55 protein-coding genes, 1 tRNA gene and 1 pseudogene (2 of these 57 running past the window's edge) are annotated in these 54803 nt (G+C 72.7%); 21 read left to right on the top strand and 36 right to left on the bottom strand.

Going from position 1 to position 54803, the window contains the following annotated elements; genetic code table 11:
* Together OOJ98_RS26690 and OOJ98_RS26685 are read right to left on the bottom strand one after the other, a co-directional pair.
* Window positions 1-601, bottom strand: partial view of a class I SAM-dependent methyltransferase gene (locus tag OOJ98_RS26690; protein WP_267057575.1) — the 5' portion only. The gene continues 668 nt to the left of window position 1, outside the view; 601 of the gene's 1269 nt are visible here — the first part of the coding sequence; it begins with the start codon at window positions 599-601; the stop codon falls past the left edge of the window.
* Window positions 598-1152 (bottom strand): dTDP-4-dehydrorhamnose 3,5-epimerase family protein, encoded by a 555-nt coding sequence (locus tag OOJ98_RS26685; RefSeq protein WP_267057574.1) that lies wholly within the window; start codon window positions 1150-1152, stop codon window positions 598-600. Before OOJ98_RS26685 ends, OOJ98_RS26690 begins: the two co-directional genes overlap by 4 nt.
* Window positions 1153-1432: 280 nt before the next feature.
* Here OOJ98_RS26685 and OOJ98_RS26680 point away from each other — a divergent pair, with 280 nt between their 5' ends.
* The 4 genes from OOJ98_RS26680 to OOJ98_RS34865 all read left to right on the top strand — a co-directional run bounded on the left by OOJ98_RS26680 (window position 1433) and on the right by OOJ98_RS34865 (window position 6196).
* Window positions 1433-2047: a Type 1 glutamine amidotransferase-like domain-containing protein gene (locus OOJ98_RS26680; RefSeq protein WP_267057573.1), complete on the top strand. Its 615-nt coding sequence runs from the start codon at window positions 1433-1435 to the stop codon at window positions 2045-2047.
* A 34-nt stretch (window positions 2048-2081) separates the two neighbouring features.
* Window positions 2082-2849 (top strand): SDR family NAD(P)-dependent oxidoreductase, encoded by a 768-nt coding sequence (locus tag OOJ98_RS26675; RefSeq protein ID WP_267057572.1) that lies wholly within the window; start codon window positions 2082-2084, stop codon window positions 2847-2849.
* A gap of 113 nt (window positions 2850-2962) precedes the next feature.
* The gene (locus tag OOJ98_RS26670) at window positions 2963-5800 is read left to right on the top strand and encodes an SUMF1/EgtB/PvdO family nonheme iron enzyme (RefSeq protein ID WP_267057571.1); all 2838 of its coding nucleotides are present in this window, start codon (window positions 2963-2965) and stop codon (window positions 5798-5800) included.
* A gap of 45 nt (window positions 5801-5845) precedes the next feature.
* A complete protein-coding gene (locus OOJ98_RS34865) occupies window positions 5846-6196 on the top strand; it encodes an alpha/beta fold hydrolase (RefSeq protein WP_323177940.1) in 351 nt (116 codons plus the stop codon).
* A gap of 1 nt (window position 6197) precedes the next feature.
* Here the strand turns inward: OOJ98_RS34865 and OOJ98_RS26660 are convergent, their stop codons facing one another.
* The 6 genes and pseudogenes from OOJ98_RS26660 to OOJ98_RS26635 all read right to left on the bottom strand — a co-directional run.
* Window positions 6198-7751, bottom strand: a complete 1554-nt coding sequence (locus OOJ98_RS26660) for a GMC family oxidoreductase (protein WP_267057570.1) — start codon at window positions 7749-7751, stop codon at window positions 6198-6200.
* A gap of 87 nt (window positions 7752-7838) precedes the next feature.
* Complete coding sequence (locus tag OOJ98_RS26655; RefSeq protein WP_267057569.1) at window positions 7839-9422, bottom strand: APC family permease; 1584 nt, start codon at window positions 9420-9422, stop codon at window positions 7839-7841.
* 131 nt (window positions 9423-9553) lie between these two features.
* Entirely contained in the window at window positions 9554-11023 is a 1470-nt protein-coding gene (locus tag OOJ98_RS26650) for an aldehyde dehydrogenase family protein (RefSeq protein WP_267057568.1), read from the bottom strand.
* A gap of 219 nt (window positions 11024-11242) precedes the next feature.
* Window positions 11243-11536, bottom strand: coding sequence for a hypothetical protein (locus OOJ98_RS26645; RefSeq protein ID WP_267057567.1), 294 nt, complete (start codon window positions 11534-11536; stop codon window positions 11243-11245).
* 49 nt (window positions 11537-11585) lie between these two features.
* A complete protein-coding gene (locus OOJ98_RS26640; protein WP_267057566.1) occupies window positions 11586-11792 on the bottom strand; it encodes a hypothetical protein in 207 nt (68 codons plus the stop codon).
* A pseudogene (locus tag OOJ98_RS26635) lies at window positions 11785-12176 on the bottom strand (hypothetical protein); the annotation flags it as partial. The gene OOJ98_RS26640 and the pseudogene OOJ98_RS26635, both read right to left, overlap by 8 nt.
* Before the next feature lie 84 nt (window positions 12177-12260).
* Between OOJ98_RS26635 and OOJ98_RS26630 the strand changes: the two are divergent.
* Window positions 12261-13316: an ABC transporter substrate-binding protein gene (locus OOJ98_RS26630; protein ID WP_267057565.1), complete on the top strand. Its 1056-nt coding sequence runs from the start codon at window positions 12261-12263 to the stop codon at window positions 13314-13316.
* Window positions 13317-13393: 77 nt separating this feature from the next.
* Entirely contained in the window at window positions 13394-13849 is a 456-nt protein-coding gene (locus OOJ98_RS26625) for a nuclear transport factor 2 family protein (protein WP_267057564.1), read from the top strand.
* Here OOJ98_RS26625 and OOJ98_RS26620 read toward each other — a convergent pair.
* The 4 genes from OOJ98_RS26620 to OOJ98_RS26605 all read right to left on the bottom strand — a co-directional run bounded on the left by OOJ98_RS26620 (window position 13846) and on the right by OOJ98_RS26605 (window position 17261).
* Complete coding sequence (locus tag OOJ98_RS26620) at window positions 13846-15024, bottom strand: cytochrome P450 (RefSeq protein WP_267057563.1); 1179 nt, start codon at window positions 15022-15024, stop codon at window positions 13846-13848. The genes OOJ98_RS26625 and OOJ98_RS26620 overlap by 4 nt on opposite strands.
* Window positions 15025-15226: 202 nt before the next feature.
* Window positions 15227-15757, bottom strand: a complete 531-nt coding sequence (locus tag OOJ98_RS26615; protein WP_267057562.1) for a DoxX family protein — start codon at window positions 15755-15757, stop codon at window positions 15227-15229.
* A 65-nt stretch (window positions 15758-15822) separates the two neighbouring features.
* Complete coding sequence (locus tag OOJ98_RS26610; RefSeq protein ID WP_267057561.1) at window positions 15823-16824, bottom strand: M56 family metallopeptidase; 1002 nt, start codon at window positions 16822-16824, stop codon at window positions 15823-15825.
* Window positions 16821-17261 carry a BlaI/MecI/CopY family transcriptional regulator gene (locus OOJ98_RS26605; RefSeq protein WP_267057560.1) on the bottom strand — a complete coding sequence of 147 codons (441 nt, stop codon included), beginning with the start codon at window positions 17259-17261 and terminating at the stop codon, window positions 16821-16823. The genes OOJ98_RS26610 and OOJ98_RS26605 overlap by 4 nt, the downstream gene beginning before the upstream one ends.
* A 117-nt stretch (window positions 17262-17378) precedes the next feature.
* On the opposite strand from OOJ98_RS26605, the gene OOJ98_RS26600 reads away from it, so the two are divergent.
* Window positions 17379-18050, top strand: coding sequence for a DedA family protein (locus OOJ98_RS26600; RefSeq protein ID WP_267057559.1), 672 nt, complete (start codon window positions 17379-17381; stop codon window positions 18048-18050).
* 82 nt (window positions 18051-18132) lie between these two features.
* Window positions 18133-18876, top strand: coding sequence for a phosphatase PAP2 family protein (locus tag OOJ98_RS26595; RefSeq protein WP_267057558.1), 744 nt, complete (start codon window positions 18133-18135; stop codon window positions 18874-18876).
* A gap of 49 nt (window positions 18877-18925) precedes the next feature.
* On the opposite strand, the gene OOJ98_RS26590 is transcribed toward OOJ98_RS26595, so the two are convergent.
* Entirely contained in the window at window positions 18926-19126 is a 201-nt protein-coding gene (locus OOJ98_RS26590) for a hypothetical protein (protein WP_267057557.1), read from the bottom strand.
* Between the two features lie 321 nt (window positions 19127-19447).
* A complete protein-coding gene (locus OOJ98_RS26585) occupies window positions 19448-20677 on the bottom strand; it encodes a hypothetical protein (RefSeq protein WP_267057556.1) in 1230 nt (409 codons plus the stop codon).
* A gap of 307 nt (window positions 20678-20984) precedes the next feature.
* On the opposite strand from OOJ98_RS26585, the gene OOJ98_RS26580 reads away from it, so the two are divergent.
* From OOJ98_RS26580 to OOJ98_RS26570, 3 genes are all read left to right on the top strand, one after another.
* Window positions 20985-21989 (top strand): SPFH domain-containing protein, encoded by a 1005-nt coding sequence (locus OOJ98_RS26580; RefSeq protein WP_267057555.1) that lies wholly within the window; start codon window positions 20985-20987, stop codon window positions 21987-21989.
* A complete protein-coding gene (locus OOJ98_RS26575; RefSeq protein ID WP_267057554.1) occupies window positions 21986-22885 on the top strand; it encodes a hypothetical protein in 900 nt (299 codons plus the stop codon). The genes OOJ98_RS26580 and OOJ98_RS26575 overlap by 4 nt, the downstream gene beginning before the upstream one ends.
* A gap of 132 nt (window positions 22886-23017) precedes the next feature.
* A complete protein-coding gene (locus OOJ98_RS26570) occupies window positions 23018-23275 on the top strand; it encodes a hypothetical protein (protein ID WP_267057553.1) in 258 nt (85 codons plus the stop codon).
* Between the two features lie 24 nt (window positions 23276-23299).
* On the opposite strand, the gene OOJ98_RS26565 is transcribed toward OOJ98_RS26570, so the two are convergent.
* Both OOJ98_RS26565 and OOJ98_RS26560 read right to left on the bottom strand, forming a co-directional pair.
* A complete protein-coding gene (locus OOJ98_RS26565; RefSeq protein WP_267057552.1) occupies window positions 23300-24124 on the bottom strand; it encodes an SAM-dependent methyltransferase in 825 nt (274 codons plus the stop codon).
* Between the two features lie 126 nt (window positions 24125-24250).
* The gene (locus OOJ98_RS26560) at window positions 24251-25135 is read right to left on the bottom strand and encodes an ABC transporter substrate-binding protein (RefSeq protein ID WP_267057551.1); all 885 of its coding nucleotides are present in this window, start codon (window positions 25133-25135) and stop codon (window positions 24251-24253) included.
* 221 nt (window positions 25136-25356) lie between these two features.
* Here OOJ98_RS26560 and OOJ98_RS26555 point away from each other — a divergent pair, with 221 nt between their 5' ends.
* A complete protein-coding gene (locus OOJ98_RS26555; RefSeq protein ID WP_267057550.1) occupies window positions 25357-25896 on the top strand; it encodes a hypothetical protein in 540 nt (179 codons plus the stop codon).
* A 79-nt stretch (window positions 25897-25975) separates the two neighbouring features.
* On the opposite strand, the gene OOJ98_RS34860 is transcribed toward OOJ98_RS26555, so the two are convergent.
* Entirely contained in the window at window positions 25976-26683 is a 708-nt protein-coding gene (locus tag OOJ98_RS34860; protein WP_323177939.1) for a chaplin, read from the bottom strand.
* A gap of 300 nt (window positions 26684-26983) precedes the next feature.
* On the opposite strand from OOJ98_RS34860, the gene OOJ98_RS26540 reads away from it, so the two are divergent.
* The gene (locus tag OOJ98_RS26540) at window positions 26984-27802 is read left to right on the top strand and encodes a hypothetical protein (protein WP_267057549.1); all 819 of its coding nucleotides are present in this window, start codon (window positions 26984-26986) and stop codon (window positions 27800-27802) included.
* A 7-nt stretch (window positions 27803-27809) separates the two neighbouring features.
* On the opposite strand, the gene OOJ98_RS26535 is transcribed toward OOJ98_RS26540, so the two are convergent.
* The 7 genes from OOJ98_RS26535 to OOJ98_RS26505 form a co-directional block, all read right to left on the bottom strand.
* Window positions 27810-28523 (bottom strand): MgtC/SapB family protein, encoded by a 714-nt coding sequence (locus OOJ98_RS26535; protein WP_267058254.1) that lies wholly within the window; start codon window positions 28521-28523, stop codon window positions 27810-27812.
* A 124-nt stretch (window positions 28524-28647) separates the two neighbouring features.
* Entirely contained in the window at window positions 28648-30168 is a 1521-nt protein-coding gene (locus tag OOJ98_RS26530) for a PucR family transcriptional regulator ligand-binding domain-containing protein (protein WP_267057548.1), read from the bottom strand.
* A gap of 361 nt (window positions 30169-30529) precedes the next feature.
* Window positions 30530-32623 (bottom strand): xanthine dehydrogenase family protein molybdopterin-binding subunit, encoded by a 2094-nt coding sequence (locus OOJ98_RS26525; RefSeq protein ID WP_267057547.1) that lies wholly within the window; start codon window positions 32621-32623, stop codon window positions 30530-30532.
* A gap of 165 nt (window positions 32624-32788) precedes the next feature.
* Window positions 32789-33775, bottom strand: coding sequence for a xanthine dehydrogenase family protein subunit M (locus tag OOJ98_RS26520; RefSeq protein WP_267057546.1), 987 nt, complete (start codon window positions 33773-33775; stop codon window positions 32789-32791).
* Window positions 33772-34386 (bottom strand): (2Fe-2S)-binding protein, encoded by a 615-nt coding sequence (locus OOJ98_RS26515; protein WP_267057545.1) that lies wholly within the window; start codon window positions 34384-34386, stop codon window positions 33772-33774. The genes OOJ98_RS26520 and OOJ98_RS26515 overlap by 4 nt, the downstream gene beginning before the upstream one ends.
* 226 nt (window positions 34387-34612) lie before the next feature.
* Window positions 34613-35083, bottom strand: coding sequence for a Dps family protein (locus OOJ98_RS26510; protein ID WP_267057544.1), 471 nt, complete (start codon window positions 35081-35083; stop codon window positions 34613-34615).
* Window positions 35084-35295: 212 nt separating this feature from the next.
* Window positions 35296-35646: a PRC-barrel domain containing protein gene (locus OOJ98_RS26505; protein ID WP_267057543.1), complete on the bottom strand. Its 351-nt coding sequence runs from the start codon at window positions 35644-35646 to the stop codon at window positions 35296-35298.
* A gap of 379 nt (window positions 35647-36025) precedes the next feature.
* On the opposite strand from OOJ98_RS26505, the gene OOJ98_RS26500 reads away from it, so the two are divergent.
* The 4 genes from OOJ98_RS26500 (at window position 36026) to OOJ98_RS26485 (ending at window position 38797) form a co-directional block, all read left to right on the top strand.
* Complete coding sequence (locus tag OOJ98_RS26500) at window positions 36026-36490, top strand: STAS domain-containing protein (RefSeq protein WP_323177938.1); 465 nt, start codon at window positions 36026-36028, stop codon at window positions 36488-36490.
* A gap of 32 nt (window positions 36491-36522) precedes the next feature.
* Entirely contained in the window at window positions 36523-37179 is a 657-nt protein-coding gene (locus OOJ98_RS26495) for a response regulator transcription factor (protein ID WP_267057542.1), read from the top strand.
* 98 nt (window positions 37180-37277) lie between these two features.
* Window positions 37278-38399, top strand: a complete 1122-nt coding sequence (locus OOJ98_RS26490) for a PAS domain S-box protein (RefSeq protein WP_267057541.1) — start codon at window positions 37278-37280, stop codon at window positions 38397-38399.
* Window positions 38396-38797 carry a response regulator transcription factor gene (locus OOJ98_RS26485; protein WP_267057540.1) on the top strand — a complete coding sequence of 134 codons (402 nt, stop codon included), beginning with the start codon at window positions 38396-38398 and terminating at the stop codon, window positions 38795-38797. The genes OOJ98_RS26490 and OOJ98_RS26485 overlap by 4 nt, the downstream gene beginning before the upstream one ends.
* 87 nt (window positions 38798-38884) lie before the next feature.
* Here the strand turns inward: OOJ98_RS26485 and OOJ98_RS26480 are convergent, their stop codons facing one another.
* Both OOJ98_RS26480 and OOJ98_RS26475 read right to left on the bottom strand, forming a co-directional pair.
* Entirely contained in the window at window positions 38885-39709 is an 825-nt protein-coding gene (locus tag OOJ98_RS26480) for an RICIN domain-containing protein (RefSeq protein WP_267057539.1), read from the bottom strand.
* Window positions 39706-40677, bottom strand: coding sequence for a hypothetical protein (locus tag OOJ98_RS26475; protein ID WP_267057538.1), 972 nt, complete (start codon window positions 40675-40677; stop codon window positions 39706-39708). The genes OOJ98_RS26480 and OOJ98_RS26475 overlap by 4 nt, the downstream gene beginning before the upstream one ends.
* A 317-nt stretch (window positions 40678-40994) precedes the next feature.
* On the opposite strand from OOJ98_RS26475, the gene OOJ98_RS26470 reads away from it, so the two are divergent.
* The gene (locus tag OOJ98_RS26470) at window positions 40995-42248 is read left to right on the top strand and encodes an ROK family transcriptional regulator (protein ID WP_267057537.1); all 1254 of its coding nucleotides are present in this window, start codon (window positions 40995-40997) and stop codon (window positions 42246-42248) included.
* Window positions 42249-42302: 54 nt separating this feature from the next.
* Here OOJ98_RS26470 and OOJ98_RS26465 read toward each other — a convergent pair whose 3' ends face one another.
* A complete protein-coding gene (locus OOJ98_RS26465) occupies window positions 42303-43214 on the bottom strand; it encodes a hypothetical protein (protein WP_267057536.1) in 912 nt (303 codons plus the stop codon).
* Between the two features lie 85 nt (window positions 43215-43299).
* On the bottom strand, window positions 43300-43671 hold the full coding sequence (locus tag OOJ98_RS26460) for a hypothetical protein (RefSeq protein WP_267057535.1): 372 nt from the start codon (window positions 43669-43671) through the stop codon (window positions 43300-43302).
* Window positions 43672-44136: 465 nt separating this feature from the next.
* Between OOJ98_RS26460 and OOJ98_RS26455 the strand changes: the two genes are divergently transcribed.
* Window positions 44137-46491, top strand: coding sequence for a tetratricopeptide repeat protein (locus OOJ98_RS26455; protein WP_267057534.1), 2355 nt, complete (start codon window positions 44137-44139; stop codon window positions 46489-46491).
* 91 nt (window positions 46492-46582) lie between these two features.
* On the opposite strand, the gene OOJ98_RS26450 is transcribed toward OOJ98_RS26455, so the two are convergent.
* Window positions 46583-46656: transfer RNA gene (locus OOJ98_RS26450), tRNA-Pro, on the bottom strand.
* A 94-nt stretch (window positions 46657-46750) separates the two neighbouring features.
* Between OOJ98_RS26450 and OOJ98_RS26445 the strand changes: the two genes are divergently transcribed.
* Window positions 46751-47236, top strand: a complete 486-nt coding sequence (locus tag OOJ98_RS26445; RefSeq protein ID WP_267057533.1) for a DUF309 domain-containing protein — start codon at window positions 46751-46753, stop codon at window positions 47234-47236.
* 61 nt (window positions 47237-47297) lie between these two features.
* On the opposite strand, the gene OOJ98_RS26440 is transcribed toward OOJ98_RS26445, so the two are convergent.
* The 6 genes from OOJ98_RS26440 to OOJ98_RS26415 form a co-directional block, all read right to left on the bottom strand.
* Complete coding sequence (locus OOJ98_RS26440) at window positions 47298-47930, bottom strand: LUD domain-containing protein (RefSeq protein ID WP_267057532.1); 633 nt, start codon at window positions 47928-47930, stop codon at window positions 47298-47300.
* On the bottom strand, window positions 47927-49339 hold the full coding sequence (locus OOJ98_RS26435; RefSeq protein WP_267057531.1) for a LutB/LldF family L-lactate oxidation iron-sulfur protein: 1413 nt from the start codon (window positions 49337-49339) through the stop codon (window positions 47927-47929). Before OOJ98_RS26435 ends, OOJ98_RS26440 begins: the two co-directional genes overlap by 4 nt.
* Window positions 49336-50121, bottom strand: coding sequence for a (Fe-S)-binding protein (locus OOJ98_RS26430; RefSeq protein WP_267057530.1), 786 nt, complete (start codon window positions 50119-50121; stop codon window positions 49336-49338). Before OOJ98_RS26430 ends, OOJ98_RS26435 begins: the two co-directional genes overlap by 4 nt.
* A gap of 43 nt (window positions 50122-50164) precedes the next feature.
* The gene (locus tag OOJ98_RS26425; protein ID WP_267057529.1) at window positions 50165-51394 is read right to left on the bottom strand and encodes a cytochrome P450; all 1230 of its coding nucleotides are present in this window, start codon (window positions 51392-51394) and stop codon (window positions 50165-50167) included.
* Window positions 51395-51504: 110 nt separating this feature from the next.
* Window positions 51505-52362 carry a class II fructose-bisphosphate aldolase gene (locus OOJ98_RS26420; protein WP_267057528.1) on the bottom strand — a complete coding sequence of 286 codons (858 nt, stop codon included), beginning with the start codon at window positions 52360-52362 and terminating at the stop codon, window positions 51505-51507.
* Between the two features lie 54 nt (window positions 52363-52416).
* Entirely contained in the window at window positions 52417-53301 is an 885-nt protein-coding gene (locus tag OOJ98_RS26415; protein WP_267057527.1) for an SIS domain-containing protein, read from the bottom strand.
* Between the two features lie 138 nt (window positions 53302-53439).
* On the opposite strand from OOJ98_RS26415, the gene OOJ98_RS26410 reads away from it, so the two are divergent.
* Complete coding sequence (locus tag OOJ98_RS26410) at window positions 53440-54219, top strand: DeoR/GlpR family DNA-binding transcription regulator (RefSeq protein ID WP_267057526.1); 780 nt, start codon at window positions 53440-53442, stop codon at window positions 54217-54219.
* A gap of 67 nt (window positions 54220-54286) precedes the next feature.
* Here OOJ98_RS26410 and OOJ98_RS26405 read toward each other — a convergent pair whose 3' ends face one another.
* Window positions 54287-54803, bottom strand: the 3' portion of a protein-coding gene (locus OOJ98_RS26405) for a TetR/AcrR family transcriptional regulator (RefSeq protein WP_267057525.1). Its footprint extends 83 nt past the window's final position; only the last 517 of its 600 coding nucleotides appear in the window; its start codon lies beyond the right edge, outside the window; the stop codon is at window positions 54287-54289.

Genomic DNA, 54803 nt, shown 5'->3' with positions numbered 1-54803 from the left:
CGTGCGGAAACTCCAGGGTCACCACGCCCTGCGGCTTCGTGACGGCGGCGAGCCCCTCGGCGAAGCCGTTGATGTCCGGCACATGCGCGAAGACGTTGTTGGCGACGACCAGATCGGCACGGCCCCGCCGGTTCGCGATACCGGCCGCGAGGCGCGCCGAGAAGAACGCGTCGATGACGTCCAGTCCGGCCGCTCGTGCGGTCCGGGCGGCCTCGACTGCCGGTTCGATCCCGAGCGTGGGGATCCCGCGTGCGGCGAAGATCTCGAGCAGATGCCCGTCGTTGCATCCGATCTCCACCACCCGCGACCGCGGGTCCAGGCGCAGTCGCTCGATGGCCGAACGGGCGAACGCCTCCACATGTGCGAGCCAGGACCGGGACGTTCCCGACCGGTAGGCGTAGTCGGGGGTGAAGAGCGACCGAGGATCGGCCTGTTCCTCCAGCTGGAGCAGGGTGCACGCGGTACAGAAGCGGGCGCGTAGCGGCAGATGAACCTCCGGCTCACTGAGCCGGGCCGCCGACAGGTACGCGTTGGACGGCGGCGCGAAGCCCAGGTCGAGGACCGGTTCACCCAACGCGGACGCACAGGACCTGCACTTCATGGCGTCACTCCGGTGAATCGGCGATCGAGGGAGGGAAACGAGCTGTCCCGTTCCGACAGCCGACGGACCGGCAACGGCCACGTCACACCGAGGCGCTCGTCCTGCGCATGGAGTCCGCGTTCGTCCTGGGGCGCGTACGCGGCGCTGTGGAGGTACAGCACGGACACGTCGTCGGACAGCGCCTGGAACCCGTGCGCGAAGCCCGGCGGTACGAGCATGCTGTTCAGCCCGGCTCCGCCGAGGGTCCGCGCGCACCATCCGAGGAACGTCGGCGACCCGGTGCGGATGTCCACGGCAACGTCCCAGATCTCACCCCGGACGCAGGTGACGAGCTTGGCCTCCGCGCTGGGTGGCATCTGGTAGTGGAGGCCCCGGACGGTTCCCGCTCCGGAGGTCTGCGAGAAATTCACCTGTTGAACCGGCCAGTGCCAGCCGACGGTGAGCAGGTCTTGACTGTCGAAGATCCGCGCGAATCTGCCCCGTGCGTCCTCCCGTGGAGTCCGCGTTATTTCCACGAGGCCGTCCAGCTCCGTGCGACGGAAGACCAACACCCCCCGATGAAAGCATCCACCCGATGCCACTGACAAGCGGGCAACATGGCTGACGCATCGTCATATTGCTTGCTGTGGAACGCTGTTGAGGGCATGGGGCGATACTCTTACGGTAGTCCGGACAGCACGCGTACACCAATGAGCGGACCCGGTACGGAACTCACGGTCACAGCCACTCGCACGGGCGACGATGCCTCTGGAACCGGAACTCGTGGCCGTAATATCCATGCCCGTCGGAGCCGCAGCTCGCCTCCGGCCGCAGAGAGAGGGATTCCCCGTAATGCCGTTGTTCCTCACCTCGATCGCCTGCGAGGTAATGGACCAGATCGTGGTCCACCTGAACCGTGACCCGCACGAACTGAAGGTGGCCTTCATCCCCACGGCCTCCAATCCCTCCCGCACCAAAGAGGGCACCGAGAACGACCGTGCGAAGCTCAGGGACCTCGGTTTCCATGTCACCGATGTCGACATCGCCACCACGCGCCAGGAGGACCTCCGCGGGGCTCTCCGGCATGCGGACGTCATCTTCGTCGGCGGAGGCAACACCTTCCACCTGCTGCAGGAGGCACGCCGGAGCGGATTCGACACCATGCTCCGCGAGTTCATCGACGACGGCACGCCGTATATCGGATCGAGCGCGGGTTCGGTCATCCTGGGCCCCACCATCGAACCCATCAAGATGATGGACGACCCGAAGGAGGCTCCGGAACTCGACTCGTACGACGGTCTCGGGCTCATCGACTTCGTCCCGCTCGTCCACTACGGCAACGAGGAGTTCGTCGAGGAGTACAAGACGGCCCTGGCCGAGCTGTACGTGGCGGGCCCGAGGTTCGTCCTCGTCCGCGACCACGAATTCCTGACCGTCGACGGCGATCAGTGGCGGATCGACGGATGAAGCCCCCGGACCCCCAGGCCCGAGGGCGGCTGTGGTGAACCGCCTGGCCGGCAGGGTGGCTCTGATCACCGGAGGTTCGCGGGGCATCGGCCGGGCGACGGTGCTGGCATTCGCCCGTGAAGGTGCCGAGGTGATCGTCAACTACGTCCGGGACGAGGCTGCCGCACGCGGGGCCGCCGATGAGGTGACGCGGTCCGGGGGCCGGGCGACGGTCATGGCGGCCGACGTCGCACGGGCCGCCGAGGTGTCGTCCATGTTCGGTGCCGTCGAGGAACGGTTCGGCAGGCTCGACATCCTCGTCAACAACGCCGGCGTCTGGGCACCGGGACGGGGCCTGACCATGGACGAACCACTCCTGGACGGTCTCTGGTCGGTGAATCTCAAAGGCTCCCTCCAGTGCGCGCAGGCCGCGGCCGGGTTGATGCTTCGCCACGGCTACGGCCGCATCGTGAACGTCGCATCGGTGGCGGGACTCGGGATGGCCACGGCGGACAACACTCCGTATTCCCTCACCAAAGCGGCGCTCATCGCGCTGACCAAGCGACTGGCCCTCGAACTCGGCCCCGCGGTCACCGTCAACGCCGTGTGCCCCGGTCTGATCGCCACCGACATGATGGACGGCGACCGCACACGCGCCACGACAGCGGGCACCGTGGGCCGCACGATCCTTCAACGGCCCGGCAGGCCGGACGAGGTGGCCAACGCCATTCTGTTCCTCGCCAGCGACGAGGCGAGTTTCGTGACCGCACAGGCCCTGACCGTGGACGGGGGCCGCACCGACTTCGTGTCGCGCTCGGGCTGAGCACACCCCCTTTACAGCGACACCGAACGGTGGCACATCTACAGGCAGCGGGCTTCCGCTCCGGCGGCCCGGCCGAACGAGCGGTACGTCCCCTCACAGAGGATTGCGCGATCATGTTCGAGCCCGAGTCGGTCTCCACGGAAGGCGGCGCGGTGGTTCACGGCGACGTGAGCTCCGGCACCTTCATCGGACGAGACCAGATCATCGTGCTGTCGGGCTACTCCCAGGCCCAGTTGGAGCAGGCCCTCGACGGCATGGTCCACATGCTCCAACAGCCCGGCACGTCGATCCGCTTCGCGGAGGGCGAGGGCCGGCGGACGATGTCGCTCGCGAGCGAGGGCACCGGCGCGACGGTGTCGCTCGAAGCGGCCATGGCCCTCTCCTCCATGGTCGCCCGCAACCAGGCGTCCTACCTGGCATCCATGATCGTCAGTCCGGTGCTGCGCCGCTGGGGCACCCAGTTCGTGCCGCTCTCCGGCACCCTGACGGTCGTACAGGATCCGTCCGGAATGCTGGAGGTGCACCCGGAGTTCAGCATCCTCCACGCCCGTGGCGAGGGGGCGGAGCGGCGCGTCTTCCGCGAGCGGGTGCCCGACATCTCCACGGTGGCCCGCCGTTACAACACCTTCGTCGTCCTCGGGGAACCCGGCGCCGGGAAGACCACGGTGCTGTGCAAACTGGCGCTGGAGGCGGCCGAGACACGTCTGCGCACGGGTGCGGGCCGGCTGCCGCTGCTCGTCACCCTGGCCGACTACCGCGACTACACGGACCCGTACGCCTTCGTGGCGGACCAGGCGCGACAGCGGCTGGGCGACTCCGTGTCCGTGCACGACCTGCTGGCGCGCGGGGAGCTCCTTCTCCTGGTCGACTCCCTCAACGAGATGCCTCGGACCGGCGACCAGGAGTTCCGCGGCAAGATCCGCGCATGGCGGGACTTCGTCAACCGGTGGCCCGAGAACCAGTTCATCTTCTCGTGCCGACAACGCGACTACTCCGAGCCGCTGGGAGTCCAGCAGGTGGAGATCGACCCCCTGGACGACGCCCGGATCCGACTCTTCCTGGAGCAGTACCTGGGCGACGAATCCGCCGAATCCTTCTGGACGCGGATCACGGCGGGGCGCGACAACCTCGTCAGTCTGGCGCGGAACCCCTATCTCCTCACCATGCTCACCGCGATCTACCTCTTCGAGGGGGACCTGCCCACCAATCGCGCGCTGCTGTTCACCAACTTCATCGAGGTGCTGTTCCGAAGGGAGTCCAGCAAGGGCCACGCCGATTGGCCTCCACAGACCGTGCTGTTCACGGCGTTGGCGCAATTGGCGTGGTCCATGCTGGCCAGCGGCGAGGGCACGAAACTCTCCTACTCCGCCATGGCACAGCTGCTCAGGCACCAGGTGGACGCCCCGCCGGACAGCGGCTACACACCGTCCGACGTGATAATCCAACTCGGCCTGGCGACAAGCCTGCTCGAATCCCACGCCGGAGCCGAGGGCGAAGAGGAGATCTTCTTCTACCATCACCTGCTCCAGGAGGCCATGGCCGCGCGGGAGATGCTGCGCCGCTGGCGGTCGGGGCAGGACTTGACGCCGCAGGTGGCCGTCGCCCGGCTGGCCGTGGACATGCCCGATGCCGGACCACTCGGACCCAATGAGCCCCTGCCTCCGCCGCCTTCGAGCGGGTGGGAGGAGACGACCATCCTCGCGGCCGGCCTGGCGCAGGACGCCACCGCGTTCATCGAGTCGGTCCGCGGTGTCAACCCGGTCCTGGCTGCCCGGTGCGTACTGGAGGCAGGCGTCGCGACCACCGACTCCTTGCGCTCGCTCCTGGTGGCGGACCTGCAGCGGGAGATGTCCGATCCCGCCGTGCACCTCAGAGCCCGGATCATGGCGGGAAACGTGCTCGGCGAGCTGGGCGACGGACGGTTCGAACAACTGACGGTCGACGACCGGCCCGTGTGTCTGGGCCGGCTCGTCGAGGTCCCCGGCGGCAAGGCCCGGAACGGCAGCACAGGACGGGTCACCCGACAGCTCGCGCGTGAGGGGCACGGCTTCGGAAAGGAGGAGGAGCCCCGGCACCTCGTCCGTCTGACGGCCTACCGGATCGGCGTCCATCCGGTGACGAACGGCGAGTACCGCCGGTTCGTGGAGGACGACGGCTACCGGAAGTCCGGCTGCTGGACGGAGGCGGGCCGCGCCTGGCTGCGGGGCGAGAACCCCGGAGGCGGACCGGAAGCGGAATTCCTCAATCTGCGCCGCCATCTCAGCGTCGATCCCAGCACCGTGGCGCGCTGGCAGCAGACGCCGGGCGCGTCCAAGGAGATCGCGGGCTGGCGGGCCCTCGTCTCGGAATCCGACCAGCGGGCGATCGACGAACTGGAGGACTACTACGCACGAAGGTCGCGAACCCGCCCTGCCTTCTGGGAGGACGAGCGGTACGGCCGGGCCAACCACCCCGTGGTGGGCGTGACTTGGTACGAGGCGATGGCTTACTGCGCCTGGCTCACCGTGCAACTGAAGCTGGCCGGCCGCCTGGCCCGCGGCCATGCCGTCCGGCTCGCGTCCGAGGCCGAGTGGGAGCACGCGGCGAAGGGTTTCGGTTCACCCGCCTATCCCTGGGGGCGGAAGGGCGACTCCCGGTTCGCGAACACGCGTGAGGGCAGGGTCCTCGGGCCGACCCCGGTCGGGACCTATGCGGTGACCCGGTCTCCGTTCGGCTGTGCCGACATGGCCGGGAACGTGTGGGAGTGGACCCACAGCCTGCACCGCCCCTATCCGTACGATCCGGCCGACGGGCGCGAGGACGAGAACGGCCACGGCTATCGCGTCGTGCGGGGCAGCTCCTGGATCGACCCGCAGCTCTACGGACGGTGCGCCTACCGCGGGCGCCACCCACCTGACTTCTTCGACTACGACCAGGGGTTCCGCGTGGTCGTGGCGGAGCGGCCGGAGTGATGACGACGGCTCCTGCGGCGGGGTCGAGCGCGGGCCGCATCGCCGGTGGGAGACCCTGTGCGGGAAGGGCCCTGTCCGGGGCGGGCCGGCGGGCCCGCCCGGCGCGGGTGGCCGCGGCACCGTTCACCATGGTGGCCGGCTCGCCTCCGGGCGGCGCGCGGGTCGCGGGGCTGCGGGGGCCTACGGTTGACGGCCCTCGGCAATCCGCTCCTGGTCATCTTCGGCGAGGACGACCGCAGGTGGCGGTCCTCGTCCGCCGCCGACTACCGGGCCGTCCCGGGCGCGAGGGTCGAGCTGCTGCCCGGTCTCGGACACTCACCCCTGCTGGAGGATCCGCCGCGTACCGCCGCTCCCCTGCTGGCCTTCACCGCGGTCCACGCCGTACGGGTGGACTGACTCATCTCCCGGCGTCCTCCTTCAGCATGTCCGCGCACTTCTCTCCGATCATCATCGTCGTGATGCACGGGTTGACGGTGACCAGGTCCGGCATCGCCGAGCCGTCGGCGACGCGGAGGCCCTGGATTCCCTTGACGCGCAGGCGGGCGTCGAGGGGCGCGGTCGGGTCGTTGTCCGCGCCCATCTTCACCGTGCAGGACGGGTGGTAGACCGTGTTGTGCGTCGTCGCGATGTAGTCGAGCAGCTCGTCGTCGGTGCGGACGCCGGGGCCCGGGGCGAGTTCGGCGCCGGCCCACGGGGCGAGGGCCGGCTGCGCGGCGATCTCGCGGGCCAGGCGCAGGCCGTACGTCATCACCCGCACGTCGTGCTCGTCCGTGAAGTACCGCGGGTCGACGCGCGGCTTGTCGCGGAAGTCGCGGGTGCGCAGCCGTACGGTGCCGCGGGAGCGGGCGCGGGTGACGTTGGGGGTGAGGCAGAACGCGTTCTCGCTCGTCGGGTATCCGCGCCGGTAGGTGTTCATGTCGAACGGCATCGAGCCGTAGTGGAACATCAGGTCGGGCCGGTCGAGGCCCGGCTGGGTGTCGACGAAGATGCCGATCTCCCACCACTGCTGGGAGGAGGTCACCATGGGCCGCTTGGCCTCCCACATGATGACGCCCTCCGGGTGGTCCTGGAGGTTCTCCCCCACACCGGGCGCGTCCACGACCACGTCGACGCCCACGTCCCGCAGATGGCCGGCGGGTCCGATGCCCGACAGCATCAGCAGCTTCGGCGTGTCGATCGCACCGCAGCTGACGATCGTCTCGCGGCGTGCGGTGACGGTACGGGAGTGGACCAGGTCCGGATCGAGATAGGCGGCGCCCGTGCAGCGCCGGTCGGCGTCGATCAGCAGGTGCTTGGCGCGGACTCCGGTACGCACCTCCAGGTTGGGGCGGTTGCCGAGCACGGGGTGCAGATAGGCGACCGAGGCCGACTGGCGCATGTTGTTCTCGTCGGAGTTGATCTGGAACCAGCCGGCGCCGCGCAGCACCGTCGTACCGGTGTTGAAGGCGGTGGTGGGGATGGAAGCCTGTGCGCACGCCTCCAACAGGGCGGTCCCGCACGGGTCGTTGGGCTGGACGGTGCGGATCTTCACCGGTCCCGTACGGCCGTGGTGATCGCCGGGGTCGCCGTTGGTCTCCAGGCGCCGGTAGAGCGGGAAGGCGTCGGCCGCGCCCCAGCCCGAACAGCCCGCCGCCTCCCAGGCGTCGAGGTCCTCGGCGGGCGCCCAGAAGGCGATGCACGAGTTGTGCGAGGAGCAGCCGCCGAGTACGCGGGCGCGGGCGTGCCGCATGTAGCTGTTGCCGTGCTCCTGCGGTTCGACGGGGTAGTCCCAGTCGTAGCCGGACTCCAGAAGGCCCATCCAGCGCTCCAGGCGCAGGACGTTGTCGTCGCCGACATCGCTCGGCCCCGCTTCCAGGAGGCAGACCGTGACGGACGGGTCCTCACTCAGCCGGGCGGCGACGACGCAGCCGGCGGTGCCGCCGCCGACCACCACATAGTCGAACTCGTCCACGTCTGCTCCTTCGCCTGCGTAAGCCTGGGTCGTGGGTTCTCGGTCGTGGGTCGTGGGTCGGGCTGCGTATCCCCGGTGGGTGTGCTCCTACGGTGCGCCGTGGGCCATGGGTTCCGAGGGGCCTCCGGCGGAGTGCTCGGCGAGTACTCCGGTCTGCTTGCGCTGGACGAACCAGTAGTAGAGGAAGCCGCCGATCCCGACGACGCCGACGAACAGGACGCCGCCCCAGCGCAGGTACCAGTGCTGCGGCCCGGTCGCGTTGTAGACGGCGGCGCGCGGCCACAGCAGGTTGACGGTCATGGCGGCGCCCCACACCACGGCCAGGATGTTGATGGGGATGCCGAGGCGGCCGAGCGAGAAGCGGCCGGGGGACGTCGTCCAGCGGCCGCGCAGCCGCTGGATCAGCAGCGGGAGCGTCACCAGCAGATAGGCGATGTAGATCATCACGATGGCGATGCTGGTGACCACGGAGAAGATCTGCGGCTGGTTGATGTTGACGACCAGGATGACGATGGCCACGATCCCGATCAGACACGTGGCGAGCACGGGGGTCTGGAACCGGGGGCTGAGCCGCGCGAGTTTCGAGCCGCCCGGCAGGTTGTTGTCGCGGGCCATCGCGAACGCGAGGCGCAGTCCCGCCGTCTGTACGGAGAGCGCGCACACCGTGATGGCGATGACGACGCACCACAGCACGACCACGCCGATGGTGTGGCCGAGGGCGGCCTTCACCACGTACTGCAGGCCGTCCACGGACAGCTCTTTCGCGTGCAGGTCCGGGGCGGCGAGCAGCGCGAACAGCAGGATCAGGCCGCCGAGGAGGAAGGAGGCGACGAGGGCGCGCAGGATGGCGCGCGGTGCGTTGCGTGCGGGGTCGATGGACTCCTCGCCGAGCGAGGAGGCCGTGTCGAAGCCGTACATGACGTACGCCGACGCGAGCGAGGCGGTCAGGAACGCGCCGAGGTAGCCGAGCGACTGCCCCTGCCCGTAGCCCTCGGTCTGCACGATGGCGCTCGGGCCGCGGGTGATGTGTGCGGCGAGCAGGATGACGAGGACGACGGCCGCGACGAGTTCGATGAAGACGCCCGCCGAGTTGATGGTGGCCATCAGCTTGACACCGAAGGCGTTCACGAGGGTGGTGAAGAGGATCAGGATCGTGCCGAGCAGCACCGCGTTGGCGGCCTTGTCGTACTTGCCCGTGCCGTCGCCGATGACCTGGAAGAAGCTGGAGATCTGAGGGAGCGTCAGCTGGTAGGCGAGGGCCACGGCGGCGAGCGACACCATCGTCGCGACCGTCATCATCCAGCCCGCGAGCCAGCCGACGTGGGGGCCGCCGGAATGCTTCGACCAGTTGTAGACGGACCCGGCGACGGGGAAGCGGGCGGCGAGTTCGCAGAAGCACAGGGCCACCATCAGCTGGCCGAGGAAGACCATCGGCCAGGACCACCAGTAGGCGGGTCCGCCGAAGCTGACGCCGAAGTAGAACAGCTGGAAGGTGCCGGTCAGGATGGAGATGTAGCTGATGCCGGCCGCGAAGGTGTGGAAGTTGCCGAGCGTCCGCTTGAGGCCGGGCTTGTAGCCGAGCTCGGTGAGGGCCGCGTCCTGGTCGGAGGACGCGTGGTTGGCCGGTTGGTCCGGTCCCGGTTGGTCCGGTCCGGGCGGGCTGTCCGCCATGACGGGTCTCCTCGTTGCGTACGGGCAGGGGGCACAGCGCGGTGGCAGATGGTGGGTGGTCGGACCCTGGGGGTGGCCGGCCGGGGCCGGCGCCGAGGTCATGGGGCGGGCCGGCCGGGCCGGCGCCGTGGTCAGTCGAACCAGCGCTGCGGTTCGGCCGCGGTGTTGCGCCAGACGTGCTTGGCCTCGGTGTATTCGGCGAGTCCGGCGGGGCCCAGTTCGCGGCCGACTCCGGACTGCTTCATGCCGCCCCATTCGGCCTGCGGCACATAGGGGTGGAAGTCGTTGATCCAGACCGTGCCGACCCGGAGGCCCGCGGCGACCCGGTGCGCCCGGCCCTCGTCCGTCGTCCACACGGCGCCCGCGAGGCCGTAGACGGTGTCGTTGGCGAGGGCCAGCGCCTCGGCCTCGCCGCGGAACCGCTCGACCGTCACCACCGGGCCGAACGACTCGTCCTGCACGACGGACATCTGCGGGGTGCACTCGTCGAGGATGGTCGGCGGGTAGTAGAAGCCGTTCGCAAGCGCCGGGTCGTCGGGCCTGGCGCCGCCGAGCCTCAGGACGGCCCCTTCGGCGACACCCGCGGCGACGTACGCCTCGACCTTGTCGCGGTGCGCGGCCGAGATGAGGGGGCCGGTACGGGCGTGCTCGTCGAAGGGGCCGCCCATGCGGATCCGCCCGGCCCGTGCGGCGAGTTCGTCGACGAAGCGGTCGTGCAGCTCGTCCTCGACCAGGAGGCGGGCGCCGGCCGAGCAGACCTGCCCCGAGTGGAGGAAGACGGCCATGAGCGCGTAGTCGACGGCGGTGTCGAAGTCGGCGTCGGCGAAGACGATGTTGGGGTTCTTGCCGCCGAGTTCGAGGGCGATCTTCTTCACGGTGGGTGCGGCGGCGGCCATGATGCCCCGGCCGGTGGCGAGGCCGCCGGTGAAGGAGACCAGATCGACGCGCTCGTCCGTGGTCAGCGGCGCGCCGACGGCGGCTCCGGAGCCGAGGACCAGGTTGGCCGCGCCGTCCGGCAGGCCGGCTTCCTGGAGGAGCCTCATCAGCATGATGGCGGTGTGCGGCGTCAGCTCGCTCGGCTTGAGGACGAACGTGTTGCCCGCGCCGAGCGCGGGCGCGACCTTCCACGCGGTCTGCAGCAGCGGGTAGTTCCAGGGGGTGATCAGGGAGCAGACCCCGACCGGCTCGTGGACGACGCGGCTGTCGACCGTGGGCGTGCCGGTGTCGACGATGCGGTCGCCGCCGCCGGCCGCGACGAGGTTGCCGAAGTAGCGGAAGCAGTTCGCGATGTCGTCCATGTCGTACTCCGACTCGACCAGGCGCTTGCCCGTGTCGAGCGACTCCGCGCGGGCGAAGCCCGCTCGGTCGCGTACGAGGAGGTCGGCGACGCGGAGCAGCAGCGCGGCCCGGTCCATGACGGCGGTACGCGGCCACGGGCCCCGGTCGAACGCGTCGCGGGCGGCGGCGACGGCGGCGGCCGCGTCCTGCGGGCCGGCTTCGTCCACCTGGGCGACCAGGGTGCCGTCGGCGGGGCACCTGATCTCCCGCGTGTGCCCTTCCGCAGCCGCCGTCCACCGGCCGGCGATGAACAGCTCGGGCATGGCAATCCTCCAGGTCAGGCCCCACGGCACGGCCGGCATGCGGATGCCGTCCGGTGCGGCACGGCCCGTCTTCACGACGGACGGTTGGCCTGCCAGACGTAACACGGCCCGGACCGGGGCGCACGGCGACCGGTACCGGTGCCGCGCGCCCCGGGGACACCCCTCGTGGCCGGACCGGGGGCACCTGCCCGGAGGTGGTTCACGTGCCCGGAGGTGGGTTCAGGCGTGCGCGTGGCCCGGTGCGGTGCGCCCGCGCGGGGCGGCGTGATGGGCGACGCGCGACGAGCCGCCGGCCTGGAGGCGCTGGAGCCACAGGGACGCCAGACCCAGGAGGCCGCTGAAGAGGGCCAGGAGCAGGACCGACACCCACATCTGCCGGCTGCCGGGCGACTGCCACGCCGTCCAGGCGGTGGACGCGGCCCACAGGGCGAGCCCGAGGGCGTAGAAGGCACGGACCTGGCGCAGTTGCCGCACGGCCCGCAGGGACACGACGAGTTCGGTCTTGGATGCCATGCCGCCCCGTGTACCCCCGCGCGCGCCGTTCACTATGCCGGATCTGCCCTTATTGGCCCGGCTGTCCGGTCCCCTGGCTGTCGTCCCGCTCCGCGAAGGTGCGCCGGGCCGCGGCGCCCTGGTCGTCGGCCAGCCCCTCGTCGGCGGGCAGGCGGAGCGCCGCCCCGCAGTGCTTGCACAGCCTGCCGTCCTCGGCCGGCGTGCCGCACGCCTTGCAGAAGCGGTTGCCGGTGTCGTTCCTTGTCTGCTCAGCCATGGGGCCTCCCGTGGATCTCGTACTCCGTCGAGTGCGGAGTACCCCCTTCCGGCGACGGTGAACGGGGTGCCGGCACGGCGGAGACCACCGCGTCGGACGAGGTCATGACGTCCACCAGGAACCGGCGGCGCCGCACATCGAGCCGGCGCAGGGCCCGGCCGTGGTCGCGGTCATCAGCACCAGCAGTTCCGAGCGCAGACCCAGCAGGCGCCGCAGCCGTACGAAGACCGCGTCGCTCCCGTGCCCGGCCAGGGCGGGCCGGCCGCCGGCGGCCGGCAGGCGGGCGAGGAGCCGGGCGTGGTTCAGTTCCTCGGCGACGAAGCGCCGGACCGCCCGCCCGTACTCCGCGTCGCCCGCCCGGTCCGCCTCGCCGATCAGGCCTGAAGTCAGCAGACGCGGACCGAGGTCACATCGCTGCCTCCCGATATTCCCTTGCTCGGCGCTCCGGGCGGCGGTGCAATGGCCCGCATGGTGATCCACACGATCGGCGCTCTCGTTCCGCTCTCCCGGCCCGGCTGGGTCGAGGCGGGTCACCACCTGCTCGCGGGGCTTGAGTTGGCGGTGCGTGACGTCAACGCGAGCGGGGGTGTCGCGGGGCGACCGCTACGGCTGGAGGTCCGGGACACGGCGGCCGATCCGGACCGGGCCGCCGCGGCCGTGGAGGAACTCGCCGGGCTCGAAGTCGCCGCGGTGACGGGCGAGTTCCACAGCGTCGCCGCACGGGCCGCCGCCGAGCGGGCCCACGCCCTCGGCGTGCCCTACCTCTGCTCGTCGGCGGTGCTCGACGCGCTCACCGGGCAGCCGACCGACTCGGTCGCGCGGCTCGCACCCGCGCAGTCCCACGGCTGGCGCGTCTACGGCGACTTCCTCCTCGCCGCGGGCCACCGCCGCGTCGCCGTGGCGACCCAGCCGAGCCTCTACTGGGCGTCCGGCACCCGCATCCTGCGGGACCATCTCGCTCCGCACGGCGCCACCGTCGTCGAGCTCGACATGAGCGCCCTCTCCCCCGAGGCGCTGTGCGCCGCACTGGTCGAGCACCGGGCGAGCGCGCTCCTGCTGCTGGTCGGACACCCGGAGCCGGCCGCCCCGATCGTCACGTCCGTACGCCGCGACCCGCGGCTCGCCGGTCTCCTGATCGGCGCTCCTGCCGGACAGCCGGAGCTGCCCGGATGGGCGGAGCTGCTGGGGGCCGACGGTGCCGCGATCCCGTTCCTGCGCTACCTTCCCGAGCGGCCGACCCCGCTCGGCAGGCGCGTCGGGTCGGCCCTGCGCGACGGCCTGGGCCGGGCGCCGTCCTTCGTCGCGTTCGAGGGGTACGACGCGATCCTCGTGCTCGCCGACGCCCTGCGCACCCGCGGCGCGGCCGGCGCGTGGCCGGATGTCGCCGTCGAGGGCACGCGCGGTGAGATCCGGTTCTCCCGGGTGCCCGGCATCGGCGTGTGGCAGTGGGCCTGGGCCCCGGTGCAGGTCGCCGACCGGGACCCGGCCGACCCCGCCCGTTTCCGCGTGCTCCACACCGGCTGAGACCGTGCGGCGAGCGACCCTACGGGTACCGGGGTCACGAGTGGGCGGCCCCCGACCCGCGGGCGCATGATGAATACATGACCGAACGTGACGCGTTCCTCGCGTGGGTCAACACCGAGTTGCACGACGCGGAGATCGCGCTGCACAACGGGGACCCGGGTCCGCGCCGGGCGCTCTGGTCGCGCAACGAACCCGTGAGCGTCCTGGGTGCGTGGCGCAACGTCTTCGGCCAGGAAGCGGTCGGTGAACTCTTCGTGGCGCTGGGCGCGCGGTTCTCCGACTGCACCTCGCTCGTGTTCGAGCTGCAGTCGTGCGACGTGGTGGGAGACATGGCGTACACGGCCGGCTACGAGCACGTCTCCGTGACCATGGACGGCAAGCCGGGCGTCTACACCCTGCGGGCGACCCAGGTGTACCGCAGGGAGAACGGCGCGTGGCGCGTGGCCCACCGGCATGGTGACGCGCTGACCGAGGGACCGGCCGCGGACCCCGGCCCGCTCCCGGCACCCGCCGACCCGCGGACCCGCCGCTAGGTCAGGACGGGCAGCGTCGTCAGGCCGCGGACCAACCGGGTGTGGCGCCACTGGAGTTGGCCGGGCGGTACGGCGAGACGGAGACGGGGGAAGCGGGTGAGGAGCGCCCGCAGCACGATCTCGGCCTCCGCCCTGGCCAGTGGGGCGCCGACGCATCGGTGGATGCCGTGTCCGAAGGCGAGGTGGGCCGCGGCGTCCCGGTCCGGGGTGAGCCGGTCCGGCGAGGGGAATCGCTCCGGGTCCCGGTTGGCCGCGCCGAGGGCGACGGTCACCGGGGCCCCCGCCGGGATCCCGACGCCGCCCAGGGTGAGGTCCTCGGTCGCGTACCGGAAGGTCGCCGTGCCGACCGGGGAATCGAACCGGAGCAGCTCGTCGAGGGCGGCCGGCACGCGGTCGAGGTCGTCGCGCAGGTGGTCGAGGACCTCGGGGTGGCGGAGCAGGGCGAGGACCGCGTTGCCCAGGAAGTTGGTGGTGGTCTCGTGCCCGGCGATCAGGAGGAGCACCCCGAGGGAGACCAGTTCCTCCTCGCTGAGCCGGTCGTCGCCGTCGCGTGCCGCGACGAGGTCGTCGAGGAGCGAACGGCCCGGACGGGAGCGCTTGTCCGCGATGAGTCGGGCCATGTACGCCGCCATGGAGTGCGAGGCCGCGTCGATGAGTTCGGGGTTGCCCGCGGCGAACAGCTCGCCGGACCAGCGCTGAACGGCGGGCCGCTCCGCCTCCGGCACGCCGAGCAGCTCGCAGATCACGACGACGGGCAGCGGGACCGCGAGGGCGGCGACGAGATCGACCTGCTCACCGGTGGGCAGGCGGTCGAGCAGCTCGTCGGTGACCCGGGCGATGAACGGACGCATCCGGGCGACGGCCCCGGTGGTGAACGCCTTGGTCACCAGCTTGCGCAGCCGGGTGTGCCGGGGCGGGTCGGTGGCCAGCATGGTGTGTGCCACCGCCGGGTGCAGCCGGCGCCGTGACTCCCTGCCCGCGAAGAACGCCGCCGTGTCCTTGGAGAGGCGGAGGTCGGCGAGCGCTTCCCGCGCCTCCGCGTAGCCGGTGACCAGGTAGCCGGCGCGGGCGCCCGCGCCGGTCGCCAGGGGCTGCACGGGACACGCGGCGCGCAGCGCGGCGTAGGCGGGGTAGGGGTCGCGGAGGAACTGCGGGTCGTGCGTCGGATCGGTCACCCTGCCAGGCTCGGGCCGGTCCTGACCGAGACCCGTCAGCGACACGCCCGACAGGGCTCGGCGGGGCGGAAGGTGACCTCGTCCTCCCGGCGCTGGCCCTGCCCAATCCGCGCGAGTACGTACAAGTCGGGCGTGTGCATGGGCTGTTGGGCTCTCCGGATCGCGGTCCGTCGTGCCGGGCTCCGCCGCAGCGGTGCCCGGTTCAGTCGGAGGGCTCGGCCTCGGGCTTGGCCCGCTCCTTGGCGCGGCGTCCGACCACCGCCGCTGCCGCCACGGCGCTGCCCAGGAAGGCGAGGGCGACGGTCCAGGGCTGGTCGACGACGTGGTCCGTGGCGTGGTCGAGGGAGTAGCGGCCCGCTCCGGCGAGGCCGATCGCGGCGGCGGTGAAGCCGAGGAACGCCGGGTACTCGAACCCGCCGGCCTGGGCGAAGAAGCCGGCCGGGGCGTGCACGGAGACCGCCCCCGCCATGGCTCCGGCCGCGGCGGCACCTGCGGCGGGGGTGGCGAGGCCGAGGGCCAGCAGGGCGCCGCCGCCCATCTCGCCGAGACCGGCGGCGATCGCGCTCTGCTTGCCGGGGCGGAAGCCCATGTGCTCCATGGCGGCGGCGGTGCCGTCGAGCCCGGCACCGCCGAAACAGCCGAAGAGCTTCTGGGCGCCGTGCGCCATGAGGACCGCTCCGGTGCCGGTCCTCAGCACGAGCAGTCCCAGGTCGCGGCGGTTGAGGCAGGTCATGACGTCTCCCGGAGCGTGGGGCGATGGGCTCGACTCCCACTCTCGGGTCCTGGGGTGGCGGACCCTCAGCGTTGCTGGGCCGTACGGGTCACGGCGCCCGGGGCCGCCGCCTTCGGGCCGTCCGTCGCACGCCGGTCGTGGCCGGTCTCGCCCTGGGCCGTTTCGATGCCGCCGTGCAGATCGGCCGCCGCGTCGATGGCCGAGGCCGCCGAGGCGCACAGGCAGCCCAGCAGGACGGCCGCTATCAGCCGGGCGCCGGGCGAGCGGGCGAGGCCCTTCGCGGGGTGGCGCTCGAGCAGGGCGGCGACCCGGCGCGGCACCGGCCCGGCGGTGGCGGCGAGCACCGCGCGGGGCCGGGAGACGGCGGCGCGCGAGGCGAGGGCGGCGCGGCCGATCGCGCGGGCGGCAAGGCCGCGGTCGCCGACGGCCGCGGCGGCGTACTCGTCGGCGGAGCGCTCCAGGGCGAACGCGAGGGGTGCGCGCAGCGGACGCAGGCCGGGGTGGCAGTGCCCGGCGAGCTCGGCGACGGCCAGGAACAGGTGGTGGCGGCCCTGGAGATGGGCCCGCTCGTGGGCGAACAGGGCTTCCCGCTCGGCGGGTTCGAGGGTGCGCAGCATGCCGGTGGTGACGACGATCCGCCCCGGGCGGCCGGGCAGTGCGTAGGCGTCGGGGTTGGGGTCCCGCAGCACGGCCAGCTCACTTCCGGCCGGCCTCAACCGGGCGCGGGCGACGCGCAGTTCGGCCATGTGGCGGCGTACGGTGCGGACCAGGGCGGTCGCCGAGAGGGCCACGAGCGCCGCCGCGGTGGCGGCGGCCGGGAAGGCGAGCCAGGCGGGGAGCGCGTCCAGCGGAACCGCCAGATGACCCAGCGAGGCGACGAAGGGCAGCCGGAGCGCTCCGGCCAGCGCGATCAGGCCCAGCGCCGCCGTCGAGCAGAGGGCGAGGCCGGCCGCCGCGGCGGCGAGCAGCCAGGCGGCCGGGCGGGGCGGCAGCGCTTCGGCGAGCCGGCGCGCCGCGGGCACCGCGAGGAAGGGCACGAGCAGCGGGATCCACACCGAGAAGATCATCCGCCGCTGCCCCCGGACCGGCCCGGGTCGTCGCCGGGGAGCCCTTCCAGGCCGCCGCCGGGCCCTTCGAGGAGCGCACGCAGGAGCCGCTCGTCCTCGTCGCTGAGCTGGGAGACGAAGCGGGCGAGGACGGTGGAGCGGTCCTCCTCCTTCGCCAGCTCGGTGTGCATGCGGCGGGCGGTGAGCCCCGGCGCGTCCTCCGTCGGGGTGTATGTGTAGCCGCGCCCGGCGCGCCGGCGGGTGACCGAGCCCTTGTCGTGGAGCCGGCTGAGGATGGTGGTGACCGTGGTGCGGGCGAGACCGCCGCCGAGCTGCGCCTGCACCTCGCCGGGAGTGAGCGGCTCGTCGGCGGCCCAGAGCGCGGCGAGGACCCCGGCCTCCAGCTCGCCCGCCGGCCGTCTCGGCTCTCCGTGTCCGACGCCTCCCCTGGCAGTCATGGGACACTCCTCCTCATTCGTCTACAGTGCTGTAGACCATCCGTGTCACTGGCATCGGCCGGGCCGCGCGTCTCCACGACGACCGGCCCGACCACCATTATGGGAGGGCCCACCGACATGACAGCCGTACCCCTGCTCGCCTCGGCCCCCCAGGCCGTGAACGTCCTCGACGCGGGCTCACTGCTGTCCGCTTTCGGCGCCCTGGGTGTCGCCGTGGTGCTCTTCGCCGAGACCGGCCTGCTCGTGGGCTTTCTCCTGCCGGGCGACTCCCTGCTGTTCACCGCGGGACTGCTCAGTGTGCCCGGCGGCAACGGGCCCGTCTCGCTGTCGCTCCCCCAGGTCCTGGTCTGCTCGGTGGCCGGGGCCCTGATCGGCGCCCAGGTGGGGTACTGGATCGGCCGCCGCGGCGGCCGGGCCCTGCTGGCCCGCAGCAAGTCCCGCAAACTGCACGAGGGGGCGGCCCGCGCCGAGGAGCTCCTCGCCAAGTACGGGCACGCGAAGGCGATCGTCCTGGCGCGCTTCGTGCCGATCGTGCGTACGGTACTGAACCCGCTCGCGGGCGCCCTCGGCGTACCGGCCCGCGTCTTCGCCCTGTGGCAGGTCGTGGGGGGACTCGTGTGGACGTGCGCGCTGGTGCTCGGCGGTTACGCGCTCGGCTCGTCCGTGCCGAACGTCGACCGCTATCTGCTGCCGCTCGTCGCCCTGGTCGTGGCGGTGTCCCTCACGCCGGTCGCCCTGGAGGTGCTGCGCGCCCGTCGTGCGCGTGCGGCCACCGAGGAGAGCCGCTGATGCACATCGACCGGCGCCCGCCGCGCGAGCACGCCGCCCGTGCGCGCGGTGGGCGCGGCGGTGGCGATCGGCGCGGCCCGCGGTGACCGGCGCATCCGGCGCGGCGGGAGGTGACCGTTCGACGACGGCGTTCCGGCGCACCTGCGCGGCCGGCGCGGTGCTTCTCGTACTGTTCGCCGCGCTCACGGTGGCCGTAGCCGTCCGGCACGGCGCCCCGCTCCCGGGCGATCCGGCCCTGCACCGGTGGCCGCTCCACCACCGTCCGCCGGTCGCGGTGGCCACCGCGCGCGCCGTCACGGCGACCGGCAGCGGGGTGGTGCCCTACGCCCTGGCCGTGGTCGCCGGCCTGATCGCGGGCCGCGACGGCACCGGGCGCCGGTACGCGGTGGCCGGGGCGCTCGCGGTGCTCGTCCTCGGCCAGCTGGTGCGGTTCGGCTTGATGCTGGCGGTCGCCCGGCCCCGCCCGGCCGCGTACGACTGGGCCACCACGGCGTCCGGGTTCTCCTTCCCCTCCGGGCACACCACCACGAGCGCCCTCACCGCGGGCCTGCTCGCCTGGGCGGTGCTGACCCGCTGTTCCCTCTCGGCCGCCCGCCCCGCCATCGCCGTGCTCTGCCTCTGGGCGGTGGCCGTCGGGCTCTCCCGGGTCTACCTCGGGGTGCACTGGGCGAGCGACGTGCTGGGCGGCTGGCTCTTCGCCTCGCTCTGGCTCGCTCTGGCGGCCCTCGCCACGGCGCCCCGCGGGCGCTTCGCGCTCCGGCGTACGGCCGGCCACGTCCGCGCACCCCTGGAGGCGCGCCCGCCGAGCGGCCCGAAGGGGCCTTGAAGCCCCAACAGAGCCTGTACGCGCGTGGGTTGGTCCCGCCGGGCCCGGTTCAGCAGGCGGCCATGCAGTCTCCGCAGTAGCGGTCGGCGTCGGTGAGCTCCGGCCGGGCCGGCGTCGCCGCCTTCTCCCGCTCCAGGCTGCGCCCGCAGAGGGTCCTGGGGTCGTCGTCGCTCATGACGTGCCACAGGAGTGCGTCGCAGTCGTGCGCGCCTATCCCGTCGAGAACCGCTTCCGCTCGCAGTTCGTGCATGGTGTGCTCCCTCCGCCCCGGGCTGCGCCGGGGCCGCTCTCCGCTCCGGGTCCGGGCCGCCGGTGCGCGCGGCGATGCCGCCCGGCCGGGACCCGCTTCCGTCCTTCGAGCGAACCCCGGGCATGGCCCGTCCGCCTCTCGGCGCAGTCGCGAGCACACCGCGGAACGCGGCAGGTTTCCCCCGACCGCGTACATCGCCGCAGGGTGCGCCGGTCGGGTCGCGTCCGGGCAAAGAGGAGGGGCCGACACCCGATCGAGTGATCCATGGCGGAGCGGCCCGCCGACCTGGAACTCCCGCCGCCGCCTTGAGACACGCCCGTCTCAGGCCGCCTTGAAGTACGCGTTCCAGCCGCCCGGTGGCGCCTGCCCCACTTCCAGGGCGCGGAGCCGGTCGAGCACCTTCGGGTCCTGCTCGTCGAGCCAGTCCACGAACTGGCGGAACGACACCAGCCGTACGTCCGGCCTGCCGGCCATCGCCTTCAGCGCCTCCTCGACGGCGTCCATGTAGATGCCGCCGTTCCACTCCTCGAAGTGGTTGCCGATGTACAAGGGCGCGCGGTTGGTCTCGTACGCACGCTTGAAGCCCGCCAGGTACGCCTGGGTGGCCTGCGCGCGCCAGCCCGGGTAGTTGGCCGGCGGCGCCTTGGTCGAGTTCTTCGACTGGTTGGCGAGGATGTTGTAGTCCATCGACAGGACCTCGAAGGAGTGCCCGGGGAAGGGGATGCCCTGGAGGGGCAGGTCCCAGATGCCGTGGCGCTTCTCCGGCCACTTCTGACGGCCGCCGGGCGATGAGGCGTCGTAGCGCCAGCCCCGGTCCTGGGCGGCGGGCAGCAGGTTGTCCTGGCCGAGCAGACACGGCGTACGGCCGCCGACGAGTTCCCTGTGGTAGTCGAACGGTAGCGGGTCCTCCTCGCCCCAGCCCGTGTTGGTGCGCCATTCGGTGACGAAGGAGACGGCCTGGTCGATCTCGCTGTTCCACTGGGCGGGCGTCCAGTTGGCGACCGATCCCGAGCCGCCGCAGAAGTGGCCGTTGAAGTGGGTGCCGATCTCGTGGCCGTCCAGCCAGGCCTGCCGGGTGTACTTCAGCGTCTCCTTGACGTGCGCGTCGCTGAGGTAGCCGATGTCGGAGGCGCCGGTGGGGTTGTTCGGCGGGCGGTAGAGGCCCCGCTTGGACTCGGGGAGCAGATAGAGGCCGGAGAGGAAGAACGTCATGCCGGCGCCGTGGTCCCTCGCCAGGTCGAGGAAGCGCGGGAAGAGTCCGTTGCCGACCTCGCCCGCGCCGTCCCAGGAGAAGATCACGAACTGCGGCGGGGTCTCGCCGGGTTCGAGCCGGACGGGCCTGCCGGGCTGGTTGGGCTGACGGCCGGTGTCCGCCGTCGAACCGTCACCGATGAGCTTGGGCTGCGTCTTCGCCTTGCCCGGACCCTGCCCGAGCCCCGGCCGGCCCGCCTGGGCGCCTCCGTCTCCCGAGGAACCGCACCCGGCGAGCCCCACCGCGGCGACCGCCCCAAGTCCCGCGCCCAGCAATCCCCTTCGACTGATGTCTGGCATGCCTGCTCCCGTCACCGATCCCACGGACCCCAGATGTGTAGACCAAAGCCGGGCTAATTAACCCGATTTCCACCTAATGTGAGCCGCTCGCCCTGCCATGTGAGCCTCATGGCCGACCCCCGCGCCCGAGCCCGCACCACCCCTCCCGGGGGCGGGCAAAGCGGAGTTAAAGCGTTGACCATGACCGGCCCATCGGCCTGCCACCCCAACTCGCGCCGGACGCGCCGCCCTTCCTCCTTTTAGAGTCACCTTGACTATAAATAGAGGACGCCCTATCGTCATGGTGACGAAAAGAGAGGGGTTCCCCATGGCCGACATCTCACGGCGCTTCGGCTGGCGCCATCTGCGTTCCGCGCCCACCTCGCACATCCGGCACCACAGGAACGGGCGCCCCGCCCACGACGGCACCGGACTGAGCTTCTGGTTCCGGCCGCTGAGCGCCGCGCTCTCCGAAGTACCGGTCAACGACCGGGAACTGGCCATGGCCTTCCACGCCCGCACCGCCGACTTCCAGGACGTCACCGTGCAGGCGACCGTGACCTACCGGATCAGCGAGCCGGGCACCGCCGCCGACCGCCTCGACTTCTCGATCGACCCGGACACCGGGGTCTGGCGGGGCGATCCGCTGGAGCAGCTGTCGACGCTGCTGACCGAGACGGCGCAGCAGCACGCCCTCGATGTACTGGCGCGCACCGACCTCTCGGCGGCGCTCGCCGACGGTGTCGCGGCCGTGCGCGAGCGGATCGCGGCCGGGCTCGCGGCCGAGCCCCGGCTGCCCGCGACCGGCATCGAGGTCGTGGCGGCGCGGGTCGTGGCGATCCGCCCCGAGCCCGAGGTCGAGCGCGCGCTGCGCACTCCGGCGCGCGAGCGGATCCAGCAGGAGGCCGACCGCGCGACCTACGAACGGCGGGCGGTGGCGGTCGAGCGGGAGCGGACCATCGCCGAGAACGAACTCGCGAGCCGCATCGAACTCGCCCGCCGCGAGGAGGAGTTGGTGGAACAGCGCGGCACCAACACCCGGCGCGAGGCCGAGGAGGCAGCGGCGGCCGACGCGGTACGCACCGGTGCGGAGGCCGACCGCACGGTGCGCCTTGCCCAGGCCGAGGCGGAGGCGGCCCGGGTGTCGGGCGAGGCCCGCGCCGGGGCACAGGGTGCCTGGCTGCGGGTGCACGGCGAGGCGGACACCGCCACGCTGCACGCCCTGGCCGCGACCCGGCTGGCCGAGAACCTGCCCCGGATCGAGAGCCTCACCCTCTCCCCCGACCTGCTCACCGACGTACTGGCCCGGCTCGGCCGGGGCGGCCCGGCATGAGCCTGGCCCCCCGCGCGGTGCTCGTCCACCGCGCGTCGGAGTACGAGGAGTTGCTGACCCGGCACGGCACCCACGGCCAGGCCGACTTCTTCCTCTCCTCCCGCGGCCGGTCCGTCCGGGAGGTGGCCGACCGCCACCACCGGGCGGCGCGCGCCCTCGCGGACGTGGCCGCCGCCGTTCCCCCGACATGGCGTCAGGCCCGGGTCGAGCGCGGTGACCTCGACCGATTCCTGTTCGCCCCGGAGGACGTGGTCGTGGTGGTGGGCCAGGACGGTCTGGTCGCCAACGCCGCGAAGTACCTGTCGGGACAGCCGGTCATCGGCATCGATCCGGAGCCCGGACGCAACCCCGGTGTCCTGGTGCGGCACCGCCCCTCGTCGGCGGCGGCGCTCCTGTCCGCGGCGCGCGCACCCGGGTGCGCGGTCGAGGAACTCACCATGGTGGAGGCGCTCACCGACGACCGGGAACGTCTGCTCGCGCTCAACGAGATCTACCTCGGCGCCCCCGGCCATCAGACCGCTCGCTACCGCATCGGCCCCGACGACCCGGCCGGCACCCCGGAGGCGCAGGCCTCCTCCGGGGTCCTCGTCGGCACGGGCACGGGCGCCACCGGCTGGCTGGGCTCGCTGGGCCGGCTGCGCGCGGACGCGCCGGTGCTGCCGGGCCGCACCGATCGGCGTCTCGTGTGGTTCGTGCGCGAGGCGTGGTCCTCGCCCGTGACCGGCACCTCGCTCGTCGAGGGGGACCTGTCCCGGTCCCAACGGCTGCGGCTCACCGTCGAGTCGGACCGTCTGGTCGCGTTCGGGGACGGCATGGAGAGCGACGCGCTGGACCTGACGTGGGGTCAGTCGGTGAGCGTGGGCATCGCGGAGGCGGCGCTGCGGCTGGTGGACTGAGCGGCCGGGCGCAGGTGGTGCCCGGCCGGTCCGGTGGGCCGGACGCCGCGCGTCAGCGGGCCGTGCCCGGCGATTGTCAGTGGCGTACGGCATCGTGAACAGCGAGCCCGTACTGCCGAGGGAAGGCCGCCGATGACCGCCACCGTTGTGATGACGTCCCATGAACGCTCCGCCGCCCAGGCCTATCTGCGCCTGCTGAGCACCGTCCGCGCGGCTCTCGACTCGCCCGCGGACCGCCCCTTGGCCCCGCTCGCCCTCGAAGGGGTCATCGCCGAGGCGGACGAGGCGCTCGCGCGGGCCGGGCTCGCGGGCAACGAGGCCGCGTTGTTCACGCTCGTGGGCAGCCTCCACACCGGCGGGGCGCCCGGACCGGGGCGGGCCGGGCCGTGAGCGCCCCGGTGCGGGGTGGCGAGGTCAGCGCTTGTGGCCGACACCGCCGTACATCGCCACCTCGTCGGGGAGCGTGCCGGCCTCCTCGGGGCGCCAGCGCGAGCACGACACCACGCCGGGTTCCAGCACGTCGAGCCCCTCGAAGAACCGGGCCACCTGCTCCGGGGTGCGCTGGGTCAGCTTCGGCGTGCCGTGCTGGTTCCAGAACGCCACGGCGTCGTCGACGTCGGGCATCGCCGGGCTGGTGATGGTGTGCGACAGCACGAGGTAGCTGCCCGGGGCGAGTTCCTTCATCAGGTTGTCCACGAGGGCGCGCGCCTCGGCCTCGTCCGGGATGAAGATGACGACACCGAGCAGCATGAGCGCGACCGGTTGGCTCAGGTCGAGGGTCTTCGCCGCGTGCTCCAGGATGGTCGCGCTGTCCCGCAGATCGGCGTCGAGGTAGTCCGTGCGCCCCTCAGGGGTGCTGGTGAGCAGGGCGCGGGCGTGGGCGAGGACCAGCGGGTCGTTGTCCACGTAGACGATGCGGGACTCGGGCGCCAGCCGCTGCGCCACCTCGTGGGTGTTGTCGGCGGTGGGAAGCCCGGTGCCGACGTCGAGGAACTGGCGTACGCCCCGGTCGGCCACGAGGTGGCGCACGGCCCGCCCGAGGAAGAGCCGGTCGGCCTGGGCGTAGTCGCCGATGCCGGGGTGCAGCGCCCGGATCTGGTCACCGGTCTCCCGGTCGACGGGGTAGTTGTCCTTGCCGCCCAGCCAGTAGTTCCAGATCCGCGCGGTGTGCGGCTGCGCGGTGTTGATGCGGTCGCGCACATGGTCGGGCGTCGAGGAGGGTGCGGGGTTCTCGGTCACGGGTGTGTCTCCTGGAGATGCGTCGCTGCGTCAACGGCCAATCTAGATACTCCCGTTGCGAACTGTCACAGGGAACGTGCCGTATACCGGAGGTGTCTCCGAGCCCGCCGGCCCTCCCCCGTCGCGTCACGCGCCCCGGGCCGCCGTCCCGTGCTCCTCGATCGCGCCCGCGACCTGGGCGAAGAAGGCGGCGTGGGCGGCGGCGCCGCAGGGTGCCTCGGGGTTCCACGCCACGATGCGGGCCCTGCTCTCCAGGGCGCGCCAGTCGGCGTCGGACCGCAGGGTCTCGATGGGCGCGGCATTGCACCGGATGTCCACGAGGACGATGTCGGGGCGCAGTTCGGCCGCCGTGGCCCACCCGGTGGTGAGCCAGCTCGCCCCGGGCCCGGCTCCCGGTTCGGCCATGTCCACGCCGTGTCCCGTGAGCTCCCGCAGCTCGGGCCAGGCCTGCGGGCGGGCCAGGTGGACCTGGTCCGGGCCGGCCGGCGACAGCGCGAGGACGCTCGGCCGCGGTGTCCGTCCGGCCGCGCCGCGCAGGCGCTCCTCGGCGGCGGACAGTGCGGTGGCGTCCTGGTCGGCCGCGCCCAACGTCCGCGCCAGCTCGGCGAACCGGCCCCTTATTCGCGCCAGGGAGTGCGCCTGTCCCACCTCGATGACCACCACCGCGACCCGCTCCTCCAGATGTTTGGCGGTCTCCGGGTCGAGCCCGTACACCTGGCCGCCGCCGTAGCTGACGGCGACGACGAGGTCGGGTGCGACGGCGAGCAGCGCCGCCACGTCCAGGTCGCCGCCGGCTCCCAGGTAGCCGACCTCGTCCGGGTCAAGCGCGCCGCGCTTGGCCGGGTCGGGGCGCGGCCCGTCGTGGAAGGAGCCGAACACCGCCACCGGGTGGACACCCAGCTCCTCCAGGGTGGCTCCGGCCTGGATGTAGGCCACCACGCGGGACGGCGGGGCCGCCGCCGTCGACACCTGTCCACGGTCGTCCGAGAATCGCCAGGCCGTCTGCTCCATGACGTCATCCGCCCCCAATGCGGTCGAGTCGCCGGCCCCGGACGGGCCGGCCCTCCGCTTGCCTGCCCAACACCGGGGACCGTCAAGCAAGTTGCGCGGGCGCCGGTCTCTGCGGCGGTCACGCCCCCGGTGTCCGGGCCCTCCGCGGACACCGGCGGTTTCGAGCCGTAGGGCGGCGATGGGGGCGACGCAGCGGCGTCGGGCTTCTAGTCTGCGAAGCCATGAAGACGACACGCCTCGCGGGTCTCGGTCTCGCCGCTGTCCTTTCATGCGCCGGCGCCCTGCTGTTCGGTGTGGGCACCCCCGCCAGCGCGGACACGGCCGATCTGACGTTCAGCACGGACACGACGGAGGTCACCCCCGGCTCCACCGTCGACCTGACGGTGACGCTCACCAACAGCCAGGCGACCGAGGTCCGGTTCGTCTACCAGTCGATCCGGCCCACCTGGGAGACCAGCCGGCAGCCGGCCCTCACGTACACACAGGTGTCCTGCCGTTCGGAGGGCGACCCCTGCAAGGACGACGGCTCCGGCAGGGCCGACGGCTCCGGCAACCTGGGCCTCAGTTACGCGCTGCCGCTGGCACCCGGCGAGAGCCGTTCGGTGACCCTGACCTACCGCATCGCCCCGGACTCGGCGTGCGGCCGGGAGCTGGGCTTCTCCTCGTACCTGTACTACGAGTACGGCGGCGGCCTGTTCTCCGCGAGCGACACGTACTGGAGCCCGGTGTTCCGGGTCGTCTGCCCCGCCGCCCGCTCCTGAGGCGCGCCGCCGGGACAGCACAAGGGTCCGGCCCGGGTGATGCCACCGGGGCCGGACCGTCGCGGGCAGCTCGGGTGCGCTAGCGCGTGGCGCTCCGGAACCTGCGGTAGAGGACGCCGCCGCCCAGGAGCAGCGCCGCCGAGGCCGGGATCGCGAGGCCGAGGCCGTCGGACCCGGTGTGGGCGAGCGTGGCCGCCTGCGGCAGCTCCTGCGGCTCGGGGGTCGCGGGAGTGGCGGGCGGCGCCGGGACCGGCTTGGGCGGTGCGGGAGCCGGCGGCGGCGCGGGGAGGTGCCGTACCGGCGGCGTGGAGTGGTTCACCGAGGTGTTGCCGACGGACGGGTTGCCCACGCCGACGACGCTCACCGAGTTGCCGGTGATGTTGACCGGGAGGTCGATCGGCAGCTGAAGACCGTTGCCGGAGAGGACCCCGGGGGAACCCTTCTCCCCTCCGGACGCGGAGGCGCCCCCGCCGTTGCCCGAGTGCGTCGCACCGCCCCTGCCCGGGTGCGCGGCACCCGGCCGACCGGCGTCGCGGTGGCCGCCGCCCGAGGCGTTGGCGCATGTGTTGCCCGCGGCCGGGTTGAGCAGCCCGAGGACGTCGACGGTGTTTCCGCACGCGTTGACCGGGAGGTGCACCGGCAGCTGGACCGTGTTGCCTGCCAGCACCCCCGGCGATGAGATGGCGCTCCCGTCGGCGCTGGAGTCCGCATAGGCGTAGCCGGTCGCTGCCAGCACACCGCCCGTGGCCACCGCCGTGACCAGGCCCTTCATGGCGACCCGTCTCATTGGTTTCCTGCCTTCCGGAGTTGGTCGCGGACCGCTCGCCCGCACCGCCCTCAACGTGAACAGGGCCAGATGGGTTATGGCTAATACGCCTTTCACCCCATCGAGTGGCCTGATTTTCGATTTACTCCAGACGGGCGCGATTCATGGATGTTTGTCCGCCTATGTCGAGCGCGCTGCGCGGTGCTGCCTCTGGGGCCCAAGGGGGTCGGGGGGCGGCCCCGGCCCTGCGTGCCTGCCGTGACAGGATCGTCCGGAGGCCGGCGGGGAGTCCCTGGCCGGGGCGGGTCTTGGGGGTTGATGGTGCGCGGGGAGACGGAGACCCGGGCGCGGGCGGTCGGGCCGGAGCCGGCTCCCACGCCGGACGTGCGCCGGCCCGCCGCACCCGTGGCCGCGACGCACGGTGGGGCCGAACGCCGCGTCGAACGGTTCGCACGCCTTCTCGGCCGGAGCGTCGGGCGCGGCCTGCGCCGCGAGTTCCGCTCCATCGTCCTGGAGCCGGTCCGCGAGCTCGTACGGCGCGGCCTGTCCGGGGTGCTCCTGGCGGTCCTCGTGTCGGCGGCCGTACTGCTGCTGCACGCGGTGGACCAGACCCGCACCGGCGCCACCCTGGTGCGGCTCACCTCGCACGTCCGCGGCGACATCCCGCTCCCGCTCGTCCTGCTCCGTACGCCCCTCTCCCTGTTCGTGCCGGCCCGCGACCTGCCGGCGCTTCCCGGCATCCCCGTCCTGTTCACCTGCTTCGCGCTGGCGCAGCTGGTGCTCGGGCGGACCCGGACGCTGGTGGTGGCGTACGCCGCCTCGTTCGCGGGGACGATCGGCGCGCGGGTGATGCTCGCGGCGGGTCCCCGGTGGTGGGGGCTGCCGGCGGAGGCGGCCCATGTCATCGACACCGGGGCGTCGGCCGCGGTGGTCGGCCTCTTCGCTCACATCGCCGCGCTGAAGCGGGCTCCGGTGCTGTTCGTGTGCGCCGTCATGCCGACGGTGCTCCGGTCCTTCGAGAAGCCCAATCTGGCGGGCCGCGAGCACATCGTCGCCATCACCTTCGCCGTGGCGCTCGGCCTGTTCGCCGGCCGCGAGCGCGACGGGACCACGGGGCGCCGCGAGGCGCTCGCTGCCTGAGGGCGGGTCACTCGTCCTCGTCGCCGTCGCGGCTGCAGGCCACCACGCCCGCCACATCCGCGAACCGGACGGTCAGCGCGCTCGGATCGCCGCGGCCGACCGCCGAGATCAGCACTTCCGCCGCGCCACCGGGGCCGCCCGCCCTCACCACCTGGAACCCCTCGACGGTGAACCCGCCGCGCTCGCACTGCTTCATGAGCTCCTGCGGGAGCCCGGGGCGCTCCTCGTACGCGATCCGGAAGGTCGACGCCACCGAGCGCATCGCGGGCAGCCGGTGGACCAGGGGGCGTACCGCGTAGGCGGCGACGAAGTACGCGGCGGCGGCCAGGACCGACAGCAGGGGCAGCCCCGCGGCGGCCGCCGCGCCGATGGCGGCCGTCAGCCAGATCGTCGCCGCGGTGGTGAGGCCCTGGACCGAGCCCCGGTGCACGAAGATGACGCCGGCACCGATGAAGCCCACCCCGGACACGATCTGCGCCGCCACACGGGACGGATCGAGCTCGATGGTCCCGGTGTGCAGGACGTCGCCGAACCCGTACTTGCTGACGAGGGTGAACAGGGCCGCGCCGACGCCGACCGTGGTGTAGGTGCGCAGGCCCGCCGCCTTCTGGCGGATCTCCCGCTCCAGGCCAATGGCCGCGGACAGCAGGAACGCCAGGCCGAACTCGCCGGCCTGCAGCCAGCCCTGCCCCGTCGGTTCCGCCACCGCCGCCATCACCATTCCGTACACCCCTTCCCCTTCCCCTTCTGCCCTGCCGCCCGCGTGGACCGCGCGGCCAGGCTCTCCCTACCCATGGAGCCACATTCCATGGCGTCCCGCCCGCACGAACGGGCCGGTCAGGGCGTCAACGGCAGTGCAGGGCGGCGTACAGGTCCAGCTTGTGCTCCAGGAGCGAGAGGTCGCGCCCGGTCAGCACCTCGATGCGCTGGACGCGGTAGTGGACCGTGTTGACGTGCAGATGCAGGGCCTCGGCGGTGCGCGCCCAGGAGCCGTTGTGCGCGAGGAAGGTCTCCAGGGTCTCCCGGAGCATCTGTGCGGAGGAGTGCGAGTCGTCGGCGAGGGGCCCCAGGACGTGGGTGTGGTAGGCGGCGCGCACGTCGGCGGGTATCCCCGCGAGCAGCCCCTCCAGGGTGGTGAGGTCGTTCATGGCGGTCACCCGCGCCCCGCCGGGCTCCTGCGCGTGGGAGGTGGAGCGGGCGTAACGGGCCCCGGACAGGGCGGCGTGCAGCTGGGCCGGGCCGGCCGCGGGGCCGATGCCGCCGTGGAGCGGGACCAGGGGCGCGCAGGCGTGCACCTCGGGCCACAACGCGCGCAGTGCGCGCGCCACTTCGGGCCCGCCCTCGACCACGGCCACCGCCTCGCCGTGCGGGAGCCGGTCGAGCGCGAAGGGCCGGCCGGGCGGGTGGCGCAGGGCCTCGGCGAGGGCGTCGGCCGCCGAGCCCTGGTCACCGTCCTCCGGCGTGGCCGCGCTGACCACAAGGAACGGCCCGTCGGTGGAGAGGCCGCAGGCGGTCAGGGCGCCGGTGAGCGCCGCGGGATCGGCGGACCGCGTCTCGATGGTCCGGATCAGCTCACCGGCCCGCTTCCTGCTCTCGTTCCTGAGCCGGTCCCGGTCGTAGCGGTGATCGGCGAGGACCTCCGCGGTTTCGTGCAGGAGCCGGGGCGGGGCGGCGGCCGCGTCGATGAGGTACAGGTGCCAGCTGTCGTACGCGGAACTGTCGGTGCCGACCCGCAGCGTGATGCCGTCGGGTGCGCGGCGCAGCAGTTCCCTGGCGCGTTGCGGGGGCAGCGCCGGCGCCTTGGGGGTGCGCGCCACGGTGCGGCCGGTGGGTGTCAGGACGTAGCAGGCGGGCGCGCCGAGGTGGCCGAGCGCGCGGTCGAGCAGGACATCGGGGGCGACGCCCGCGCGGACGAGTTCGCTGAGTTCGGTGCGGACGTTCTCGGGCAGCGCGTGGCGGTGCGAGGTGGGCCGCCTGCTGAGGTCGCCCCACTGGCGCAGGTACACGGCCTCGGTGATGGCGCGGAAGTTGGTGCGCGACGGTACGGCGATGAGGGCGATGCCGCTCTCCTTGCACGAGCGGGCCAGCTCCTTGGGTACGGAGCCGTGCGTCTCCTCCCCGGCCAGCAGCGCCGCCGCGCCCGCGCCGGCGAGCGCGGAGACGAAGCGGCTGACCTTCTCGGTGCCGTTGGCGTGGCTCCACCACACGAGCCCGCTGAGCACGACCTCGCCCGGCCGCACGAAGCGGGTCGGGTCCTCCAGGTCGGTGGCGGTCACCCCGGTGATCTCCCGGTCGAGCTGCTGCTGCTCGCCCCAGAGCAGTTCCAGGTCGAGCGATTCGAGACGCAGGAGGTCTTCGACGTGCATGAGTGGCTCCTTGGTGCGGGCCGGGCCGATGGCACCGGGTCTCGCATTCACCAGGTGAATATGAGTTCATGCATCGTAGATGCAAGGCGAGACGGCGGAAACTCCTCTTGGTTGATCCTCCAGACTCCCCGCTCCGCTCTGGTGGTTTTCCGTGTGGCGCACCAGTCGAGCCGCGCAGCCTGCGGGTGCTTGGATCGTGGTCGGGCGGACGGCCCGGCCGAGCCGTCGCCGCCCGGCGGGCATGCCGGCGAGCCCGGCCCCGCACCCACTCGAATGGGTACGGATCCGGGCTCGCGGGGGTGCCCTCACGGGGCGGGAGCGCTGCTCTCCGGGGGCGGGGCGGCCTCGGCGCCGCCCGGGGTCACAGCCCGCCGTGCACGCGGTCGGGCGTGAGCGGGAGTTCCCGGCAGCGGACCCCGGTGGCGTGGTGGACGGCGTTGCCGATGGCGGCGGCGGTGCCGACGATGCCGATCTCGCCGATCCCCTTGCTGCCCATCGGGTTGAGGTGCTCGTCCCGCTCGTCGATCCAGTGCGCCTCGACGGCGGGCACGTCCGCGTGCGCGGGCACGTGGTAGCCCGCGAGGTCGCTGCCGATGAAGGCACCGGACGCGGCGTCCACGCTGCCGCGCTCGGTTAGGGCCATGCCGAGCCCCATGACCATGCCGCCGATGAACTGGGACCGGGCGGTCCGCTCGTTGAGGATGCGCCCGGCGGCGTACACGCCGAGCAGCCGGCGCACCCGTACCTCACCGGTGTCGGCGTCGACCGCCACCTCCGCGAAGTGGGCGCCGAAGGCGTGCCGGGCGTACGGGGACTCCTCGTCCGCCGAGCCCTTGGTGTCGGCGGACGCGGTGAGGCCTTCGGGGGGCAACGGGCCGGTGCGCTCCTGGAGTTGACGGGAGAGCGAGCGGCACGCCTCGTGCACGGCCCAGCCCCACGACGCGGTGCCGGACGAGCCGCCGGCGAGCGGCGCCCTGGGCAGGCCCGTGGTGCCGATCTCGGTACGGACCTCCTCCACACCGACGCCGAGCGCCTCGGCGGCGACCTGCGCCAGCACGGTGCGGGCCCCGGTGCCGATGTCGGTGGCGTTGATCCGCACCACGTACAGGCCGTCGGGGTGGACGGTGACCGTGGCGCGGCTGGGCGAGACGAGCACCGGGTAGGTGGCGGCGGCCACTCCGGTGCCCGAGAGCCAGGGCCCCGAACGCCGGGTTCCCGGCCGGGGGTCCCGGTCGGACCAGCCGAACCGCCGCGCTCCCTCGCGCAGGCACTCGACGAGGTGGCGGCTGCTGAACGGCCGCCCGCTGTCCGGCTCTTCCCGGGGTTCGTTGCGCACCCTGAACTCGATGGGGTCCATCCCGAGCGCGTGGGCGAGTTCGTCGACGGCCGATTCGAGGGCGTACATGCCGGGCGCCTCCCCCGGTGCGCGCATCCAGGACGGCGTGGGCACGTCGAGGGCGGCCACCTGGTGGGTGGTGAGCAGGTTCTCCGCGGCGTACATGACGCGGGCGGGGACCGCGGCCTGCTCGACGAACTCCTTGATGCGCGAGGTGTGCGTGGTGACCTCGTGCATCACCGAGACGAGGGTGCCGTCCGGTTCGGCGCCAAGCCGCAACCGGTGGCGGGTCGGCGCTCGGTGGCCCACCAGCTCAGCCAACCGCCCCCTGGGCAGGGTGAGTTTGACGGGGCGCCCGGTGTGCAGCGATGCCATCGCCGCGAGGACGACATGGGGCCGGGGCGTGCCCTTGGAGCCGAACCCGCCGCCCACGTGCTCGGAGACCACCGTGACGCGGTCCTCGGGGAGCGCGAACAGCTCGGCGAGGGCGGCGCGCACCGCGTCGGCGCCCTGACTGGTGTCGTACGCCGTCAGGCGCCCCTCGTGCCAGAGCGCGGTCGCCCCGTGCGGCTCCATCGGGTGGTTGAAGAGCGGCGGCAGCCGGTAGCGCACGTCGACCGTCACCGGCGCCCCGGCGAAGGCGCCCTCGGGGTCGCCCTGGCGTCGTTCCGCGGGGTGGCCGCCGTTGGCCTCGTCGGGTTGGTAGGCGTCGGCCAGGTTCTCGTCGAGGAGCGCGGCGTGCGGCTCGGTCTCGTACACGACGCGCACGGCCTCGGCCGCGGCGCGCGCCGCCTCCAGGGTCTCGGCGACCGCGAGGGCGACCGGCCAGCCGTGGTGCGGGACCCGGGCGTCCTGGAGGAGCGCGAGGGTGGGGTCGTCCGTCCCGGCGAGCCGGGGCGCCGAATCGGGGGTGATGACGGCGAGGACCCCGGGCAGGCCGAGCGCGCTACCGGTGTCGACGGAGGTCACCCGGCCGCGCGCCACGGTGGCCGTGACCGGCCAGGCGTACGCACACCCCGGCGGCGTGTACTCGGTGGCGTACAGGGCTTCGCCCGTCACCTTCGCGCGGCCCTCACGGCGTTCGATGGGTGCGCCGAGCGCGTTCGCTTGCGTGGCCATGGCGGATCTCCTCCCGGGGCGGGTCAGGGGCGGCGGGCCTCGTCGGAGGCGGTGGGGCAGCGGGGGCCGACGGGTCGGCCCGGGTCGTCCGGGCGGGTCGGCTCCGGTCGTCGGGCGGGCTGGGACTCGGGAAGCGGGCCGCTCCCCGACCCGGGCGGCGGCGGGTCAGTGCGAGCTGGTCAGGGAGCCCAGCACCTGGGTGGCCAGGTCCTGGGCGATCGCCACCTTGTAGGCGTTGTCCCGCAGCGGTACGGCTTCGTCGAGTTCGGCCCGTACCGCCTGCGCGAGGACGTCGGGGCTCGGCCGTGCGCCGAGCAGGGCGGCCTCCGTCCGGCGGGCGCGCCAGGGCCGGTGGGCCAGGCCGCCGAAGGCGACGGCGGCGTGCCGGATCTCGCCGTCCGCCATCTGGACCACCGCGGCCACCGAGGCGAGCGCGAAGGCGTACGACGCGCGTTCGCGCACCTTGCGGTAACGGCAGACCGCCCCTTGGGGCAGGGGCGGCAGCACGACGCCGGTGATGAGTTCGCCGGGCCGGATCTCGGTGTCCAGGTCGGGCCGGTCGCCGGGCAGGCGGTGGAACTCCGTCACCGGCACGCTGCGTCCGCCGCCGGGGCCGGCCAGTTCCACGACGGCGTCGAGCGCCGAGAGCGCCACGGACAGGTCGGAGGGGTTGGTCGCCACGCAGTGCGGCGAGTGGCCGAGCACCGCGTGGTCGTGGTTGACACCCTCGATCGCCGCGCAGCCACTGCCGGGGACCCGCTTGTTGCACGGCTTCGACAGGTCCTGGAAGTAGGCGCAGCGGGTGCGCTGGAGGAGGTTCCCGCCGGTGGTGGCGGCGTTGCGCAGCTGGCCCGAAGCGCCGCTCAGGACGGCCTGCGAGAGCAGGGGGTGCCGCTCGCGGATCACGGGGTGCGCGGCGAGGTCGCTGTTGCGTACGGTCGCTCCGGCCCACACCGATCCGTCGGGGCGCTCCTCGATCCGGTCGAGGGGCAGACGGGTGATGTCGACGAGGACCTCCGGGCGCTCCACGCCGAGCTTCATGAGGTCGACCAGGTTGGTGCCACCGCCCAGGTAGCGGGCCTCGGGACGGCCCCCGTGCGCGGCGGCTGCCTCTTCCACGCTGTGGGCGCGCAGGTACGACACGGGTTTCACGCGATCACGTCCCGTACCGCGTCCAGGATGTGCGGATAGGCCCCGCACCGGCACAGGTTGCCGCTGAGCCGTTCGCGGATCTCCTCGTCGGTCAGCGGCACCGGTCCGCCGTGGGGCGCGCCCGGGGCGGTGGCCAGGGAGGGCTCGCCGGAGGCGGCTTCGGACAGCATGCCGACCGCCGAGCACAGCTGGCCCGGGGTGCAGTAGCCGCACTGGAAGGCGTCGCGTTCCAGGAAGGCGCGCTGGAGCGGGTGGAGGTCGCCGTCCGCGCCGTCCACATCCGCGAGGCCCTCCACGGTCACGATGTCGCAGCCGTCCATCGCGATCGCCAGGAGCAGACAGCTGTTGCTGCGGCGGCCGTCGACGAGCACCGTGCAGGCCCCGCACTGGCCGTGGTCGCAGCCCTTCTTGGAGCCCGTCAGGGCGAGCCGTTCGCGCAACAGGTCGAGCAGGGTGGTGCGGTGGTCGACCTCGACCGCGTGGGCGGCTCCGTTGACGCGGAGGGTGACCCGCGACGTGGTGGGGCCGGGGGGAAGGTCCTTGGGGCGGGGCCAGGGCGCGTAGCGCTCCACCGTCCCGGGGCCGCTGTGCGGCCCCTCGCTGCGTTCCATCGTTCCTCTGTCTCTCGATCCGGGCGGCCCGCGCCGCCCGCATCACCAGCCTCGTACAGCTCACCCCCTCCGGCATCCCGGCGACGGCCGACGGGCGGGGTGGCAGCCCCGCCCGTCGGCTCCTCATGCGGCTCGGCCCGGTGTCACGGCTCGCGTCGTGGCCCGGCCGAGCCGGTCGTTCCCGGTTCAGCTGTTCCGGTCGGCCGGCCCGGCCCGGACCGTCCGGTCAGCTGTTCTCGGCCCGGAACATCCAGGCGTGCTTCTCCAGCTCGGCGGTGAGGGCGATCAGAAGGTCCTGGCTGACCGGGTCCGGCTCGTCGGTCGCCGCGATGCGCTCGCGCATCCGCTCCACCACCCTGCCGAGCGCCACGACCAGGATCTCCACCGCCTCGGAGTCCTTGATCCAGCCCTCCGGCACCGTCCCCAGCGCACTGTCGCCCGCGACCGTGGCCGCACGCCCGTCCGGGTTGACGCCCAGCGCGGCGGCGCGCTCCGCGACCGTGTCCGAATACTGCCGCGCCGTGGCCACCACGTCGTCGAGCTGAAGGTGCACCGAACGGAACCGCGGACCGACCACGTTCCAGTGCACCTGCTTGGCCGCGAGCGACAGATCCACCAGATCGACCAGCGCACCCTGCAGGGCCGAACCGACGACCTTCAGCTGCGCATCGGACAGCGAACTCTTCACGACAGTCACCGTTTTCACTCCATTTCGCATCACCGCTGTCCGCTCCCGCGATGCTTGCCGTTGCGCGGCCGATTACGGGGCGGACCGTTTACGGGGCCGTTGGCGGGCCCGATATGTCGCGTTCCTCGAAAAGCAGGGCCCAAACGGGGGGTACGGACAAAAAAGAAGGCGGCCCGCCGGATCTCCGGCGGGCCGCCGACCGGGCGACGGTACGGATGAATTCAGAGGAGCGGCGCTCCGTAGTACTGGCCGACCAGGTCGCGGTAGGCGGGGTCGTCGAGGTGGGTGGCCGGTTCGAACTCCGGCGAGTCCTTGACCTGGTCCCGGGTGAGGGCGACATGGATCCTCTTGTCGTCCGGATCGAGACGGGTCACGGTGCCCGCGGGCAGCAGCACCCGCTTGCCGAAGATCCACGGCCCGGTGTCCACCACGAGGTGCGCCGAGCCCACCTCGTCGGAGTGGCTGTCCACCTTCCCGATCGACCCGTCGGCCGCCTCTACCTTCCAGCCGCGCAGATCCACCCCGGCGAGATGGCCACTGGTGTCCTTGAAACCCCACAGGTTCTCGTTCATCGGGACGGTGTCCCCTTTCCGTTTCGCTTTCGCGGTGCGTATCTCGCGCTCCGACCCATTCCGGGCGGGCCGGCGCCGAGTCAATTGCTCGTACGGTGCGTTCAGCGTGACGTCTGGCCGGGCCGGAGGAATTCAAACGGGACGAACGCCCTTTCCTTCGGGGCGGGTCCGGTCGGGCTGCGCGGGTCGGGGCGGCGTGGGGGCCGTCAACCCCCGTAGGCGCGTGTTGACTTCCACGTCTAGTGCAGATTCACTAGAGCGACCCTGATGCCAGCGCACTAGGAGCCGGTGGTGCGACGGTGGCAGCAGGCGGCCCGTCCGCAGGGCGGGTCCGCGAATCCACGCGGCGTAGGTCCGCACCGCATGGGAGCACCGGAAGGTGGGAGACGCCGTGGCCGTCTGCCCGTTCACGTCGCATGCCGTTGTCCATGCGGGCGTCGCGCGAGTGACACTCGCGGGCGAACTCGACCTCGACACCGCGCCGCTGGTCCGCGCCGCCGTCGTGACCTGCCTGGCGGAGCACCCCACGAGCCTCTGCCTGGATCTGACCGGAGTCTCCTTCTGCGACTGCGCCGGCCTCGGCGTCCTGCTGAGGGCCCGGGTGTCCGCCCTGCGGGCGGGCGTACCCCTCGTGGTGGAAGGTATGGGGACACAGCCGGCGCGGCTGCTCGCGCTGATCGGAGGCGAGGGCATCTTCACGCAGCGCACCTCGGGCACCGGCGCCGAGACGAGTCGGGCCACGGAAACGGCGCCGGCGGACGCGCTGTCGACCGAGGACGCCGAGCGCCTCGACGCCGAGGCGGAAGCCACCTTGTGGCCGCCGGTCCGGGACCTTCTGGCATGATCGTGCGGGCCGCCACCAGCAAGGATGCGCCGATGTCTTCACCTCTCCCACACGGTCGACCGGTCAGGATCCTTCTCGTCGAGGACCACGACATGGTGGCCGAGGCGATATGCCTCGCCCTTGAGCGCTCGCCCGATCTGCAGGTCGTGGGGCGCGCGGCCTCCGTGGCATCCGCCCTGGCCGACGCGCGTGCGTGCGAGCCCGACGTCGTCCTGATGGACCGGCGCCTGCCGGACGGCGACGGGGTCGCCGCCATCACCGACCTCCTGGCCCTAGTGCCGGAAGCGCGCGTCCTGGTCCTGGCGGGTGAGGGCAGCGGATCGGTGGCCGCGCGCGTCGCCCAGACGGGTGGCGCCGGTCTGATCCTCAAGGAGCGCGGCCTGAGCGAACTGGAGGACGCGGTCCGCCGGGTGGCGGCCGGCGAGGCGGTCTTCAGCCAGGAACTCCTCGGCGACGTGCTGGGCCGTCTGACCGGCCGGGTGCCGGGGCTCGGCGCGAACCTGACCCCGAGGGAGCGCCAGGCCCTCCACCTCCTCGGCGAGGGCCGCACCACCGCGGAGATCAGCGACCAGCTCGGCGTCGCCGTCAACACGGGCCGCAATCACGTCCAGCGGGTGCTCGAAAAGCTGGGGGCCCGCTCCCAGCTGGAAGCCGTGGCGATCGCACGACGCGAAGGACTCCTCAAGTGAACGAGCCCATGCGGCGAACGGGCTCCTGACGTGGACGGGCTCTGCCGCAATGGACGGGCTGCTGACATGGACGGGCCGCGAGTGAAAGGGCCGTTCAAGTGACGCGGGAGCAGCGGGAGCCGCGGCAGAAGTGGACGCGCAAGCCCGCCGCTCCGCTGTCGGAGACGGCCTTCACGCTGCTGGTGCAGGGGGTGCTCGACTACGGCATCTTCATGCTCGACCCGCACGGCTACATCATCAGCTGGAACGCCGGGGCGGAGCGGATCAAGGGCTACCGGGCCTCCGACATCCTCGGACAGCACTTCTCGGTCTTCTACCCGCCCGAGGACCAGGCCTCGGGCAAGCCGCAGTGGGAGCTGGAGACCGCCGTGAAGGACGGCCGCCTCGAGGACGAGGGCTGGCGCGTCCGCAAGGACGGCTCCCGGTTCTGGGCCAACGTGGTCATCACCGCCCTGTGGGACGACAAGGGCGTCCTGCAGGGGTTCGGCAAGGTGACCCGGGACATGTCGGAGCGCCGGGCCGCGCAGCACGCCCTCAGTGAGCGGCGGCGCCTCTTCGACCACCTGGTCCAGGCGCAGGAGACGGAGCGGCGCCGCATCGCGTGGGACGTCCACGACGACTCGATCCAGGCCATGGTCGCCGTCGGGATGCGCCTCGAACTCCTCGCCGACCAGATGCCGCAGACCCACGCCACCGAACTGCGGCGCCTCGACGCGTCGGTGCGCGAGGCCATCACGCGGCTGCGCAGTCTGACGTTCCGGCTGCACCCGCCGGGGCTCGACCGGCACGGCCTGGTCGAGGGAGTCTCCAGCCACCTGGAGGACGTGGTGGGCGACGCCTGGGGCATGCCCTACTCCTTCGAGCACCAGCTGGACCGGGACCCCACCCCCGAGACGGCCATCACCATTTTCCGCATCGTCCAGGAGGCGCTCCTGAACGTGCACAAGCACGCACGGGCAACGCGGGTCGACGTGCACGTCCGCTCCGGCGACGGCGGCATCACGACGCGAGTCGTGGACGACGGAACGGGCGCCCCGATGGGGCAGGACGGCTCCCGCGACCATTTCGGCGTCATCGAGATGCGGGAGCGGGCCGAGACGGCGGGAGGGTGGTGGTCCATGCACTCGCGCCCGGGAACCGGCACGACGGTCGAGTTCTGGGTGCCGAACCCGCTTCCGGTCCCGGACCCGGTCCCCGACCCGGCGGAGGAGGCCCCGTGACCGCCGCGCCGCCGCCCACCGCTGCGGACGCACCGTTCAGCGTGCTCCTGTGCGACGACAACACGCTGCTCCTGGAGACCCTGACCGAGGTCGTGCGGGCCCAGCCCGATCTCGAGGTCGTGGGCACCGCACGCGACGACGCGCAGGCGCTGCTCCTGGCGCGCCGCCTCCAACCGGACCTCGTGGTCCTCGACGTCCGCTTCCCGGGCGGCGGCCACCGCGTCGCCACGAGCATCGCGGCCTGCTCGCCGGGCAGCCGCATCGTGGCCTTCTCCGCGTACGACGACAAGGCGTCCGTCGAACAGATGCGGAGCGCCGGCGTCCACGCATACGTCCTCAAGGGCACGAGCAACCGCGACCTCCTCGACGCCCTGCGCCAGGCGGCCGGGCCCCGCTGAAACCCCCGGCCAGGTGTCACCGGCCGGGACTCTGCATGCCAGTGCCATCGGCCCCCTCTTCACCCGGAGGGGGCCGACAACTCCCATCTAGCGCAAGTGAGTTGACGGGGCGCTTACTGCCCGGAGCGTGAGGGTCTGCTCCGTTGCCGTGCGGGCGGCGCCGACCGAATTGCCCGTCGTGTCGGTCCAGGCGCGGGCCGGAGTCGTCTCCGCGAGGCGGTTCGTGGTGGAGGAGAGGCCGAGCACCAGTCCGCTGTACCGGTTGACCAGGCGGAACGTGCCCGTCGGCGCACCGGAGGAGGTGGTGTTCGCGAGGACGAACCACTGCTGGCCCGCCGTCGGTCCGGAGGCGGGCGCCGCCGTCACGCTCGGCCTGGCCGCCCAGGCGCGCCCCGCCGTCGAGGACGAGTCGACGCCGAGGAGCCGCCCGGTGGAGGCGTTCGCGATCCGGTACGAGCCGTCACCGTTGGCGCTGAACACCCACGTGGCCAGGGCCGAACCGCCCGTCGAGGACCGCGAGGTGGTCGCGGAGCCGCCCGCCACCTGGGCCAGGTAGCGTCCGCTCCCGCTGCCGATGGTGTACGCCTTGCGCGGGTCGACCGGAGCCGGGGCGGTGGCGGTGCTGGTCACGGTGGTGTCGTAGTACTCGCCGTCGGAGCCGTTGGAGCAGAAGAACGAGCAGTACGAGCGGAACGTGCGGCCCACGATCGTGTTGGTGGTGCGGCTCACCGGATCGAGCAGCCAGCGGTACCAGGAGCCGGAGCGGTACTCCCCGGAGTCGCCGATCAGCCGCCACTTCTGGGTGGCGAGGTTGTCCGTGACGTAGAAGCGCTGCTTCTCCGTGCCGTCCTGCTTGATCGTCTCGGGCTCGCCGATGTAGAGGCCGAGGTGGGCGTCGTAGGCGATGTTCATGGTGAGCAGGTCGGACTTGGCGGGCAGGGTTCCGGCCGCCTGCTGCTGCGCGACGGTGCCCGCGTGGGCGGGGTGACCGGCTCCATATTGCTCTCCAGGCCGCCGATGCCGGGCTGGGACCAGGAGCCGTCGTACCACTTCCGCCAGGAGCCGGGCGCCATCTTGCCGGACATCGGGGCGCGGGCCACGTGCGCCCGGCTGCCGTCCGTCCAGCCGCCGGACACACCGCCCTTGGGGATGATCCGCGAGTTGTAGTAGACGTAGAAGTACCCCGACGCGGTGTCGACGTACAGGCGGGGGTCGCCGTTGCCGTAGTCGTACGTCTCGTGCGGGAACGCCGCCGTGTCGCCGCGCTCGGTGCTGTACGGCGAGGTCAGCACGTGGCTCTGGATGCTCCAGGTGCGGCCCTGGTTCTTGGAGAGCGCGTAGTCGATGGCGTCGTAGTGCAGACCGTCGCCGAACGGGGTCGGGGTGAACTCGTTGTGCACCAGGCCGTACCAGTCGCCGGTGTCCGGGTCGACCCACACGCCCAGCAGGTCGCAGTAGTTGGGCTGTGCGTAGCTGGAGCCGGCGGGCGCCCTGGTGGCCTCGCGGCCGGTCGGGCTGTTGTTGCAGCGCCACGTGGTGTCGTTGTTGCGGTCCTGGGAGTTGGCGGGGTTCACGGCGTCGCTCAGCGCGCTCGACCGGGTCGCGGAGTCGAAGTCCCTGCCGGTGTAGAACGTCCAGGCGCGGTCGTCGTCGGCGGCGTAGAGGGAGTGCGCCGACTGGTAGTAGAACGTGCCGTCCTTGTCGATGTAGGGCGCGGCCGGGGTGTCGTCCGGGTTGCCCCACGGGCCCTTGGCGCCGATGGCGACGGTGTACGCGGGATCCTTGGCCTGTGCTGCGGGGGCGGCCAGCAGGGTGCCGGACAGCACGGCGGCCATCGCGACGAGCACGCCGGTGATCTTCGTCCTGGTGCGGGCGGGCACGAGTACTCCTCTCGGAGCGGGCCAGCCGCACGGCGGCGGCCCGGTGGGGGCGTCCCGGTCCGACGGGGAAGTGAACTCGGCGCGGGACGAGGGGTGTTGCGCGGGGGTGTTCACGGCGGCGGATTAGTTTGAATAGAATCCGAACTAATGCGGAGGCTGTCAAGGCATCCGTCACGGATCGGTGCACACCCTGATGCGCGCCCGGGGCGCGCGCCATGATGAGGACGACGCCGCACCCGGACCCGACGCCGTACGCATCGGGCAGCGGGGCGGCGTCGGTTCAGCACCAGGCGGCCCCGACCGGAGAGGGAGGACCCGTGCCCGAGCTGCGGGCGGCATCGCCGCCGCACACCGAACCGTCCTGGGCGGCGGAGTCCCGCGACCGAGGAGCCATCCGGCGCACCAACCTCGGTGTGGTGCTGCGTCTGTTGCGCGACGCGGGGCCGCGCTCACGGGCGCGCATCGCCGCGGACGCGGGCCTGCCCAAACCGACCGTCACCAGCCTGGTCGCCGAACTCGTGGCGCTCGGCCTGGTCCGCGAGGGCCCGGCCCGGCGGGAGGGGGCGGTCGGGCGGCCCGGCGCGGAGGTGCGCCTGCACGGACACGCCGTCTGCGGGATCGGAGTGGAGGTCAGCACCAGCTACGTCCAGGTCGTGGCGCTCGCCCTGGACGGCGTCGAGCTGTACGGGCGCCGGGTCACCGTGGACGTCGCCGCAGCGGGTCCCGACGCGGTGCTCGACCTCGCCGCCTGCGAACTCGCCGCCTGCCGAACCGCCGTACAGGACAGTGGAGTTCACCCGGCCGGGATCACGGTGGCGGCGCCGGGCGTGGTCGACACGGCGAGCGGCACGGCGCGGTACGCCCCGGCCATCGGCTGGCGCGATGTCGCCGTCACCGAAGGACTGCGTACGCGCCTGACGGACCCGCCACCGCTGGCCCTGGACAACGACGCCAAGCTGGCGGCGCTCGCCGAATACGCCGCGGTGCGCGTCGAGGACGTGCACGACATGGTGTGCGTGACGGGGGAACGCGGCATCGGCGCCGGAGTGATCAGCGCGGGCCGGCTGCTGCGCGGCGCCAACGGATTCGCCGGCGAGGTCGGGCACATGCCGCTCGACCCGGAGCGCCGCCCGTGCGCGTGCGGGCGGCGCGGCTGCTGGGAGACGATGGTCGGGCTCGACGCGATCCTGCGCCTCGCCGCCGACGAGGGCGACGTGCTGCACGACCCGACGGTGGAACTCGGTGACCGTCTCGACCTGTTGCGCACCCGGGCCCGTGCCGCCGACCCCCGCACCGTGGCGGCGATGGCGCGTGTCGCGGACGACCTCGGGCTCGGCGTGGCGCTCCTCGCCGATGTGCTCAACCCGGGAGTGGTCGTCCTCGGCGGCTACTTCACCCACATCGGCGATCTGATGATCGAGCGGGTGCGCGCGGTGGTGCACGAGCGCGTCATGGCCCCGGACGCGGGCGGCTGCGAAGTGCGCCTCTCCACCCTGGGGTTCGCCGCCGCCGCGCGCGGCGGGGCGTACCTCGCGCTGAACGCGGTGTTCGAGGACCCGGCCGGAGCGTGACGACCGGCCCGGTCCCGGAGCACACCGCGCCACCCGTGGATCCGGGTGCCGCGTTCATGCGGTGTGGCCCGCGGCGATGATCTCGGCCACCGTGGCGAGGTGGTTCGCGACCCCCTTCTTGAGCGCCGCGAGCCGGGCGCTGTTCGCGGCGATGTACTCCCGGTCGTAGGCCGATTCGACGGCCACCACGACTCCCATGAAGTTCGTGGAGCGCTTGCAGGACATGTCGGCCGTCGCGGTCTTGATCTCGGCCGCCGAATGGGTGGGCGTCCGGCCTGCGGTGCCCGGCGCTCGCCACCGCGGGTCCATGTAGGCGTCCGCGGGCGTGCCGTAGGAGAACCCCCGGGACTTCATGCACGCGCTCCACTGCTGGTCGGCGTCGATGACGCGGGGGTCCTTCAGCGGTTCCGGCGGCCCGCCGCCCGGCATGCCCGCCGGGTCGCCCGCCAGGAGCGCCGCGCCCCCGACCGCATCGAGCCCCTCCTGCCAGCAGCCGCCCTTGGCGACCGGCCTGCCGTGGTACTGGGTGACCGCGGCACCGCCCTTGTCCCGTCCGGTGAGCAGCTCCAGGGCGTCGTCCGGCAGCGGAGTCGTGCGCTGCGGGACCACCGCGCTGTCGTAACCCGCGAGGGGCGCCGCGCGGGGGGCGAAGTATCCGTACAGCTGTGAGCGGACGGCACGGCCGGCGGGGTCGGACGGCGGCGGGGCGATTCCGGAGGGTTCCGCGACCCCGAACCGCTTCAGGCACCGCACGCTCGTCAGATAGGCGGCCCGCTCCACACGGTCGGTCTGCGCGGGGGTGGGCAGGTAGGCGTCGATCGGCCGCACCACCTGCTGGACTTCGGTGATGGTGGGAACCGCACCCAGATCCGGCAGCTTCGACCGGGTCGGGCCGGCGGCTCGCGTACCGCACCCCGCCACCAGGGCCAGGAGGAGGACGGCCACCGTCGTTGCTGAGCGCTTCATGTTCGGCCTCCGGGGAGCCGCACCCGCCGCCGGCCGCGTCGACACGGCGGCGGATGCTGACATCAGGGACGTGGACGCCGTGGGGTCACGTCCAGTTCGGGTTGTCGATCTCCAGGGCGTACGTGATCACGCCGGCGCCGAAGTCCGCGTGGCCGCCGGGCTTGAGCCTGACGTAGCCCGTCGAGTTGTAGAACACGGCCCAGTTCCAGGAGGTGGTCTCGCGGACGACGTTCTTGACGTCGGACTGGCCACCGCCCGTCAGCGAGCTGATGGTCTTGTAGCCGATGCTTCCCGCGGCGCAGAAGTTGCCGTTTCCACTGGTGATGACCGTGAGCCCGTTGGTCGGGCAGCTCACCCTGTCGATGGCGTGCGCCGGGGCCGCTACGGCCACGCCGGCGAGGGCGAGCCCCGCGGCCATGGTGAGTGCGGCGAACTTGGTGCGGACATTCGAGATCATTGGTTCCCCTCGGTTTCTTCTGCTGGGTCGACACTGCGCGGTGGAGCGCCACGACATGGCCGGTCAGCACCCCCACGCGCGGTGATGAAACGAGCTGTGTCGGGGTGCCAGTTCTGGACACCCCAGCGGGCCGCTCGGCTGTGCGGGAGCACACGGTAGAGTCAATTCCCCTTTACCGCGCTGCGCTTCAGGATCGGCTCGGCTCTTTACAGTCGAGCCGCCATCCCCCATTGCTCCCCTGTTGCCATACTTGCCCGCCCGAAATCCGCCCGGCTTTTGGACTTCCTCCTTTACCTTTCGAGACGATTCACCGCTCGAAGCCAAGGACCGGCAAAACTCCGTCGGCGATTACTTCGTCCGATAGTGAGTCTGCCGAGGCCGCATTCCCGTGACAATGTTCTCGGTCGGGTCCGGACGGATCCGGTTGCCCCCGACGGGCAGCGCGTCTCACAGGGGAGCCGCACCATGGAGCCATCACACCCGAGACCGGGTGAGCCGGCGCAGAGCGTGGGCGATTTCATTCGCGAACTGCGGGCGCTGAAGGTGCGGGCGGGCCAGCCGTCCCTCCAGGAACTGCAGCGCCGCAGCGGTGTCGCGCGCAGCACGCTGTCGGACGCCCTCAGTCCTCGCCGCCGTGAGCTCCCCCGGCTGGAGGTCTGCCTCGCCCTGGTCCGTGCGTGCGGCGCGGGGGCACAGGAGGTGGCCCGGTGGCGGGAGCGGTGGCAGCGGATCGCCGAGGCCCGCGACGCGGGGCGCTCGGCCCCGGAAGCCGGCGCGTCCGCCCCCGCCGTCCACACCGGCGCGGCCCCGCGGCAACTGCCCTTCGCCGTAAGGCACTTCACCGGCCGGATACGGGAGCTCAAGCACCTCGACGAGCTGATGTCCGATCGCCGGACGAGCTGTGGCGCCGTCGTCATCTCGGCGATCGCCGGCACCGCGGGAGTGGGCAAGACCACGCTGGCCCTGCACTTCGCGCACCAGGTGGCCGACCGCTTTCCCGACGGCCAGCTCTTCGCCAACCTGCGCGGCTTCGACCCCGCGGCCGACCCCGTCGACGCCGCCGCCGTCGCGCGCGGCTTCCTGGACGCGCTCGGCGTACCGGGCCACCGCATCCCCGCCGACCCCGAGGGACAACTCGCGGTCTATCGCAGCCGGCTCGCCGGGACCCGCACCCTGATCGTTCTCGACAACGCCCGCGAGGCGGAGCAGGTACGCCCGCTCCTGCCGGGCTCGGACGGCTGCCTGGTCCTCGTGACCAGCAGGAACCGGCTCTCGGGACTGATCGCCCTGGACGGCGCCGTTCCGCTGCCGCTCGATGTGCTCTCCCGCGAGGAGGCGCACGAGCTGCTCCTTCGCCGGCTCGGCCCCGAGCCCGTTCTGAACCATCCGGAAGCCGCCGACGAGCTGATCGAGCTGTGCGCCCGGCTGCCGCTCGCCCTCAACATCGCCGCCGCACGCGCGGCCGACCGTCCCGGCGTCCCGCTGGACCGGTGGGCGGAGGAGCTGCGCGACACCCGCGCGCGTCTGGACCTGCTCGCGGCCGACGACGGCTACGCCGATGTGCGGGCCGTGCTCTCCTGGTCGTACCGCGCCCTGCCCGCGCAGAGCGCCCGACTGTTCCGGCTGCTCGGCCTGCATCCCGGGCCCAACATCAGTGCCGCCGCGGCGGCCGGCCTGGCCGGTCTGCCGCTGTCCGGGACCCGGATCCTGCTGGACGAACTGGTCCGCGCGCACCTGGTCACCAGGCAGGGAAGCGCACGGTACGCCTTCCACGATCTGCTGCGGATGTACGCGATCGAGCTGGTCGAGGGGGACGACGCTGCCGAGCGGGCGGAGTCGAAGCTCCGGATGTTCGACCACTACCTCCACTCCGCGCACCGCGCGGGTTCCCTCGCCTACGCGGACGAGGCCTCGTGGCCCCCGCTCGACCTCGCCGAACCCGCCACCGGGGTCACGCCCGAGGGCCCGGCCGGCCGCCGGGAGGCGTTGGCCTGGTACGAGGACGAGCGGACGGTACTCGTCCACATGGCCGCCCGCGCCCTTCAGGACGGCTTCCCGGACCACGCCTGGCAGCTCGCGGGTACACAGGTCTCGTACCTGCTCAAGTCGGGTCTGTGGCAGCAGTGGCAGCAGGTCGGCGAGATCGCTCTGGCCGCCGCAGAACGGACCGGGGACCTCGGCCGGCAGGCCCACGCCCACCGCTGGCTCGGTCAGGTGCACCGCTCGCAGGGCCGCCAGCCCGAGGCCCACGCCCAACTGCGCAGCGCCTTCGACCTCTTCGGCAGGGTCGGCGACCACACTCGCCGGGGCAGGACCCAGATCGACATCGCCATCGCGTACGGCGAGCAGCACGATCACGCCATGGCCATCGCCGAGGCGCGCTCGGCCCTGGAGCTGTTCGAGGCCGTCGACGACCCCACCGGACAGGCCCTCGCGCTCAACAGCATCGGCTGGTACCTGGCCCTGCGCGGTGAATCCGGCGCCGCGCTCCCGTACTGCCGCAGGGCGCTGGAGCTCTCGCGCGCCGACGGGAACCTGCCCGCCCAGTCGTCCACCCTGGACAGCATCGGCTTCATCCACCACCAGCTGGGCGCGTACGAGAAGGCACTCCCCGCCTACCAGGAGTCCCTGCGCCTGCGGCAGTCGATCGGCGACTACTTCCTCCAGGCCGAGATCCACACCCACATCGGGGACACCCACCTCGCGCTCGGCGACCTCCGGGCGGCCCGCGCGTCCTGGACGGCGAGCCTCGCCATCCTCGACGACCTCCAGCACCGCGACGCCGAAGCGGTCCGCGCGCGCCTGGACACGTGCCCCTGACGGCCGGTCCCGGTCCCCCGCCGGCCCAGAAACGATCAAGGGCCGGTGTCGGATTTCTCCGACACCGGCCCTGATCTGCGACTCTTTCGAGTCGGGACGACAGGATTTGAACCTGCGACCCCTTGACCCCCAGTCAAGTGCGCTACCAAGCTGCGCCACGTCCCGATGCCCGTCTGACCTGGGGTTTCCCCCGGCCGTTCGTGCATGAGAACCATACCGCACTCCGGGGCCGCGCCAGGAACGGGGCACAATCGCACGCATGGAGAGTTCTGCACCCCGCGATCGTGACGTCGAGGGCCGGGCGCGCAACGCCCGGCCCCGGGACGGGCTCGGCCGGCCGTTGCCCTACGGCGCCGAGGGCGTCGCCCGGCAGCCGGAGGGGGTGACGCGGGCCCCCGAGGAGACCGTGCGCGAGGCCCAGCGGCTGCTGGCGGCGGGCATGCCCTTCCACGCCCATGAGGTGTTCGAGGACGCGTGGAAGGCGGGCCCCGCGCAGGAGGAGCCGCTGTGGCGGGGGTTGGCGCAGCTCGCGGTGGGTCTCACGCATGCCGCGCGCGGCAACGCGAAGGGCGCATCGACGCTCCTTGAGCGCGGCACCGGGTCGCTGGCCCGGTACGCGGCACAGGAAGGCGTACCGGCGTACGGAATCGATCTGGACGGGCTCGCCGTGTGGGCGCGGGAGCTGGCCGGGCGGCTGCCGGGCGCCGTCGACGCGGCGGCCGACGCGCCCCGGCTCACCGGCTGAAGCGCACCCGTGCGCCCGGCCGGCCGGCCCGCCGAGGCGCACCCCGTCGGTCCGGCCCGGCTCACGCGTCGAGGAGGACCACCTCCAGGGTGCGGGGGCCGTGTACGCCCTCCACCCGGTCGAGTTCGATGTCGCTGGTCGCGGACGGGCCGGAGATCCAGGTCAGCGGGCGGCGCGGGTCCAGGCGGCCCATGGCCTGCGGGACGGAGGCCACCACCTGGCCGGGGACGCGGACGACGCAGATGTGGTGGTCGGGCACGAGCGTGATGCGGCGGCGCCCCTGGGCCGGGCCCGCGTCCAGGACGATGGTGCCGGTCTCCGCGACGGCCAGCGCGCACCCGGTGATCACGCTGTCCACTGCGTCGAGTTCGGCCGGCGTGGAGTCCTCGGTGTCCTCGACGACGCGTACGCCCACCGTGTCCGCCAGCCATGCGTCCGGCACTCCCGTCGGCACCAGGACGCTCGTCGCCCCGCGCGCGGCGAGCAGCTCCGCGATGAGCGGGGCCACGCCCGCGCCGGTCGTGCGGTGCACGCGGGCGCGGTAGTCGGCGAGGTTGTGGTGCAGCACGTCGAGTACGGCCGCCGGGTCGTCCGGGGTGTGGCTGTGCAGGTAGGCGCGGGCGGGGGCGGGGGCCTCGGGCGCGCCGGCCACGGCGGCACGGACCCGGGCCAGGATGCGGTCGCGTGAGCTCATGTGCGGTTCTTCTTCCACCAGTCACGGAAGGGTTCTGCGGGCAGTTCCGGCAGATCGCGGCTGTCGGTCCAGGCGCCCGCGCCGGGCGGGCGCCCGGGGTGCAGCGCCCGCGTCCGCGCCGCGAGCCGCTCCCCCGCCGCCATCGCCGCGGGGTGGTCCATCACCCAGGACGCCGCCTTCATCGCGGCCTTCTCCCAGGGGTGCCCGCCCTGTTCCGCGACCTTCTCCCGGAGGTGGACCAGGACTTCCGGGATGTCGATGGCGACGGGACAGACCTCGTAGCAGGCGCCGCACAGGGAGGACGCGTACGGCAGTGACGCGTCGATCTCGCTTGCCGTGCCCCGGAGTTGGGGCGTGAGGATGGCGCCGATGGGGCCCGGGTAGACCGAGCCGTAGGCGTGGCCGCCGGCCCGTTCGTAGACCGGGCACACATTGAGGCAGGCCGAACAGCGGATGCAGCGCAGCGCCTGGCGGCCGATGTCGTCCGCGAGGGCGTCGGTGCGGCCGTTGTCGAGCAGCACGAGGTGGAAGGCGCGCGGGCCGTCGCCGTCGGCGGTGCCGGTCCACATGCTGGTGTACGGGTTCATCCGCTCGGCCGTCGAGGAACGCGGCAGGGTCTGCAGGAAGACCTCGAGGTCCCGCCAGGTGGGGATCGTCTTCTCGATGCCGACGACGGAGATCAGCGTCTCGGGCAGGGTCAGGCACATGCGGCCGTTGCCCTCGGACTCGAAGACGACGAGGGTGCCGGTCTCGGCGACCATGAAGTTGGCGCCGGAGATCCCCACCTTGGCGCGCAGGAACTTCTCGCGCAGGTGCAGCCGGGCCGCCTCGGCGAGGTCGGCGGGCTCGTCGCTCAGGTCCTGCGGGGCGGGCCTGCCCCAACTCCCCATCCGTTCGCGGAAGATGTCGCGGATCTCGGCGCGGTTGCGGTGGATCGCGGGCACCAGGATGTGCGAGGGCCGGTCCTCACCGAGTTGGACGATGAGTTCGGCGAGGTCCGTCTCGTAGGCGTGGATGCCTTCGGCGGCGAGCGCCTCGTTGAGGCCGATCTCCTGGGTGGCCATCGACTTGACCTTGACCACCTCGCGCTCGCCGGTGGCCTTGACGAGGCCGGTGACGATCCGGTTGGCCTCGGCCGCGTCGGCGGCCCAGTGCACGGAGCCCCCGGCGGCGGTGACCGACGCCTCCAACTGCTCCAGATGGCGGTCGAGATGGCGCAGCGTGTGGTCCTTGATCCGCTTGCCGGCCTCGCGCAGCTCCTGCCAGTCGGGCAGTTCCGCCACGGCCTGGGCGCGCTTGTCGCGGATGGTGTGGGTGGCGTGCCGCAGGTTGCCGCGCAGGGTGGTGTCGTGCACCGCCTTGCGCGCGGCGTCGGGAAAGGAGGGCATGCCGACGAACGTGCCGCTCATACGGGGGGCTCCGCTTCCGTGCGGGAGAGGATCTCGGCGATGTGCAGGGCCCGCATCGGGGCGTCCTGGCGGTGCAGGATGCCTCCGATGTGCAGGAGGCAGGAGTTGTCGGCGCCGCACAGGACGGCGGCGCCGGTGGAGACGGCGTTGCGTACCTTGTCGGCGCCCATCGCCGTCGAGACGTCGGGGTTCTTGAGCGCGAAGGTGCCGCCGAAGCCGCAGCACTCCTCGGCGCCGGGAAGTTCGCGCAGGTCGATGCCTTTGACGGCGGCGAGGAGCCGGCGGGGCCGGTCACCGAGGCCGAGCAGGCGTACGCCGTGGCACGAGGGGTGGTAGGTGACGGTGTGCGGGAAGTACGCGCCGACGTCGGTGACGCCGAGCACGTCGACGAGGAACTCGGTCAGCTCGTACACGCGTGGCGCGAGCGTCGCGGCGGCCTCGGCCAGTTCCGCGGCCCGGCCGTCCGCGCCTCTGCTGTCCGCGCCTCTGCTGTCGGCGGCCGCTCTGCGGGCGATGCGCGGATAGTTGTCGCGGATCATCGCGGCGCAGGAGCCGGACGGGGTGACGATGTGGTCGTAGCCGGCGAAGACCCGGGCCATGCGGCGGACCAGGGGTTCGGTCTCGTGCCGGTAGCCGGTGTTGAACTGGGGCTGCCCGCAGCAGGTCTGGCCGGGCGGGAAGGCGACCTCGACCCCCAGCCGTTCGAGCAGCTTCACCGTCGCGATGCCGGTGGCGGGATACACCGCGTCGTTGACGCAGGTGACGAAGAGTGCGACGCGCATGGTCGGAGGATATGCCGGGGGGCCGCCCCAGGATCAAGGGTGCTCACCAGGTCAGCGGCAGTTCCTCCGGTGACCGGTGGATCATCGTGGGCCGCATGACGACGGGTCTGTCCTCGGCCAGGCGCAGCCCCGGCAGCCGCGTCGTGAGGAGTTCCAGGGTGATCCGGAGCTGTTCGCGGGCCAGCTGGGATCCCGGGCAGCCGTGGACGCCGTACCCGAAGGCGAGGTGGCGCGCGGGCGGGCGGGTGACGTCGAAGACGTCGGGCCGTTCGTGGCGGCTCGGGTCGCGGTTGGCGGAGCCGTACGCGACGAACACCACGGCCCCGGTGGGGAGTTCGGTGCCGGACAGCACGACGGGGCGGGTCGTGATGCGGCGGAATCCCTGGATCGGACTGTCGTAGCGGGCGGCTTCCTCGACGGCGGCCGGTATCAACTCCGGTTTCTCGCAGAGCAGTTGCCACTGGGCACGGTGGTGCATCAGATGGAGCAGCATGGAGCCGGTCAGGGCGCTCGTGGTGAGGTGCCCGGCGAGCAGGAAGTTCTGGAGGTGCGCGACCATCTCGTGGCGCTCGTCGAGGGTGAGTTCGCCGCCGGCCGGCTCGCTGCCCGCGGTGAGCGCGGCGATCAGCGAGCTGCACAGGTCGTCCTGGGGGCGGGCGTGCCGTTCGCGTACGTATGTGTCGAGGAGGTGCTGCATCTCGACGATGTCGCGGGCCGCCGCGAGCTGGTCCTCCTCCTCCATCGGCCGGAACAGCAACTGCTCGGCACGGTAGCCGCCGTGCACGGCGAGCGGGACGTCCGCCGGGTCGAGGCCGATCAGGTGCCCGATGACCTGGCCGGGGAGCTTCAGCGCGAACTCGGCCATGAGGTCCGCCGAGCCGCGGGCGGCGAAGCCGTCGACCAGGGCGGTGGCCCGTTCGACGGCGTACGGGACGACGGCGGCGACGCGGGCGGGCGAGAGGCCGTGCACGACGGGGGCGCGCAGCCGCTGGTGCAGGGCGCCGTCGGAGCTCACCACGACGGGGCGGCCACCGAAGCCCCGGCCCATCTCGGCGAGCACGGTGGGGCCGGGCAGGACGTCGGGGCGCAGCGCGTTGGCGGAGGAGAACGCCTCGGGGCGGCGCAGGACTTCGCGCACGTCGGCGTCCCGGGCCACGAGCCACGCGTCGAGTTCCGGCACGAACGTCAGTCCTTCGGCGTTCCGGGCCCGCGCGTAGTGCGGATACGGGTCGCGCTGCAGCGCGTCGAGCCGAGCGTGCTCATGCCTGTCCACAGGCCCATCGTCTACGACCCGTGGCCACATCGGAAGAGCGCCGCCACGGCGGAACGTGGCGGTTTCGCCGCCGGGACCGTGCGGGGGCCCCGGCGGCGGGCACGGGCGGCTCAGGAGATCCGGTCGAGCACCCCGATCAGGCGGGTGACGGTGGCCGCCATCGCCTGGCGTCCGACGGTCAGATAGGTGCGGGCGTCGACCGCCTCGGGGTGCGCGGCGAGGTAGGAGCGGATGGCGTCGGTCATCGCCAGGTTCAGGGCGGTGCCGATGTTGACCTTGGCGATGCCACCGGCGACGGCGGCGGACAGCGCGTCGTCGGGGACGCCCGACGAGCCGTGCAGCACGAGCGGCACGCGCAGCGCGGCGTCGAGTCTGGTCAGCAGGGCGTGGTCGAGTTCGGCGGTGCGGGACGTCATGGCGTGGGTGCTGCCGATGGCGACGGCGAGCGCGTCGACCCCGGATTCGGCGACGAACTGCCGGGCCTGTTCGGGGTCGGTGCGCGCGCCGGGCGCGTGGGCGTCGAGCGGCGCCTTGCCGTCCTTGCCGCCGACCTCCCCCAACTCGGCCTCGATCCACAGCCCTTGGGTGTGCGCCCAATCGGCGGCGGCCCGCGTCGCGGCCAGGTTCTCCTCGTACGGCAGATGGGCGGCGTCGTACATCGCGGAGCTGAAGCCCGCGTCGGCGGCCTGCCGCAGGAGGTCGTCCTGCTTGACGTGGTCGAGGTGGAGCGCGACCGGTACGGAGGCGGCTTCCGCGGCGGCGGCCGCCGCGCGGGCCAGCGGCAGGACCCGGCCGTAGCGGAACTTGACGGCGTTCTCGCTGATCTGGAGGACCACCGGGGACTTGGCCGCCTCGGCGCCGGCGATGACGGCCTCGGCGTGTTCGAGGGTGATGATGTTGAAGGCCGCGACGGCGCGGCGTTTGACGGCGGCCTCGGCGACGAGCGTGCCGGTCCGTGCGATGGGCATCAGTGCTTCCCCTTCACCTGGGTCTCGTGGTCCGTTCGGTGCTGTGCGGCGCGCTCAGGCGCCGTCGAGGATGACCGAGCGGGTGAGGTGGCGCGGCCGGTCCGGGTCGAGGCCGCGGGCGGCGGCCACGGCGACGGCGAGGCGCTGGGCGCGAACGAGTTCGGCGAGCGGGTCGAGCCGTCCCTCGATCCACAGGGCGCCGGTGGCGGCCACCTGGTCGGCGAGGCCCTCGGGGGCTTCGCCGAACATCCAGGTGGCGGTCGTGGTGGTGGAGATGCTGATGGGGCCGTGGCGGTACTCCATCGCCGGGTAGGCCTCGGTCCAGGAGAGCGACGCCTCGCGCATCTTGAGGGCGGCCTCCTGCGCGAGGCCGTTGGTCCAGCCGCGGCCGAGGAAGCTGAACTGCGTCGCCTCCACCAGCCGTTGGGGCAGCGGCTCGGCCAGGGCGGTGCGGGCGTCGGCGACGGCCTGCTCGGTGTGCAGCCCGAGGTGGGCGCGGAGCAGGGTGAAGGCGGTGGTCGCGAAGCGGGTCTGGACGACCGACTCCTCGTCCGCGAAGTCGAGGACGACGATGTCGTCGGCGGCGCGCATCACCGGCGTCGCGGGGTCGGCCGTGATGGCGGTGGTACGGGTGCCGCCGCGCACCTGGGCCAGCAGGTCGAGCACCTCGGTGGTGGTGCCCGAGCGGGTCAGGGCGACGACCCGGTCGTAGGAGCGCGCGGCGGGGAATTCGGATGCGGCGAACGCGTCGGTCTCGCCGAGGCCCGCGCTCTCGCGGAGCGCCGCGACGGCCTGCGCCATGAAGAAGGAGGTGCCGCAGCCTACGACGGCGACCCGTTCCCCCGCGGCCGGCAGGGCGTCCTTGTGCTGGACCGCCGCGTCGGCCGCCCGCTTCCAGCATTCGGGCTGGCTGCTCAGTTCGTTCTCGACATGGCTCATGCCGGGCTCCCACCCTCTGAAGGTCGCACTGTCATGCTTGTTTCTGCAAAATATAGCTCGATTTCGAGCACGATCAAGCATATGGGTGTGCGCTAAGGTCACTACGGACGGTTACCGGTACGAAGAACGGGGATGCGGATGTCGCGTGACGCCCGCTGGCAGACGCTCCTGGAACTGCTCGTGGAGCAGGGCCGCCTCGATGTCGACGACGCGGCGACCGCGCTCGGGGTGTCGGCCGCGACCATCCGCCGCGACTTCGACCAGCTCGCCGAGCAGCAGATGCTCGTACGGACGCGGGGCGGCGCCCTGGTGCACGGTGTTTCCTACGAGCTGCCGCTGCGCTACAAGACGGCGCGCCAGGCCTCCGAGAAGCAGCGGATCGCCAAGGCAGTGGCGGATCTCGTCGCGCCCGGCGAGGCGGTCGGCCTCACCGGCGGCACGACGACCACGGAGGTCGCCCGAGCCCTCGCCGTGCACCCCGAACTCTCGCACGGATCACCGGCGTTGACCATCGTGACCAACGCGCTCAACATCGCCAACGAGCTCGCGGTGCGTCCGCAGTTCAAGATCGTGGTGACGGGCGGGGTGGCCCGCCCCCAGTCCTACGAGCTGACCGGGCCGCTCGCGGGCGGGGTTCTGAACCAGATCACGATGGACGTGGCGGTGCTCGGCGTCGGCGCCTTCGACGTGAGGCACGGGGCCTCGGCCCACGACGAGGACGAGGCCGGCATCAACCGGCTGCTGTGCGAGCGGGCCGAACGGGTCGTGGTGGCGGCGGACTCGACGAAGCTGGGGAAGCGGACGTTCGCCCGTATCTGCGCGACGGCCCAGGTGGGCACCCTGGTCACAGACTCGGCGGTGCCGGACGAGACGGTGGCGCGCTTCAGGGAGGCCGGGGTCACGGTCATCGCGGTCTGAACCGGACCGCGGCCGGCCGGGCGGAACGGGCCGACGACCCCAACTCCCTTGCGCGGACGACGAGTCGTCAGCCGATCCGCAGGGCCGGGAAGACGACGGACTCCAGCAGGCCGAGCACCGCGCTCTCCCCGTGGAAGCGGTCCTCGAAGAGCCGCTCCACCCGCAGCATGCCCATCACCATGGGGGCGACATAGCCGATCGCAGGGTTGTCGGCCGCGATCTCGCCGCGCTCCACCGCGCGCCCGAGCATCGCGTCGAGCGCCGCGATCTCGGGGTTCAGGACCGTCTCGCGCAGGGCTTCGCGCAGGTCCGGGTGTTTGATGTAGGCCTGCCCGACGGCCTCCATGAGGGCGGTGTCGGGCCCCTCGCGACGGCCGACCGCGCGGGCCGCCTCGCGCAGGTCCCCGGCGAGCGTCCCGGTGTCGATGCCCGAGAAGAACGAGCAGCGGCTCGCGCTGAGCGCCGCCGTGACCAGGAGGGGCTTGTTCTTCCACTGCCGGTACAGGGTCGCCTTGCCGCATTTGGTGCGTGCGGCGACGCCCTCCATCGTCACGGAGTCGTAGCCGCCCTCTCTGAGCAGGTCG

This window comes from Streptomyces sp. NBC_00083, from assembly GCF_026343295.1.
Classification (GTDB): domain Bacteria; phylum Actinomycetota; class Actinomycetes; order Streptomycetales; family Streptomycetaceae; genus Streptomyces.
The sequence above is the reverse complement of the archived record's forward strand: the minus strand, read 5'-3'. Positions and strand labels throughout refer to the sequence as shown.

Bases quoted from the DNA above. Each gene is read 5' to 3' on its own strand.
- OOJ98_RS26680 (WP_267057573.1), top strand. From the start codon at position 1,433: ATGCCGTTGTTCCTCACCTCGATCGCCTGCGAGGTAATGGACCAGATC.
- OOJ98_RS26670 (WP_267057571.1), top strand. From the start codon at position 2,963: ATGTTCGAGCCCGAGTCGGTCTCCACGGAAGGCGGCGCGGTGGTTCAC.
- OOJ98_RS26655 (WP_267057569.1), bottom strand. From the start codon at position 9,422: ATGGCGGACAGCCCGCCCGGACCGGACCAACCGGGACCGGACCAACCG.
- OOJ98_RS26650 (WP_267057568.1), bottom strand. From the start codon at position 11,023: ATGCCCGAGCTGTTCATCGCCGGCCGGTGGACGGCGGCTGCGGAAGGG.
- OOJ98_RS26645 (WP_267057567.1), bottom strand. From the start codon at position 11,536: ATGGCATCCAAGACCGAACTCGTCGTGTCCCTGCGGGCCGTGCGGCAA.
- OOJ98_RS26640 (WP_267057566.1), bottom strand. From the start codon at position 11,792: ATGGCTGAGCAGACAAGGAACGACACCGGCAACCGCTTCTGCAAGGCG.
- OOJ98_RS26630 (WP_267057565.1), top strand. From the start codon at position 12,261: ATGGTGATCCACACGATCGGCGCTCTCGTTCCGCTCTCCCGGCCCGGC.
- OOJ98_RS26625 (WP_267057564.1), top strand. From the start codon at position 13,394: ATGACCGAACGTGACGCGTTCCTCGCGTGGGTCAACACCGAGTTGCAC.
- OOJ98_RS26615 (WP_267057562.1), bottom strand. From the start codon at position 15,757: ATGACCTGCCTCAACCGCCGCGACCTGGGACTGCTCGTGCTGAGGACC.
- OOJ98_RS26610 (WP_267057561.1), bottom strand. From the start codon at position 16,824: ATGATCTTCTCGGTGTGGATCCCGCTGCTCGTGCCCTTCCTCGCGGTG.
- OOJ98_RS26605 (WP_267057560.1), bottom strand. From the start codon at position 17,261: ATGACTGCCAGGGGAGGCGTCGGACACGGAGAGCCGAGACGGCCGGCG.
- OOJ98_RS26600 (WP_267057559.1), top strand. From the start codon at position 17,379: ATGACAGCCGTACCCCTGCTCGCCTCGGCCCCCCAGGCCGTGAACGTC.
- OOJ98_RS26590 (WP_267057557.1), bottom strand. From the start codon at position 19,126: ATGCACGAACTGCGAGCGGAAGCGGTTCTCGACGGGATAGGCGCGCAC.
- OOJ98_RS26585 (WP_267057556.1), bottom strand. From the start codon at position 20,677: ATGCCAGACATCAGTCGAAGGGGATTGCTGGGCGCGGGACTTGGGGCG.
- OOJ98_RS26580 (WP_267057555.1), top strand. From the start codon at position 20,985: ATGGCCGACATCTCACGGCGCTTCGGCTGGCGCCATCTGCGTTCCGCG.
- OOJ98_RS26575 (WP_267057554.1), top strand. From the start codon at position 21,986: ATGAGCCTGGCCCCCCGCGCGGTGCTCGTCCACCGCGCGTCGGAGTAC.
- OOJ98_RS26570 (WP_267057553.1), top strand. From the start codon at position 23,018: ATGACCGCCACCGTTGTGATGACGTCCCATGAACGCTCCGCCGCCCAG.
- OOJ98_RS26560 (WP_267057551.1), bottom strand. From the start codon at position 25,135: ATGGAGCAGACGGCCTGGCGATTCTCGGACGACCGTGGACAGGTGTCG.
- OOJ98_RS26555 (WP_267057550.1), top strand. From the start codon at position 25,357: ATGAAGACGACACGCCTCGCGGGTCTCGGTCTCGCCGCTGTCCTTTCA.
- OOJ98_RS34860 (WP_323177939.1), bottom strand. From the start codon at position 26,683: ATGAGACGGGTCGCCATGAAGGGCCTGGTCACGGCGGTGGCCACGGGC.
- OOJ98_RS26535 (WP_267058254.1), bottom strand. From the start codon at position 28,523: ATGGTGATGGCGGCGGTGGCGGAACCGACGGGGCAGGGCTGGCTGCAG.
- OOJ98_RS26530 (WP_267057548.1), bottom strand. From the start codon at position 30,168: ATGCACGTCGAAGACCTCCTGCGTCTCGAATCGCTCGACCTGGAACTG.
- OOJ98_RS26525 (WP_267057547.1), bottom strand. From the start codon at position 32,623: ATGGCCACGCAAGCGAACGCGCTCGGCGCACCCATCGAACGCCGTGAG.
- OOJ98_RS26515 (WP_267057545.1), bottom strand. From the start codon at position 34,386: ATGGAACGCAGCGAGGGGCCGCACAGCGGCCCCGGGACGGTGGAGCGC.
- OOJ98_RS26505 (WP_267057543.1), bottom strand. From the start codon at position 35,646: ATGAACGAGAACCTGTGGGGTTTCAAGGACACCAGTGGCCATCTCGCC.
- OOJ98_RS26495 (WP_267057542.1), top strand. From the start codon at position 36,523: ATGTCTTCACCTCTCCCACACGGTCGACCGGTCAGGATCCTTCTCGTC.
- OOJ98_RS26480 (WP_267057539.1), bottom strand. From the start codon at position 39,709: ATGAACATCGCCTACGACGCCCACCTCGGCCTCTACATCGGCGAGCCC.
- OOJ98_RS26465 (WP_267057536.1), bottom strand. From the start codon at position 43,214: ATGAAGCGCTCAGCAACGACGGTGGCCGTCCTCCTCCTGGCCCTGGTG.
- OOJ98_RS26460 (WP_267057535.1), bottom strand. From the start codon at position 43,671: ATGATCTCGAATGTCCGCACCAAGTTCGCCGCACTCACCATGGCCGCG.
- OOJ98_RS26455 (WP_267057534.1), top strand. From the start codon at position 44,137: ATGGAGCCATCACACCCGAGACCGGGTGAGCCGGCGCAGAGCGTGGGC.
- OOJ98_RS26445 (WP_267057533.1), top strand. From the start codon at position 46,751: ATGGAGAGTTCTGCACCCCGCGATCGTGACGTCGAGGGCCGGGCGCGC.
- OOJ98_RS26440 (WP_267057532.1), bottom strand. From the start codon at position 47,930: ATGAGCTCACGCGACCGCATCCTGGCCCGGGTCCGTGCCGCCGTGGCC.
- OOJ98_RS26435 (WP_267057531.1), bottom strand. From the start codon at position 49,339: ATGAGCGGCACGTTCGTCGGCATGCCCTCCTTTCCCGACGCCGCGCGC.
- OOJ98_RS26430 (WP_267057530.1), bottom strand. From the start codon at position 50,121: ATGCGCGTCGCACTCTTCGTCACCTGCGTCAACGACGCGGTGTATCCC.
- OOJ98_RS26420 (WP_267057528.1), bottom strand. From the start codon at position 52,362: ATGCCCATCGCACGGACCGGCACGCTCGTCGCCGAGGCCGCCGTCAAA.
- OOJ98_RS26415 (WP_267057527.1), bottom strand. From the start codon at position 53,301: ATGAGCCATGTCGAGAACGAACTGAGCAGCCAGCCCGAATGCTGGAAG.
- OOJ98_RS26410 (WP_267057526.1), top strand. From the start codon at position 53,440: ATGTCGCGTGACGCCCGCTGGCAGACGCTCCTGGAACTGCTCGTGGAG.